Source organism: Roseococcus sp. SYP-B2431 (genome assembly GCF_004336745.1).
In the GTDB taxonomy this organism is placed as follows: Bacteria; Pseudomonadota; Alphaproteobacteria; order Acetobacterales; family Acetobacteraceae; genus Roseococcus.
Genome location: NZ_SJXD01000029.1, coordinates 165840 through 219945 on the forward strand (window position 1 = coordinate 165840; position 54106 = coordinate 219945).

58 protein-coding genes, 1 tRNA gene and 1 pseudogene (2 of these 60 only partly in view) are annotated in these 54106 nt (G+C 70.7%); 32 read left to right on the forward strand and 28 right to left on the reverse strand.

Annotated features, from left to right (window positions below; all coding sequences use genetic code 11):
- A protein-coding gene (locus EJV46_RS20785; RefSeq protein WP_131550643.1) for a D-glutamate cyclase family protein crosses the window boundary here: on the reverse strand, positions 1-734 show its 5' portion. 85 nt of this gene lie to the left of the window's left edge; the window shows 734 of its 819 coding nt (coding positions 1-734); the start codon lies at positions 732-734; its stop codon lies off the left edge, out of view.
- Positions 731-1981, reverse strand: a complete 1251-nt coding sequence (locus tag EJV46_RS20790) for a M20 family metallopeptidase (RefSeq protein WP_131550644.1) — start codon at positions 1979-1981, stop codon at positions 731-733. The genes EJV46_RS20785 and EJV46_RS20790 overlap by 4 nt, the downstream gene beginning before the upstream one ends.
- Before the next feature lie 85 nt (positions 1982-2066).
- Between EJV46_RS20790 and EJV46_RS20795 the strand changes: the two genes are divergently transcribed.
- Positions 2067-3035, forward strand: coding sequence for a tripartite tricarboxylate transporter substrate binding protein (locus EJV46_RS20795; RefSeq protein WP_165585649.1), 969 nt, complete (start codon positions 2067-2069; stop codon positions 3033-3035).
- A gap of 1 nt (position 3036) precedes the next feature.
- On the opposite strand, the gene EJV46_RS20800 is transcribed toward EJV46_RS20795, so the two are convergent.
- The 3 genes from EJV46_RS20800 to EJV46_RS20810 all read right to left on the reverse strand — a co-directional run bounded on the left by EJV46_RS20800 (position 3037) and on the right by EJV46_RS20810 (position 7433).
- The gene (locus EJV46_RS20800) at positions 3037-4017 is read right to left on the reverse strand and encodes a tripartite tricarboxylate transporter substrate binding protein (RefSeq protein ID WP_131550646.1); all 981 of its coding nucleotides are present in this window, start codon (positions 4015-4017) and stop codon (positions 3037-3039) included.
- A 111-nt stretch (positions 4018-4128) separates the two neighbouring features.
- Positions 4129-5706 (reverse strand): ABC transporter substrate-binding protein, encoded by a 1578-nt coding sequence (locus EJV46_RS20805; protein ID WP_240782682.1) that lies wholly within the window; start codon positions 5704-5706, stop codon positions 4129-4131.
- Between the two features lie 5 nt (positions 5707-5711).
- The gene (locus EJV46_RS20810) at positions 5712-7433 is read right to left on the reverse strand and encodes a gamma-glutamyltransferase family protein (protein ID WP_131550648.1); all 1722 of its coding nucleotides are present in this window, start codon (positions 7431-7433) and stop codon (positions 5712-5714) included.
- A gap of 133 nt (positions 7434-7566) precedes the next feature.
- Here EJV46_RS20810 and EJV46_RS20815 point away from each other — a divergent pair, with 133 nt between their 5' ends.
- Entirely contained in the window at positions 7567-8559 is a 993-nt protein-coding gene (locus EJV46_RS20815) for a tripartite tricarboxylate transporter substrate binding protein (protein WP_165585650.1), read from the forward strand.
- Positions 8560-8705: 146 nt separating this feature from the next.
- Here the strand turns inward: EJV46_RS20815 and EJV46_RS20820 are convergent, their stop codons facing one another.
- Both EJV46_RS20820 and EJV46_RS20825 read right to left on the reverse strand, forming a co-directional pair.
- Positions 8706-9662: a tripartite tricarboxylate transporter substrate binding protein gene (locus EJV46_RS20820; RefSeq protein WP_131550650.1), complete on the reverse strand. Its 957-nt coding sequence runs from the start codon at positions 9660-9662 to the stop codon at positions 8706-8708.
- A complete protein-coding gene (locus EJV46_RS20825; RefSeq protein WP_206020891.1) occupies positions 9659-10702 on the reverse strand; it encodes an adenosine deaminase in 1044 nt (347 codons plus the stop codon). Before EJV46_RS20825 ends, EJV46_RS20820 begins: the two co-directional genes overlap by 4 nt.
- 87 nt (positions 10703-10789) lie before the next feature.
- Here EJV46_RS20825 and EJV46_RS20830 point away from each other — a divergent pair, with 87 nt between their 5' ends.
- On the forward strand, positions 10790-11938 hold the full coding sequence (locus tag EJV46_RS20830; protein WP_240782683.1) for a phosphoserine transaminase: 1149 nt from the start codon (positions 10790-10792) through the stop codon (positions 11936-11938).
- A gap of 234 nt (positions 11939-12172) precedes the next feature.
- Here EJV46_RS20830 and EJV46_RS20835 read toward each other — a convergent pair whose 3' ends face one another.
- The 5 genes from EJV46_RS20835 to EJV46_RS20855 form a co-directional block, all read right to left on the reverse strand.
- A complete protein-coding gene (locus EJV46_RS20835) occupies positions 12173-12565 on the reverse strand; it encodes a Rieske (2Fe-2S) protein (protein WP_240782684.1) in 393 nt (130 codons plus the stop codon).
- 8 nt (positions 12566-12573) lie between these two features.
- On the reverse strand, positions 12574-13683 hold the full coding sequence (locus EJV46_RS20840) for an amidohydrolase family protein (protein ID WP_131550654.1): 1110 nt from the start codon (positions 13681-13683) through the stop codon (positions 12574-12576).
- A 13-nt stretch (positions 13684-13696) separates the two neighbouring features.
- Entirely contained in the window at positions 13697-14821 is a 1125-nt protein-coding gene (locus EJV46_RS20845; protein WP_131550655.1) for an amidohydrolase family protein, read from the reverse strand.
- A 92-nt stretch (positions 14822-14913) separates the two neighbouring features.
- Positions 14914-15177: a glycine zipper domain-containing protein gene (locus tag EJV46_RS20850; protein ID WP_131550656.1), complete on the reverse strand. Its 264-nt coding sequence runs from the start codon at positions 15175-15177 to the stop codon at positions 14914-14916.
- 14 nt (positions 15178-15191) lie between these two features.
- Positions 15192-15491 (reverse strand): putative quinol monooxygenase, encoded by a 300-nt coding sequence (locus EJV46_RS20855; protein ID WP_131550657.1) that lies wholly within the window; start codon positions 15489-15491, stop codon positions 15192-15194.
- 144 nt (positions 15492-15635) lie between these two features.
- Here EJV46_RS20855 and EJV46_RS20860 point away from each other — a divergent pair, with 144 nt between their 5' ends.
- Positions 15636-16613, forward strand: a complete 978-nt coding sequence (locus tag EJV46_RS20860; protein WP_165585651.1) for a tripartite tricarboxylate transporter substrate binding protein — start codon at positions 15636-15638, stop codon at positions 16611-16613.
- Between the two features lie 35 nt (positions 16614-16648).
- On the opposite strand, the gene EJV46_RS20865 is transcribed toward EJV46_RS20860, so the two are convergent.
- From EJV46_RS20865 to EJV46_RS20890, 6 genes are all read right to left on the reverse strand, one after another.
- A complete protein-coding gene (locus tag EJV46_RS20865) occupies positions 16649-16900 on the reverse strand; it encodes a GlsB/YeaQ/YmgE family stress response membrane protein (protein ID WP_131550659.1) in 252 nt (83 codons plus the stop codon).
- Positions 16897-17943 carry a YihY/virulence factor BrkB family protein gene (locus EJV46_RS20870; protein WP_131550660.1) on the reverse strand — a complete coding sequence of 349 codons (1047 nt, stop codon included), beginning with the start codon at positions 17941-17943 and terminating at the stop codon, positions 16897-16899. The genes EJV46_RS20865 and EJV46_RS20870 overlap by 4 nt, the downstream gene beginning before the upstream one ends.
- An 82-nt stretch (positions 17944-18025) precedes the next feature.
- Entirely contained in the window at positions 18026-19012 is a 987-nt protein-coding gene (locus EJV46_RS20875; protein ID WP_131550662.1) for a S1C family serine protease, read from the reverse strand.
- 23 nt (positions 19013-19035) lie between these two features.
- Entirely contained in the window at positions 19036-19545 is a 510-nt protein-coding gene (locus EJV46_RS20880) for a CinA family protein (protein WP_131550722.1), read from the reverse strand.
- Positions 19545-19973 (reverse strand): phosphatidylglycerophosphatase A, encoded by a 429-nt coding sequence (locus EJV46_RS20885; RefSeq protein WP_131550663.1) that lies wholly within the window; start codon positions 19971-19973, stop codon positions 19545-19547. The genes EJV46_RS20880 and EJV46_RS20885 overlap by 1 nt, the downstream gene beginning before the upstream one ends.
- Positions 19961-21916, reverse strand: a complete 1956-nt coding sequence (locus tag EJV46_RS20890) for a lytic transglycosylase domain-containing protein (protein WP_131550664.1) — start codon at positions 21914-21916, stop codon at positions 19961-19963. Before EJV46_RS20890 ends, EJV46_RS20885 begins: the two co-directional genes overlap by 13 nt.
- A gap of 148 nt (positions 21917-22064) precedes the next feature.
- Here EJV46_RS20890 and dapA point away from each other — a divergent pair, with 148 nt between their 5' ends.
- A complete protein-coding gene (gene dapA, locus EJV46_RS20895) occupies positions 22065-22955 on the forward strand; it encodes a 4-hydroxy-tetrahydrodipicolinate synthase (protein WP_131550665.1) in 891 nt (296 codons plus the stop codon).
- Between the two features lie 35 nt (positions 22956-22990).
- Here the strand turns inward: dapA and EJV46_RS20900 are convergent, their stop codons facing one another.
- Positions 22991-23788 (reverse strand): 2-keto-4-pentenoate hydratase, encoded by a 798-nt coding sequence (locus tag EJV46_RS20900; protein WP_131550666.1) that lies wholly within the window; start codon positions 23786-23788, stop codon positions 22991-22993.
- A gap of 29 nt (positions 23789-23817) precedes the next feature.
- Complete coding sequence (locus EJV46_RS20905) at positions 23818-24609, reverse strand: 2-keto-4-pentenoate hydratase (RefSeq protein WP_131550667.1); 792 nt, start codon at positions 24607-24609, stop codon at positions 23818-23820.
- A gap of 146 nt (positions 24610-24755) precedes the next feature.
- Here EJV46_RS20905 and smpB point away from each other — a divergent pair, with 146 nt between their 5' ends.
- Together smpB and EJV46_RS20915 are read left to right on the forward strand one after the other, a co-directional pair.
- Complete coding sequence (smpB, locus tag EJV46_RS20910; RefSeq protein WP_131550668.1) at positions 24756-25250, forward strand: SsrA-binding protein SmpB; 495 nt, start codon at positions 24756-24758, stop codon at positions 25248-25250.
- A complete protein-coding gene (locus EJV46_RS20915) occupies positions 25247-26098 on the forward strand; it encodes a S9 family peptidase (RefSeq protein ID WP_206020892.1) in 852 nt (283 codons plus the stop codon). Before smpB ends, EJV46_RS20915 begins: the two co-directional genes overlap by 4 nt.
- Here the strand turns inward: EJV46_RS20915 and EJV46_RS20920 are convergent.
- Positions 26082-27050 carry a tripartite tricarboxylate transporter substrate-binding protein gene (locus EJV46_RS20920; RefSeq protein ID WP_165585652.1) on the reverse strand — a complete coding sequence of 323 codons (969 nt, stop codon included), beginning with the start codon at positions 27048-27050 and terminating at the stop codon, positions 26082-26084. The two genes, EJV46_RS20915 and EJV46_RS20920, sit on opposite strands and share 17 nt — an antisense overlap.
- 136 nt (positions 27051-27186) lie before the next feature.
- Between EJV46_RS20920 and EJV46_RS20925 the strand changes: the two genes are divergently transcribed.
- The 13 genes from EJV46_RS20925 (at position 27187) to EJV46_RS20985 (ending at position 38466) form a co-directional block, all read left to right on the forward strand.
- Positions 27187-27861 carry a sulfite oxidase-like oxidoreductase gene (locus tag EJV46_RS20925; RefSeq protein WP_131550671.1) on the forward strand — a complete coding sequence of 225 codons (675 nt, stop codon included), beginning with the start codon at positions 27187-27189 and terminating at the stop codon, positions 27859-27861.
- Positions 27854-28390 (forward strand): glutathione peroxidase, encoded by a 537-nt coding sequence (locus EJV46_RS20930; protein WP_206020893.1) that lies wholly within the window; start codon positions 27854-27856, stop codon positions 28388-28390. The genes EJV46_RS20925 and EJV46_RS20930 overlap by 8 nt, the downstream gene beginning before the upstream one ends.
- Before the next feature lie 234 nt (positions 28391-28624).
- Positions 28625-29116: a 2-amino-4-hydroxy-6-hydroxymethyldihydropteridine diphosphokinase gene (folK, locus tag EJV46_RS20935; protein ID WP_131550672.1), complete on the forward strand. Its 492-nt coding sequence runs from the start codon at positions 28625-28627 to the stop codon at positions 29114-29116.
- Positions 29117-29207: 91 nt separating this feature from the next.
- Positions 29208-29603, forward strand: coding sequence for a DNA-directed RNA polymerase subunit omega (rpoZ, locus tag EJV46_RS20940; protein ID WP_131550673.1), 396 nt, complete (start codon positions 29208-29210; stop codon positions 29601-29603).
- A 10-nt stretch (positions 29604-29613) separates the two neighbouring features.
- Complete coding sequence (locus tag EJV46_RS20945) at positions 29614-31887, forward strand: bifunctional (p)ppGpp synthetase/guanosine-3',5'-bis(diphosphate) 3'-pyrophosphohydrolase (RefSeq protein ID WP_131550674.1); 2274 nt, start codon at positions 29614-29616, stop codon at positions 31885-31887.
- Between the two features lie 156 nt (positions 31888-32043).
- A complete protein-coding gene (gene acpS / locus EJV46_RS20950; RefSeq protein WP_131550675.1) occupies positions 32044-32463 on the forward strand; it encodes a holo-ACP synthase in 420 nt (139 codons plus the stop codon).
- 55 nt (positions 32464-32518) lie between these two features.
- On the forward strand, positions 32519-33277 hold the full coding sequence (gene lepB, locus EJV46_RS20955) for a signal peptidase I (protein ID WP_131550676.1): 759 nt from the start codon (positions 32519-32521) through the stop codon (positions 33275-33277).
- The gene (rnc, locus tag EJV46_RS20960) at positions 33274-33945 is read left to right on the forward strand and encodes a ribonuclease III (RefSeq protein WP_131550677.1); all 672 of its coding nucleotides are present in this window, start codon (positions 33274-33276) and stop codon (positions 33943-33945) included. Before lepB ends, rnc begins: the two co-directional genes overlap by 4 nt.
- Positions 33942-34874, forward strand: a complete 933-nt coding sequence (gene era, locus EJV46_RS20965; protein WP_240782685.1) for a GTPase Era — start codon at positions 33942-33944, stop codon at positions 34872-34874. Before rnc ends, era begins: the two co-directional genes overlap by 4 nt.
- Position 34875: 1 nt before the next feature.
- Entirely contained in the window at positions 34876-35091 is a 216-nt protein-coding gene (locus EJV46_RS20970) for a hypothetical protein (RefSeq protein ID WP_131550678.1), read from the forward strand.
- A 2-nt stretch (positions 35092-35093) separates the two neighbouring features.
- Complete coding sequence (recO, locus tag EJV46_RS20975; RefSeq protein WP_131550726.1) at positions 35094-35855, forward strand: DNA repair protein RecO; 762 nt, start codon at positions 35094-35096, stop codon at positions 35853-35855.
- Positions 35848-38079, forward strand: coding sequence for a DNA topoisomerase IV subunit A (parC, locus tag EJV46_RS20980; RefSeq protein WP_131550679.1), 2232 nt, complete (start codon positions 35848-35850; stop codon positions 38077-38079). The genes recO and parC overlap by 8 nt, the downstream gene beginning before the upstream one ends.
- A 3-nt stretch (positions 38080-38082) precedes the next feature.
- Positions 38083-38466: a hypothetical protein gene (locus EJV46_RS20985; RefSeq protein WP_131550680.1), complete on the forward strand. Its 384-nt coding sequence runs from the start codon at positions 38083-38085 to the stop codon at positions 38464-38466.
- A 16-nt stretch (positions 38467-38482) separates the two neighbouring features.
- Here EJV46_RS20985 and EJV46_RS20990 read toward each other — a convergent pair whose 3' ends face one another.
- Entirely contained in the window at positions 38483-39247 is a 765-nt protein-coding gene (locus tag EJV46_RS20990) for an arginyltransferase (protein WP_370323105.1), read from the reverse strand.
- A gap of 173 nt (positions 39248-39420) precedes the next feature.
- Here EJV46_RS20990 and EJV46_RS20995 point away from each other — a divergent pair, with 173 nt between their 5' ends.
- Complete coding sequence (locus EJV46_RS20995; protein WP_131550682.1) at positions 39421-39624, forward strand: hypothetical protein; 204 nt, start codon at positions 39421-39423, stop codon at positions 39622-39624.
- A 22-nt stretch (positions 39625-39646) separates the two neighbouring features.
- On the opposite strand, the gene EJV46_RS21000 is transcribed toward EJV46_RS20995, so the two are convergent.
- From EJV46_RS21000 to speB, 3 genes are all read right to left on the reverse strand, one after another.
- Positions 39647-40051 (reverse strand): DUF6481 family protein, encoded by a 405-nt coding sequence (locus EJV46_RS21000; protein ID WP_131550683.1) that lies wholly within the window; start codon positions 40049-40051, stop codon positions 39647-39649.
- Positions 40052-40097: 46 nt separating this feature from the next.
- Positions 40098-40235, reverse strand: coding sequence for a hypothetical protein (locus tag EJV46_RS22960; RefSeq protein WP_165585653.1), 138 nt, complete (start codon positions 40233-40235; stop codon positions 40098-40100).
- A gap of 303 nt (positions 40236-40538) precedes the next feature.
- A complete protein-coding gene (speB, locus tag EJV46_RS21005) occupies positions 40539-41507 on the reverse strand; it encodes an agmatinase (RefSeq protein ID WP_131550684.1) in 969 nt (322 codons plus the stop codon).
- A gap of 142 nt (positions 41508-41649) precedes the next feature.
- Here speB and EJV46_RS21010 point away from each other — a divergent pair.
- The 8 genes from EJV46_RS21010 (at position 41650) to EJV46_RS21045 (ending at position 48787) form a co-directional block, all read left to right on the forward strand.
- Positions 41650-41726, forward strand: a tRNA-Arg gene (locus EJV46_RS21010).
- A 115-nt stretch (positions 41727-41841) separates the two neighbouring features.
- Positions 41842-43005: an aminotransferase class V-fold PLP-dependent enzyme gene (locus EJV46_RS21015; RefSeq protein ID WP_131550685.1), complete on the forward strand. Its 1164-nt coding sequence runs from the start codon at positions 41842-41844 to the stop codon at positions 43003-43005.
- A 1165-nt stretch (positions 43006-44170) separates the two neighbouring features.
- Positions 44171-44581: a carboxymuconolactone decarboxylase family protein gene (locus tag EJV46_RS21020; protein WP_131550686.1), complete on the forward strand. Its 411-nt coding sequence runs from the start codon at positions 44171-44173 to the stop codon at positions 44579-44581.
- A 115-nt stretch (positions 44582-44696) separates the two neighbouring features.
- Entirely contained in the window at positions 44697-45278 is a 582-nt protein-coding gene (locus EJV46_RS21025; RefSeq protein WP_131550687.1) for an amino acid synthesis family protein, read from the forward strand.
- 2 nt (positions 45279-45280) lie between these two features.
- Complete coding sequence (locus EJV46_RS21030; protein ID WP_131550688.1) at positions 45281-46477, forward strand: amidohydrolase family protein; 1197 nt, start codon at positions 45281-45283, stop codon at positions 46475-46477.
- A gap of 5 nt (positions 46478-46482) precedes the next feature.
- Positions 46483-47004 (forward strand): flavin reductase family protein, encoded by a 522-nt coding sequence (locus EJV46_RS21035; RefSeq protein WP_131550689.1) that lies wholly within the window; start codon positions 46483-46485, stop codon positions 47002-47004.
- A gap of 127 nt (positions 47005-47131) precedes the next feature.
- Positions 47132-48097, forward strand: a complete 966-nt coding sequence (locus EJV46_RS21040) for a tripartite tricarboxylate transporter substrate binding protein (protein WP_165585654.1) — start codon at positions 47132-47134, stop codon at positions 48095-48097.
- 9 nt (positions 48098-48106) lie between these two features.
- On the forward strand, positions 48107-48787 hold the full coding sequence (locus EJV46_RS21045; protein WP_131550691.1) for a CoA ester lyase: 681 nt from the start codon (positions 48107-48109) through the stop codon (positions 48785-48787).
- Positions 48788-48796: 9 nt separating this feature from the next.
- Here EJV46_RS21045 and EJV46_RS21050 read toward each other — a convergent pair whose 3' ends face one another.
- Complete coding sequence (locus tag EJV46_RS21050) at positions 48797-49420, reverse strand: MarR family winged helix-turn-helix transcriptional regulator (protein WP_131550692.1); 624 nt, start codon at positions 49418-49420, stop codon at positions 48797-48799.
- Between the two features lie 365 nt (positions 49421-49785).
- Between EJV46_RS21050 and EJV46_RS21055 the strand changes: the two genes are divergently transcribed.
- Positions 49786-52257, forward strand: coding sequence for a PAS domain-containing sensor histidine kinase (locus EJV46_RS21055; RefSeq protein ID WP_131550693.1), 2472 nt, complete (start codon positions 49786-49788; stop codon positions 52255-52257).
- A 28-nt stretch (positions 52258-52285) separates the two neighbouring features.
- Here the strand turns inward: EJV46_RS21055 and EJV46_RS21060 are convergent, their stop codons facing one another.
- The gene (locus EJV46_RS21060) at positions 52286-52624 is read right to left on the reverse strand and encodes a tripartite tricarboxylate transporter substrate binding protein (RefSeq protein WP_131550694.1); all 339 of its coding nucleotides are present in this window, start codon (positions 52622-52624) and stop codon (positions 52286-52288) included.
- On the opposite strand from EJV46_RS21060, the pseudogene EJV46_RS23360 reads away from it, so the two are divergent.
- Positions 52623-52778: pseudogene (locus tag EJV46_RS23360) on the forward strand (LysR family transcriptional regulator); the annotation flags it as partial. The gene EJV46_RS21060 and the pseudogene EJV46_RS23360 sit on opposite strands and share 2 nt — an antisense overlap.
- Before the next feature lie 31 nt (positions 52779-52809).
- Complete coding sequence (locus EJV46_RS21070) at positions 52810-53421, forward strand: LysR substrate-binding domain-containing protein (RefSeq protein WP_131550695.1); 612 nt, start codon at positions 52810-52812, stop codon at positions 53419-53421.
- A gap of 21 nt (positions 53422-53442) precedes the next feature.
- Here EJV46_RS21070 and EJV46_RS21075 read toward each other — a convergent pair whose 3' ends face one another.
- On the reverse strand, positions 53443-54106 hold the 3' portion of the coding sequence (locus EJV46_RS21075) for an aminopeptidase (protein WP_131550696.1). It continues 596 nt past the right edge of the window; the window shows 664 of its 1260 coding nt (coding positions 597-1260); its start codon lies beyond the right edge, outside the window; it ends in the stop codon at positions 53443-53445.

A 54106-nucleotide genomic window follows, 5' to 3' on the forward strand; every position in this document is an offset into this window, starting at 1 on the left:
GCCAGCGCCGCGGCCTGGGCGGTGATGCCGCAGGCGAAGAAGCAGGGCGTTGTGCCGGGCTCCGGCTCGGGCGGGCGCCCCCAGTCGCAGGCCGCCAGGTCGGCGATGCCGATGGCCGCCGGATCGCCCACATGCACGGGCCCGCCATGGCAGAGCGGGTAACGCGAGGTCAGCTCGACCACCCGCTGCAGCAGAGGCGCCGGGACCGCGCGGTAGGACAGGACCATGGGGCCGTGGAAGACGCCGGCCGGGCGCGTGGCGATGTTCGAGCGGTATTGCGCGGGAAAGGCGCTCTCGCGGACCAGATGGGGAAAGGGAATCCTCGCCTCGATCATCACCGCATCGAGCGAGAGGTTGCAGCCGGTGAGGAAGGCGACGTGGTCCTGCCGCCAGGTCTCGCGCAGGTTCGCCACGCGATCGACCATCACGCCGTCGCGATAGATGCAATAGGCCGAGATGTCCGTCCGCAGGTCGGCCTCCGGCGCCGCGAGCCGCGCGAAAGGCTCGCCGGGATCGGTGACGTCGAGCAGCGGGAAGGCGCGCGGGTTGCGCTGGCAGAAGCGCATGAAGTCGAAGGCGTGCCGCTCCGGCACGATGGTGACGTTGGCCTGGTGGTAGCCCAGCGCCATGCGCTTGGTCGTGCCTGTCCAGCGCCCCGCCCGGACGGCCGCGCGCACCTCGGAGGGCGAGGCATGGGTCAGCGCGTTGCGGTCGAGGGGCGCGAGGAGGCTCATCCGCAGAGCTCCACCAGCGCATGCGCGACGGTGCGCGCGGTGGTCGAGAGCTCGGAGACGTGCACGCGCTCGTCCGGCGCCGGCCATTCCGGATAGCGCTTGATGTCGCCCGCGCCAAACTGGATCGAGGGGATGCCGGCCGCCGTCATGATGTTGCCGTCGCCGAAATTGCCGATGCGCTCGACGCCGCCGACCTGCGGCTCCCCGCCGGTCGCGGCGCGATAGCCGTGGATCATGGCGGCGACCAGCGGATGCGCGTCGGGCAGCTCGGTCGGATCCATGAAGAAGGGGTCCTCCGGGCCGTTGCCGGGGATGATCACCTCGCAATCCAGCGCGGGGTGCTGCGCCTTCAGCGCCGCCACGACCGCCTCCACGTCCCGCGTGACGCTCTCCAGCGTCATGCCCGGCACGGTGCGGACCTGGAAGACGAGGTCGCTCGCCGTGCCGTAATGGTCCTTGCCGATGGCGTCGTAGCGGATCATCGGGAAGCCCGGCAGCTGCGGATGGGCGCGGAACTTCGCCCATCCGTTGTGCGGCAGCGGCGAGAGGCTGGGCCCGAAGGCGCCGATCATCAGGGCCTGCTGCTCGATCGGGTTGAAGTAGCCGGCGCGCGCCGCGTCGGTGAAGCGGAAGAAGAGGCCGGGCGTCTTCGTCCGCAGCCGCACCCGCACCGAGCCCACGATCACCGAGCCGATCGTGTTCGCCGAGTGCTCGAGGTTGATGCAGTAATCCGCCGTGACGCCGTTCTTCACCAGCGTCCGCGTGCCCGTGCCGCCGACCTTGTGCGCCGCCACCGGGCAGAAGAGCACGTCGCCCTTCAGCCGGATGCCGGCCTTCCGGATGGCCTGGATCGCGGCGAAGGAGGCGGCCAGGTTGCCCTTGTCGTCCTGCGCGCCGAGGCCCCAGATCCAGCCGTCCTCGTACTTCGCCTCGTGCGGATCGACGGTCCAGCCCGGCATCAGGACATTCACGTCCAGATGGCCGTTGATCATCACCGTCGGCCCGCCGCCCGTGCCGCGCAGCCGGCCGATCGACTGGCGCGTCATGCGCTCCTTCTGCAGCGGGTGCTGCACCGGCATCCCGGTGACCTCGAAGCCGGCCTCGGTCATGCGCTCCGCCATAAAGTCCATGACGGGGCCTTCCTCGAAATGCTGGCTCGGGATCCGGATCATCCGGCGCAGCAGATCGACCATCTCCGCCTCGTCGATGGCCGTGAGCGCGCGCGCCGAATCCGTGCTCAGATCCATGAATCCCGTCCTTGACGCGGTTTTCCCAGGCAAGCTTCAATCAGAACGAGGGCATTGTGAAGCAGGGCCTTATAAGGAGTCGATCATGCGGATCCTTCGCCGCGCCGCGATCCTGGCGCTTTCCGTCCTCGTGATCTTTCCGGCGGCCGGGCAGACGCGCTTCCCCACGCAGCCGCTGCGCATCATCGTGCCCTTCGCGCCCGGCGGCGCGCCCGACATCGTGGCGCGCGTCCTGGCCGAGAGGGCCGCCACCGAACTCGGCCAGCCCGTGCAGGTCGAGAACGTCACCGGCGCCGGCGGCAATATCGGCATGCAGGCCGGCGCGCGCGCGGCGCCCGACGGCCATTCGATCCTGATGTGCACGCTGGGCTGCGCCTCCAACCTCTACCTGCTGGACAATCTGGGCTGGGACCCGCGGCGCGACATCCGGCCCGTCGTCATGGGCGGCATCGTGCCCAACGTGCTCGTCATCGGCTCGCACATCGCCGCCACGAATGTCAGCGAGTTCCTCGCCCTCGCGCGCGCCCGGCCGGGAGGACTCACCATGGCCTCCTCCGGCGTCGGCTCCGCCTCGCACCTCGCGGGCGAGATGTTCAAGGCGCTGGCCAATGTCTCCATCGAGCACGTGCCCTATCGCGGCTCCACCGCCGCGTTGCCGGACATCATGGCCGGGCGGGTGGATTCGATGATCGTCAGCCTCCCCGAGGCGCTGGCGCATATCGAGTCGGGCCGCCTGCGCGCGCTGGGCGTCAGCTCCGCCACCCGCTCGGCGGCCCTGCCCGAGGTGCCGACCATCGCCGAGGCCGGGGTGCCCGGCTACAACGCCGTCGCCTGGTCCGCGCTGGTCGTGCCGGCCGCCACACCCGACGACGCCGTCGCCCGCCTCAACGCGGCCTTCAACACGGCGCTGCGCGACCCCGCCGTCCAGCGACGGCTGACCGAGCTCAGCATCGACGCCAAGGGCGGCACGCCGGACGAGCTCCAGCGATTCATGGAAAGCGAGACGGAAGCCTGGGGGCGCCTGATCCGCGAGCGCGGGATCCGCGGCGGCTGACCTACTCCGCCTGCAGCGCCCCCCGCGCGCCCATATCGGCCCAGCGCGCGATTTCATGGCGGATCAGCGAGGCGAAATCCGCCCGGCTGCCGCCGACCAGCTCGTAATTCAGCGTGCGCAGCCGTTCCGCCACCTCCGGCGCATGCACGGCCGCAACCAGAAGCGCGTGCAGCCGGTCCAGCACCGGCTCCGGCACGCCCGCCGGCGCCACCATGCCCCACCAGCCGACGAGATCCACCGCCGGCAGGCCGGCCTCTCGGAAGCTCGGCACCTCCGGCAGCAGAGGGCTGCGCGCCGGGGAGGTGATGGCCAGCGCCTTCACCCTCCCGGCCTGCAGCTGCGCCAGCGAGGACGGCACGCTCATGAAGCCGTACTGGACCTCGCCGCCCATCAGCGCGGTGATCTGCGGCCCGCCCCCGCGGTAGCCGACCGGCGTCATCTCCAGACCGCTCGCCACCAGGAACTGCACCACCGCCAGATGGGTCGGGCTGCCGATGCCCGCATGCGCGAGGCTGACAGAGCCCGGCCGCTGCCGCGCCCGTCCCAGGAGGTCGGCGACGGTGTCTGCGGGTGCCGCCGGGTGCTTCACCAGCACCACCGGCGCCTGCACCAGCACGCCGAGCGGCGCCAGGTCCTTCTCGGTGTCGAAGGGCAGCCGGCCGCGCAGCATCGTCGGATTTACCGAGAGCGCATTGTCGACGGTGCTGATGGTGTAGCCATCGGCCGGCGCGATCGCCACCGCCTGCGTGCCGGGCACCGTGGCGCCGCCGCCGCGGTTCTCGACGACGAAGCTCTGGCCGGTCTCCCGGGTGGCGTGCTGCGCCATCAGCCGGCCGACGATGTCGCTGGCGCCGCCGGCGGCATAGGGCACGATGATGCGGACCGGCCGCGCCGGGAAGCCGGTCTGGGCCAGTGCCGGGGCGGCCAGCGGCGCGGCGGCCAGCGTGGTCAGCAGGGTGCGGCGGCGGATCGGGCGGGACATGCGGGCGGACCTCCTTTTGCTTCTTTCCGCCGTGCTTAGCAGCTTTCCGCAGTGCCCTGCAGTTTGTCCGGACAGATAGGTCCGGGACTCAGGCCCGCCGCAGGCCGCTTCTCACGCCGCGCCGGGCCTGACCAGCCAGGCCCGGGTCTGCTCGTCGGCGCGCGCCGTGTAGGTCAGGCCGCGGCGCGTCGCCCAGATGTTCTTCTGGATGTGCAGCGGGATGAGCGCCACGTCGTCCATCGCGGCGCCCACGGCCTCGCGGAGGAGCGCCTCGCGGCGCGTGTCGTCCGGCTCGGAGACGGCGCGCTCGATCAGGGCGTCGAGCGAGGGGTTGCTGTAGCGCCCGTAGTTGAGCGTGCCGAAGCCGCGGTCGGGCGCGAAGCTCGCGGCGACGATCCGCAGCGCCAGCGAGGAATCGCCGCTGGCATTGCCGACGCCCCCCAGGGCCACGGAATAGTTCCCCTGGTTGAGCCGCCCGGCGAAGAGGTTCCAGGGCTGCGGCTCGACGGAGGTGCGGATGCCCACGCGCTGCCACATCTGGCCGATCGCCTGCATGACCTGTCCGCCGTTGAGGTAGCGGTCGGTCGGGCCGTTGAGGGTGAGGCGAAGGCCATTGGGATAGCCGGCCTCGGCGAGCAGCGCGCGGGCGCGGTCGGGCGCGAAGCCGATCACGGGCCGGGCGGGATCGTGGGAGACGCCGCCGGGCGGCATGAACTGGCCGGTGGGGACCGCCGCGCCCTGGAGGATGCGGTCCACGATGGCCTGGCGGTTGATCGAGATGGACAGCGCCTGCCGCACCCGCCGGTCGTCGAGCGGATTGCGGGCCAGGGCCTCGCCGTTCGGCCCGGTGATGGCGGCGGTGCGCTCGGCGGAGCGGCGGTCGAGCCAGAGGTAGATGAGGCGCAGGCCGACCGTCTCGCTGATGGCCACGTCGCGCTCGCCGCGGAGGCGCTCGAGGTCGCCGCTGGGCACGGCGTCGACGAGTTGCACGTCGCCGGCGAGCAGCGCGGCCATGCGAGGGCCCGCGCCCGTGATGGGCCGATAGGAGACGCGCTCCCAATGCGGCTTCTCGCCCCAGTAGCCCTCATGGCGGGCGAGCTCGGTGACGGCGCTCTGCGCGTGGGAGACGAGGCGGAAGGGCCCGGTGCCGATGGCGGCCGTGCCGCGGTTGAATTCCTCGGTGGTTGCCGATTCCGCGATGCGTCGCGGCAGGATCTTCACCTGAGCCATGTTGCCGGGTGTCAGCGGCTCCACGACCTTGGTCACGATCTCGACCGTGTGTGGGTCGATCACGCGCACCGTCTCGATGCTGCGCGTATAGGTGGTGAAGGGCGCGATGGCATTCGGCACGCGGCCGGTGCGGGCGATGCTGGCGACCACGTCTTCGGCCGTGAAGTCCTGCCCGTCATGGAAGCGCACGCCGCGGCGCAGGCGGAAGCGCCAGCGCTTGTCCTCCACGCGCTCCCAGGATTCCGCGAGGGCGGGAATGACGCGCGAGCGCTCGTCGAGATCGGTGAGGCCATCGAAGATATGCGAGGCCAGGCCCTTGTTCGGCGCCGCGTCGTGGAAATGCGGGTCCATGGTCGTGACAGGCGCCGCGACGCCGATCGAGAGCGTGCGCGTGCCCTGGGCAGAGGCGGGCGCACCCAGCAGCAGTGCCGGCGTGGCGAGGAGAGAACGTCTTTGCATATCGATCACCATCCAATGGCGCGCGCGGCGCGACGCGGGTCAGCCCCGCCGTAGAGCGTGCCGGAACGTAGGTCGGCACGGATCGCGCAGACGCCGGACACGTTGGTCGAAATGGCGGGCCGCATGTGGACCAGATGGCCCTTGTCGGACAGCGCCTGCGCCACCTCCTCGCCGAGCGAGGTCTCGAGGTCGAGGCGGCCGGGCTGGTAGAGATGCGGCTCGAAGGTGTGCGGCATTGAATGCGTCACGAAGCGCGGCGCTTCGATCGCGGCCTGGATCGGCATGCCGAACATGGTGTGGTTCAGGAAGACCTGCATCATGGCCTGCGGCTGGAGATCGCCGCCGGGACCGCCGAAGGGCATCACGAACTCGCCGTCGCGAATGGCCAGGGACGGGTTGGGCGTCAGCCGCGGCCGCTTGCCGGGCTGCACGCTCGAGGGGCTGGAGGGATCGGCCCAGGACTGCGAGCCGCGCGAGGAGGGCACGAAGCCGAGGCCGGGGATCACCTCGCTCTCATAGGAGGTGTCGCTCGGCGTGGCCGAGACGGCATTGCCCCAGCGGTCCACGGCGCAAGCGTAGGAGGTGTCGCCCTCCACCGGCGGCACGGTGCCTATAACAGCCGACGCCATGTTGCCCGGCACGCCCGGCGGCGGCATCTCGGGCCAGGCGCGGTCGGGGTCGATGCGCTTGCGCTGCTCGGCCGCGTAGGCTTCCGAGAGCAGCAGGTCGAGCGGCACATCCACGAAACGCGGATCGCCGAACCAGCGATGGCGGTCCGCGAAGCAGAGCTTCATCGCCTCGGCGATGGCGTGGACATAGGCCGCGCTGTTGTGGCCGAGCGCCGGCAGGTCGAGCCCGCTCACCATGCGGAGCATCTGCAGCAGCGTCGGTCCCTGGCACCAGGCCGGGCAGGAGAAGATGCGCGTGCCGCCGATCTCGATGGAGACGGCCTCCTCCACCTCGGAGCGGTAGCCGGCGAGGTCCTCCATCGCCAGCCAGCCGCCATTCTCCTCGTGATAGCGCACCATGGTCCGGGCGATGTCGCCCGTGTAGAAGGCCGCGCGCGCCGCCTGCAGCCCGGCCGCGTGGCCGCCGCGCGCGGTGGCCGCCTCGCTCTCGTCGCACATGTATTGCAGCGAGGCCGCGAGGTCGGTCTGCACAAACAGATCGCCCTCCACCGGAGGCTTCCCGCCGGGCAGGAAGATTTCGGCATTCTGTGGCCAGAGCCGATACTGGTCCTGAAACTGCGCGATGAACTGCGCCATCATCGGGTGGACGCAGAAGCCCTCGCGTGCGGCGCGGATGGCGGGCTGCACCACCTCGTGGAAGGGCATGGTGCCGAAGCGCTCCAGCGCCAGAATCCAGGCATCCGGCGCGGCGGGCACCACGGTGCGCAGCAGGCCGAGCGGGATGCGGTTCTCCGGCACGAAGACCTCGGGCCGCGTCGCCTTGGGCCAGGTGCCCAGGCCGCTGATGGAGACGACGTCGCCGCGCTCCTTCATGTGGATAAGCAGGGGCGCCACGCCGGAAAACTGAACCTGGTCCGCATGCACGACGCCGAGGGTCATGCCGGCGGCGACCGCCGCATCCACCGCGTTGCCGCCTGCGGCGAGCATGGTCGCGCCCGCCTCGGCCGCCAGGTAGTGCCCGGCGGAGACCATCCAGCGCTTGCCGGCCACCATGGGCTGCATCGGCATGGCCGTCCCGGTCATGGGCGTGATGGGCATTGCAAGTTCCTCGATAACTTCGGAGCGAATATTCGCCGAAGAGTCTTCCCGCGTCGAGCCGAGCCGTACGGACGCAGTGGACGCCGGGCCCACAAATCCCCAATGTGCGACGCAACAGCTGCCGGAGATTTCGATGCTCGCTCCTTATAAGCATATCATGCGCCGGCGGGCACTGCTCGGCGCTGCCGGCGCTGCCGGATTCATCCCTGCGTCGCGGGCGCTGCCGGCCGGCACCGTCACCATCGTGGTGCCCTATGGCGCCGGCTCCACCAACGACATCATCGCCCGCCTCGTCGCGCCGGAGCTGTCCGCGCTGCTCGGCCAGTCCGTGGTGATCGACAACCGCCCCGGCGCGGGCGGCACCCTCGGCATCGGCCAGGTGGTCCGCGCCCGGCCGGACGGGCTGACGCTGGCGCTGGTCTCGGCCAGCTCCATTCCCATCAACAAGGCGCTCTACCGCAACATCCCCTTCGACCCCGCCCGCGACCTGACGCTGCTGACCATCGCCGGCTCGACGCCCAATGCGCTGATCGTCCCGGCCGGGGGCGGCATCGACAGCCTCGCCGGGCTGATCGCCAGGGCGAGGCAGCCGGGCCAGCCACCGCTGCGGCATTTCTCGCCTGGGAACGGCACCTCGCAGCATCTTTCCTGCGCGCAGCTGGCCATGCTAACGGGCATCGCGGTCGAGAACGTGCCCTATCGCGGGCCCGCCGAGGGCGTCACCGGCCTGATGGCCGGGGAGACGCAGTTCGGCTTCGCATCCGTGCCGTCGGTGGCCGGGCTGATCCGCGACGGAAGGCTGAAGGCCCTGGGCACGACGGGGCCGCGCCCCTCGACGCTCCTTGCCGGCGTGCCGACGCTGGTCTCGCTCGGCTATCCGGCCTTCGGCGACACGGACATCTGGTACGGCTTCGCCGGCCAGCGCGAGCTGCCCACCGAAACGCAGACGCAGCTGCGCGCCGCCTTCGACCGCGTGCTGGCGGATGCCGGGCTGAAGGAGCGCCTGCGGCGCGCGGGCTTCGACGCCGTGCCGCCCGCGACGGCTGCGCAGCTGGATGCCTTCGTGCAGGCACAGGTTGCCTTCTGGGCCGAGCTCGTGCGGTCCTCAGGCGCGACGATGGATTGAGGGCGGCCGCGCCGGCGGCCTCCGGTCCTCGTCGAGCCCCTTCTGAACGGCCCGGCCAACTCGGCGGAACGGCGGGCGGAGCGGATGCCGCTCTTCCGTCCAGCACGGGCGCTTGCCGGTGCGCGCCGAGCCGGCCGATCGGGCCCTCAGTCCGCGCGGATATTCCCCAGCCGCACGACCTCCTCGTAGCGCGCAAGGTCCGCCCGCAGCAGCGCCGTCAGCTCCCCCGGCGTCTTGCGCCAGGGCGTCATGCCCACGCGGTCGAGCGCTGCGCGGAAGCCCGCATCGGCCAGCATGGCATCCAGCTCGGCCGCGACGCGGCGGAGGATGGCGGGATCGGTCCGGGCCGGCGCGAAAAGCGCCTGCCAGGCCAGCATCTCGAAGCCGGAGAATTCCGGCAGGCGGGCCAGCGGCGGCAGGGCCGGCAGCCCCGGATGCGGCTCCAGCGAGGAGATGGCGTAGCCCTTGATGCGGCCATCCCGCACCAGCCGCCCTGTGCTGGTGACGGTGAGCACCGCGAGGTCGAGCCGGCCGGCCATCAGGTCGGCCGGGATCTGGGCCGCGATCCGGTAGGGCACGTGCTCCAGCTTCGCGCCCGAACGCCTGGCGATGATCTCGCCCCAGAGATGCAGCGATGTGCCCGTGCCGGAGGTCGCATAGGTCAGCCCGTCCGGCCGCGATTTCGAGAGTGCGATCACGCCCGCCATGTCGGCCGCCGGCAGATCGGGGCGGCCCACCAGCGTCAGCGGCAGCGAGGCCAGCATGCCGATGGGGGCGAAATCGCGCAGCGGGTCGTAGCGCACGGCCCCGGGCGTCACGAAGGGCGAGATGGTGAAGGGGCTCTCGACGCCGACCAGCAGGGTATGCCCGTCCGGCGCGGCGCGGGCCGCGCGCTCGGTGCCGATGGTGCCGCCGGCGCCGGGCGCATTCTCGACGATGACGCTCTGCCCGAGCCGGCGCGTCAGCTCCCCTGCGGCCAGCCGCGCGACGGTGTCGACGTTGCCGCCGGCCGCGAAGGGCACGATCAGCGTGATGGTCCGCGACTGCGCGCGCGCCGGCGCGGCCAGCAGGGCGGGGGCGGCAAGCAGGGCGCGGCGCTTCATGAGATCACTCCGTCCGGGTAGGTCTCCGCCACCAGCGCGTCGAACTCCTGCGCGAAGGCGGCTTCCAGGTGCCGGCGCGAAGTCTCGGGAAGGAAGGAACCCCGGATGCCGTTGAGCATGAAGCCGCGCAGGTCGGCGAGGCCGAAGCCGAAATCCTCCACCATCATCCGCCAGCAGCGCGTGGGCGTGACCTGGTGCAGCGGCGGATCGTCGGTGTTGGGATGGATGAGCAGGCCCGCGGCGGGCATGCGGCGGATCGGATGGTCCAGCGCCCAGCGCTCGGGCGGCAGGCTGCGCAAATAGTAGGAATTGGTCGGCACCACGGTGAAGAGCACGCCGCGCTCGGCGCAGCGGGCCGCCATCGCGGGGTCTTCGAGGACGGTGTAGCCGTGGTCGATGCGGTCCACCTCCAGCAGGTCCAGCGCCGTCGCCACGTTGCGGGGGTGGCAGCCGAACTCGCCGGCATGGGCGGTGAGCCGGAAGCCGCCCTGCTTCGCCAGGCGCCAGGCCCGCCAGAAGAGCTCGGGCGGCCGGTCCGTCTCGCGATAGTCGATGCCCATCCCGATGATCGGATCGCGGCGATGCGCGAGCATCCATTCGGTCAGCTGGGTCGCGGCCTCCGGCGTGGCCTCGCGGTCGATCGAGGGGATCAGGAGGGCGGAGACGCCGAAATCCGTGGCGGCGTCCGCGAAGCCGGCGAGGACCGCATCCGCGCCCTTCGCGTAGGAAAAGATATGCGCGGTGCCGGTCGGGTTCCACAAGATCTCCGAATGGCGCACTCCATGGGCCGCCGCGTCCTGCAGGTGCTCGTAGGCGATGCGGTGCAGGTCTCCGGGTTGGCGCAGCACGCGCTGCTCCAGGGCCCGCAGCACGTGGAGCACGCCCCTGGGCTTCGCGTCGCGGGCATAGAGCGCCTCCGTCTCGGCCTCCGTCATGCCGCTGCGGGCGGCCATCTCGGCGAAGGTGGCCTGGCGCACGGCGCCCAGGAGGTGGACGTGCAGGTCCACCTTGGGCATGGCGAGGCAGAAGGTTTCGAGCATGTCCGACATCCCTCGGACACTGCCGCGCGACCGATGCGAAGGAAAGGGGCGGTGACAGGAGCCGCGGCCCATGGCACGAAACCGCCCATGCTGAAGCCGCAAAATCCCTGCTTCTCCTCGGGCCCCTGCGCCAAGCGCCCGGGCTTCTCGCTGGCCGCGCTGGAGGGCGCTCTGCTCGGCCGCAGCCATCGCGCCCCGGCACCCAAGGCGAAGCTCGCCGAGGTGATCGCGCGCTCCAAGGCCATCCTCGGCATGCCCGCCGACTACCGCCTCGGCATCGTGCCCGCCTCCGACACCGGCGCCGTCGAGATGGCGCTATGGAGCCTGCTCGGCCCGCGCGGGGTGGACGTGCTGGCCTGGGAGAGCTTCTCCGCCGAATGGGCGCAGGACATCGCCTTCGAGCTGAAGCTGACCGAGCTGCGGATGATCCGCGCGCCCTATGGCGGCCTGCCCGACGTCTGGAAGGTGGACCCCAAGCGCGACACCGTCTTCGTCTGGAACGGCACGACCAGCGGCGTGCGCCTCGTCGCGGCCGACTGGATCGCCGAGGACCGCGAGGGGCTGACCATCTGCGACGCCACCAGCGCCGCCTTCGCGATGGAGCTGCCCTGGGACAAGCTCGATGTCGTCACCTGGTCCTGGCAGAAGGTGCTGGGCGGCGAGGCGGCGCATGGGATGCTCGCGCTCTCGCCGCGGGCGGTGAAGCGGCTCGAGGAGCACACGCCGCCCTGGCCCATGCCGAAGATCTTCCGGCTGACCAAGGACGGGAAGATCAACGAGGGAATCTTCAAGGGCGACACGATCAACACGCCCTCCATGCTCTGCGTGGAGGACGCGCTGGACGGGCTGCGCTGGGCCGAGGACATCGGCGGGCTGCCGGCGCTGATCGCGCGGGCGGAGGGCAACCTCGCCGCCGTCGCCGCCTGGGTGGAGCGGAGCGACTGGGCGCGATTCCTGGCCATGGACCCGGCGACGCGCTCCTGCACCTCGGTCTGCCTGAAGATCGTGGCCGACTGGTTCACCGCGATGGACCACGACAAGCAGGTCGCCGCGGCGAAGCGGCTGGCTGCGATCCTGGAGGAGGAGGGGGTGGCGCTGGATGCCGGCAGCTACCGCGACGCGCCGCCCGGCCTGCGGATCTGGTGCGGCGCCACGGTGGAGCGCTCGGATGTAGAGGCGCTGTTGCCCTGGCTGGATCTGGCCTTCGCCAATGTGGCGAAGGAGTTCTCGGCCTAACGTAGGCCGAAGAAGCTCAGCACGGCGGCGATAACCACGACGAGGCCTACGATATAGATGACGAGATTCATGTTGGCTTTCCTTTTCTGGCCTTCGTAACTGCGAAAGCGAGGGAAGGTTTCGTTTCAGGCATGAAGCGGGCGGCGAGTGTCGTTGGGCTTCCTGGGGCGGAGACGGCTCATCCCCGCGTGTGCGGGGAACACCGAAGAAGCGGACGCCTGTCGCGAAGCCCCGTCAGACCTCCACCACCACGTAGTCCTGCTCCACGCTGACCGGAAAGGTCTCCGCCTGGAGCTGCAGCGCCTCGCCCTTCTCCACGCAGGCGGGGAAGGCGCGCACCTTCGTCCGCCGCGGGTCGAACTGCGATTTCCCCGTGCGGATGTCGAACTCCCAGGCGTGCCAGGGGCAGCGCACGAACTCGCCCGAGCGGCTGTAGCTGTACTCGCCGGGGCAGGGGCTCTGGATCAGCGCCATGGAATTCCCCCGCGAAAGCGAGCCACCCTGATGCGGGCAGCGGTCGGACAGGGCGAAGAACTCGCCGTCCAGGTTGAACAGCACGATCTTCTTGCCGTCCAGCTCGACCACCCGGCGCTCGCCCGGCGCGATCTCCGCCGCGGGCGCGATCACGTGCCGCGTCATCCGAAGTTGTACACCGACCTGGCATTGCCGCCGTAGATCGCGGCGCGCTTCGCCTCGGGGATGAAGCTCGGGATCGCGTAGCGCGGATCGTCGAAGTCCCAGTGCGGGTAGTCGCTGGCGAAGAGGATCCTGTCCCAGCCGATCCAGCCCATGCAGTCCAGCAGCTGTTCCGGCCGCGGCGGCTCCTCCACGGGCTGGGTGCTGACCCAGATATGCTCGCGAATCTGCTCGGAGGGCAGCCGCTTCAGATGCGGCAGCTCGTGCCGCAGGCTCGGGAAGTGCCTGTCGAGCCGCCAGGCGACGCTCGGCAGCCAGCCGAAGCCGCATTCGATCAGCACGACCTTGAGCTTCGGGAAGCGCTCGAACACGCCCTCCAGCACCATGGAGGCGACCAGCGACTGGCAGGAGGTCGCGTGCTCGCTGACCTCCTCGATGTAGAAGCTCGGCCAGCCGCCGTTGGTCATGGCCCAGCCGGAATAGCCGAAGGCGTGGATGCCGATGGGCAGCCCCACCTCCTGCGCCGCCTCGAAGATCGGCCAGTACTTCGGATTGCCGAGCGGGTGCGAGGTGCGGCTCATCAGCAGCACCTGGGCGAAGCGCCGGTCGCCGCCGCGCCGGCGGATCTCCTTCGCGCTCGCTTCCGGATCCTCGTAGGGAACGACGATGGAGGCGCGCAGGCGCGCGTCCTCTGCCACCCAGCAGGCGAGCTGCCACTCGTTCACGGCATGGGCCATCGCGGTGGAGAAGGGGTTGTTCTGGTCGCCCTGGCCGGAGGGCTGCAGCGGGTTGAGGAGGCCGATCTCCACGCCGTGGTAGTCGAGATGCTGGGACGCGACGAAGGCCGGATCGCTGGCCGGAGTCCCGCCCTCGGGCGTCCAGGCATCCAGGCGCGAGGCCAGCGGCTGCGACTTGAAATAGGGCGGGCCCTTGGTGAAGCCGTGGCGCGGCCGCATGCCGTAGGTGGCGAGCCGCTCGCGCATCGTGGCGGAAAGCCAGGGGTCGTAGTTGTGGACGGATTTCGCGCGCGGATGGATGTCCACGTCGATCAGGCCCTGGGTGGCGGCGAGGGGACGGCCCGGGGCCGCCTGCGGGCGGATGACGTTCATGCGACAGTCTCCCTCATGGTTGCGCCGCCGGTTCGCGCTCCGCGCGTGGAGGCGCTGCGCGATCGGCGGCGGCGAGATGCGTATAGGTCGAAAGCGCGTTCTCCACGCATATCTTGCGGGCGAGCTCGGGCCCGATGCCCGGCGGCAGCTTCGGGTCGCCCTCGAACTGCCAGTGCGGCCAGTCGCTGGACCAGAGCAGCATCTCGTCGCTGCCGAGATGGTCGATGAGACGCTTCACCGTCTCGGCATCCTCGGGCGCGTCGAAGGGCTGGACCGAGAGCCGCACATTCTCCTTCACCACCTCGATGGGCGAGCGATCGAGCCAGGGGACCTCGAAGCGGACGCCCTTCCAGCCCTTGGCCAGCCGCCAGAGGAAGGCCGGCAGCCAGCTCACGCCGCTCTCCAGCAGGACCACCTTCAGCGTCGGGAACTTCACGAAGACGCCCTCGGTGATCAGCGAGGCCATGGTGCTCTGGAAGGCCTGCTGGTTCGCCTGATAGTCCTCGGCGTACCAGGAGGGCCAGCCGAGCGAGGTCACGGGATTGCGGTAGGTGCTACCGGCATGGATGGCCAGCGGCAGGTCGTGGCGCACCAGCGCCTCGAAGACGGGCCAGTTGTGCCGCCGGCCGAGCGGCGTTTCGCCCATCACCAGCACCATGGCCTGCACGAAGCGGGGATCCGGCGCGCAGCGCTCGATCTCGTCGACCGCGTGCTCCGTGTTGAACATGGGCAGGATGATGGAGCCGGAGAGGCGCGGGTCGGCGTCGAGCCATTCCTTCCGCGTCCAGTCGTTCAGCGCCTGCGTGAAGCCGTTCGCCATGTCCTCGTTGAAGACCAGCTGCACGCCGTAGAGCGGCGTCACGATGCCACGCGCGATCCCCCAGGGATCCAGCACCTGGTCGCGCAGTTGCTGCGCGGTCGCCGCCGGCGGTGCGGATCCGGGCCGCCAGTCGGCACGCACCGTCTTGGGCGAGCGGGGCGGATAGGACTGGGTGTCGAAGCCCTCCATGCCGCGCATGGCGATCTGGTCGCGCCAGATGGGCTCCAGATAGGGGGCCAGCGCAGATAGTTCCGGGACCATCGGATGCAGGTCGACATCGATGGCGCCCGCTGGAAGACCTGCGCCTGGGAATTCCATGATCATTTCCTCTCGGGGCGTGACTGTGCCACGCCCCGGTCGGTCACGAAAGTCCGGCCGTCACGAAGGTCCGGATCTGTTGATCGCCCGGATCAGTACCGGCGGCCATAGCCGCGGCGGGGCGGCTCCGGCGTCGTCGCGGCGCCGATGGCCGCGCCGCCGAGCGCGCCGACCCCCGCGCCGATCAGCGCGCCCTGGCCGCCGCCCGCGAGGCCGCCGACCGCGGCACCGCCCGCGCCGCCGAGCAGCGCGCCGCCCGCGGCGCGCTGGCCGGGGCTGTAGGGATTGTTGCAGGCCACCGTGGTGAGGCCGAGGCCGGCCATGACGAGCGCCAGGCGAATCCGTTTCCCGATCATTGGGCGATTTCCTTCTAAATGGTGCAGATGTTGATCTTCCGATCGGTGATCAGATCGGCATAGGCGGCGCGGGTGCGGCCCAGGCGGGGATTCGCCGTGTGCGCTGCCAGCGCGGCATCGTCGGCATAGACCTCGACGAGCATGATCCGGCTCAGATCCGGGCCATCCTTGTCCTTCGGCTGCAGCACGTCGAAACGCTCGCAACCTGGTTCGTCCGCTAGCGTGCCGGCGGCATGCTCGCGGATGATCCTGTCGAATGCCCCGTGGGCGCCCTCCTTGATGTGAAACTCGACCACGAGACAGATCTTTGCCATCGACTTTTCCTCGACCCTTCCGACCGGCCCCGATGGCCGACCGCCGGATCGAGTCTAACGGCGAGAAAACGCTGCCGAACACCCTCCGTTGCATGGCAATCCCTGGGCAGCGCTGCCATAATCCCGCCAACAGGAGGAACGAAAATGTCTAAGATGTCCCGGCGCGTGCTTGGTGCGCTGCCGCTGCTGTCCATGCCCGCGCTGCTGTCCGCGCCGGTCGCCGCGCAACCCGCCTGGCCCGCGCGCAACATCACCATCATCGTGCCCTTCTCGCCGGGCGGCAGCACCGACGTGCTGACGCGGCGCATGTCGGAGAAGATGACCCAGACGCTCGGCCGCCCGGTGCAGGTGGATAACCGCCCCGGCGCCAACACGGTCATCGGCGGCGAGGCCGTCGCGCGCGCCCAGCCGGACGGCTACACGCTGCTGATGTCCTCGGGCACCACGCTGACCATCAACCCGATCGTGCAGCCCAACCTGCCCTACAAGATCGAGGACTTCGCCCCAATCACGCTGTGCACGACCTATCCCTTCGCGGTGATCGCGCGGAATGACGGGCCGCGCGACATCCCCGCGCTGATCGAGGCGGCCAAGGCGCGTCCCGGCCAGATCACCTACGGGACCAACGGCCCGACGACGCTCACGAACGTCGCCATGCTGATGGTGCTGCAGGGCCTCGGCATCCGCATGCAGGACGTGACTTACCGGGGAGACGCGGCGGCCATGAACGACTTCCTCGCCGGCAACCTCGACCTGCTGGTGGTGGCGGGCAGCACGGCGATGCCGATCATGCGCAACGGCCAGGGCCGCATCCTCGGCTGGACGAGCCTGCAGCGCATGCCGCAGACGCCCGAGGTGCCCGCCTTCGCAGAATACGCGCCGGGCGTGGAGGCGCTGAGCTGGTTCGGCCTGCTGGCCCCGGCCCGCACGCCGCAGCCCGTCATCCAGGCGCTGAACGGCGCGGCCGTCCAATCGCTGAACGACCCGCGCATCCGGGAGAGCATCTTCGGCGACGTGCAGAACGTGGTGGGCGGGACGCCGGCCGAGTTCGCGCAGTTCCTGCAGGCGCAGCAGGCGGCGTGGCGGCCGGTGCTGAGCCGGATGGAAGTGCCGCTGAACTGAGGGCGGAGGCCAGGGCCGTGAGCCCTGGCCCAGGGTCAGGCCTTGCGCCGCATCGCGCTGAGCAGCCACAGCAGCAGCACGGCTCCGAGGGTCGAGACCAGCAGGCTCGGCAGCCAGCCGCGATAGGCGAAGCCGAGCAGGCTCGCGACCCATCCGCCCAGCAGCGCGCCGACCAGACCCACGATCAGGTTCATGATCAGCCCGTGGCTGCGCGACATCAGCCGTTCCGCGATCCATCCGGCCAGAAGCCCGATGACGATCGCGCCGAAAAAGCCCACACCGTTCATGTCAGTTCTCCAGAGGTCGGCCGGACGCGCCTGCCGCGCCAGCCCATTGCGGTGAAGGCGGCCAGCACCGCCAGGATCCAGGCGGCCTGCGTCTCGTCCTGCCGGCGTGCCGCCTCGGCGGCCTCGCGGACGGGCTTCAGGTTCGCCGCCGGCAGGGTCTCGGCATTCACCGGCGGCGGCTTGGGGGGCGCGGCCGGCGCCTTGCCCGACCAGGCCCGCGTGAACTCCGCCCCCAGCAGGAAGATCACCGCCGAGTAGTAGAGCCACAGCAGCACGATCGCGAGCGCGCCCGCCGCGCCGAAGCCTTGCGTGGCGCTGGGCCGGCCGATGTAGAAGCTGATGGCCATCTTGCCGATGCCGAAGAGCAGCGCGGTCACGAAGGCCCCGACGAAGACGTCGCGCCACTGCAGCTTGCGGTCCGGCAGGATCTTGTAGATCGCGGCGAAAAGCGCCGTGATGAAGCCAAGCGAGACGACGAAGTTCACGCCGCCGATGAGGATGTCGAGCCCCGGCATCCTGTCCTTCAGCCATTGCTCGAAGGAGGAGATGGCGGTGCTCACCACCAGCGAGACCAGCAGCAGGAAACCCGTCGTGCCCACGAGGCCGATGCTGAGCGCCTTGGCCCTCACGAAGGCGGTGATGGCGGCGGCCGTGCTGGTCTCATCGGCCGGCGGCACCTCGGTCTTCCAGATGGCGTTGAGCGCGCCCTGCAGCGCGCCGAAGGCGCCGGAGGCGGTGAGCATCAGCGTCACGATGCCGAGGGTCAGCGCGAAGCCGCCCCTGGCATCGCCCAGCGCGTCGTCCGACATGCGCTGCACCGCGCCGGCGGCGTCCTGGCCGACGAGGTCGCGCAGCTGCGCCGCCAGCGCCCGGCGCACCTCCTCCTCGCCGAAGACGAGGCCGGCGAGGCCGGTGATGAGGAAGAGCAGGGGCCCCAGCGAGAAGAGGGCGAAGTAGGCGATGGCCGCGGCGCGCGTCAGCGCCTCGTCGGCCAGGAAGCCCTCGATCACGTCCGAGACGAAGGCATAACTGCGCGCAAGCATCGACCCGATCCTCCTGCGGCGGACAACCTTCCAGCAGGATCGCGGTTGCAGCCCGAGCACAGGTCCCTGGCCGGGTGTGGCTTCAGTGCAGCCGGGGCGCCTTCAGGTGCCGCGCGCGGTCGCTGCTGGTGATGGCGAGGTCGAGCTGACGGCTGCCGCGGGCCAGCGTCAGCCGCACCTCGGCGCCCGCCGGGCCGGCCGCGCGCACGGCGGTCCAGAGGGAGGCCAGGTCGCTCACCGCCTGCCCGTCCACGGCGATGATGCGGTCGCGCGGCTTCACGCCGGCCTTCTCGGCCGGGCCGCCCTTGGCGAGGGAGCCCACGCCCACCGCCTCGTCGTCCTCGGTCGCGTAGAGGCCGAGCCAGGGCCGGGCGGGGCGGCCGGAATGCCCGGTGCGGCGCAGCGTCTCCAGGATGGGCAGCAGCTCGCTGACGGGGACGACCATGTTCAGGTCCAGCCGCTTGCCGCCCTGCTGCCCCTGCTGAAGGATCAGCGAGCCGATGCCGACCAGCTTCCCGTCGGCTCCGAACAGCCCCGCGCCCCCCCAATGCGGATGCGCCGGCGCGGTGAAGATCGCGTTCTCCAGCAGGTATTCCCAATAGCCGGCGAAGGGCTGGCGGGCGGCGACGGTGCAGGCCAGCGAATGGCTGCGCCCGCCGGCCGCGGCCAGCACGCCCGAGGTGCCGTGGCGCATCGCTTCGGAATCGCCGAGCGGGGCGACCTTCTGCCCCGGCAGCCGTCCCAGCGTCTGCACCAGGCCGAAGCCGGTCTCGAAATCCATGCCGAGCGGCGTGCCCTCGACCACGCGGCCGTCATTGGCGGTGATCCAGACCGTCTCGGCCTCGGTGATGAGATAGCCGATGGTCAGCACCAGCCCGCCCGCGTCGATCCAGACGCCCGAGCCCTCGCGCTCCACGCCCAGGGCCGGCGCCGAAGTCGCGTCCGGCGGCACTAGCGACTTGATCGCGACCACGCTGGCCAGCCGCTCCTCCAGGTCGAAGGAGAATTCCGAGGGGTCGGGCTGGAAGGCTTCCGGGACTTCCCATTCGTCGTCTTCGTCATCGGCCATGGGGTGGGTGCTCCTGATGCTGCTCATATAGCGTCCAGCAGGGATCGGGCCAGGGCGAAAGCCTCGCGAACGGTTGCGGCGCGGATGGCCCCGCGGTCGCCGGGGAAGAGGCGCTTCGCATGAAGGGTCCTGGCCGGGAACGCGCCATGCCCGGCCATGGCGGCGCCGAGATGCACGAGGCCCACCGGCTTCTCGGCGCTGCCGCCGCCCGGCCCGGCGACGCCGGTGCAGGAGAGGGCGATCGAGGCGCCGGAGCGGGCCAGCGCGCCCTCGGCCATGGCGCGGGCCACCTCCTCGGAGACGGCGCCGACGCGATGGATCAGCTCGGCGGGAACGCCGACCATGGCGGTCTTGGCCGCGTTGGAATAGGTGACGAAGCCCGCGAGCACGACCGCGGAGGAGCCGGCGACGGCGGTCAGCGCGGCGGCGATCAGCCCGCCCGTGCAGCTTTCCGCGGTGGCGAGGGTGAGGTTGCGCGCCTTCATCGCCTCCAGCAGCGCGGCGGCCTCGGCCAGTGTCTGGTCGTCGAGCATCATGCCAGTCCCAACGCCGCAAGAATGAGCAGGATGGCAGCGGCCATCGCGCCGGCGATCACGTCGTCCGCCATCACGCCGAAGGCACCCTTCCGCCGGTCGGCCCAGCCCACCGGGCCGGGCTTGAGGATGTCGAAGGCGCGGAACAGCGCGAAGGCGAGCGCCACGCCGATCCAGCCGGAGGCCGCGGCCAGCGCCAGCGACTGCCCGGCCGCCTCGTCCACCACCACCCAGCCCGGATCGGCCGCCGCTTCGGGCAGACGTGCCACGGCCCAATAGCCAGCGAGCGTGAAGACCAGCGCTGCGACCAGCGCCGCCCATGCCGGCAGCAGCGCGATCGGCAGCACGGCGGCGGAGCCCCAGGTGCCGGGCGCCGGCCGCAGGAAGCCGATGCCGCCCAGCGAGGCGACGGCCCTCAGCGGGCCCATGCGGCCATGGGATGCTCGAGGGAGGAGGTGGCGGGATTCTTCGCGCGATAGACCGCGACGTTCTCGATCACGCGCTGCACGTAGTTGCGCGTCTCGGAGAAGGGGATCAGCTCCATCCAGTCCAGCATGCGGATCTGGCCCGAGCGCGGGTCGCCGAAGGTGCCGATCCATTCGGTCACGCGGCCGCCGCCCGCATTGTAGGCGGCGGCGGCGAAGGCCATCACGCCGCCGAAGCTGTCCAGCCGGTCCTGGATATAGAAGGAGCCGAGGCGGATATTGTGCGTCGGGTCGGTGGTCAGCCACCCCAGCTGATGCGGAATGCCGATCCGCCGGGCGACGGATTGCGCCGTCGCGGGCATCAGCTGCATCAGCCCGCGCGCGCTCGCGGAGGAAACGGCGTCGACCTGGAAGTTGCTCTCCTGCCGGGTGATCGCGAAGACCACGGCCGGCTCGGCATGGCCCTCGGGCGCGGCATAGGGGGCGGGCCAGCCGTCCTCGACGAGCATGGCCCCCTGCGCGCCGCCGCGCCGGGCCACCCAGACGGCGAAGTCCGGCCGGCCGATGACGGTGGCGAGGCGGGCGATCAGCAGGCGCTCGCCATTGTGGGCGGCCGTTTCCTCCAGCCGCAGCAGGAAGGGGCGGGACCGGCCGGCCTCCCCCATCTCGCCCAGCGTCATGACCAGCCGGGGCAGCTCCCGGCCAAGGAAGGCGCGCGCCTCGGCGTCAGTGGGGCGCGGCACCGCGAGGTTGAGGATCCGCGAGGAGAGCTGCGCGCCGCTCTCGCCCAGGGCGATGGAGCCCATCTGGCCGTAGAAGGCCACCGGGAAGCCGGCCGCGCGCTGGAAATGGGCGGCGGCGCGGGCCGGGTCGCGCTCGGCCCGCCCCTGCCAATAGGCGGCGCGGGCCTGGGTGATGGCGCTGCGGCTGCCTTCGGCGAGGCGCTGGAAATGCGGCAGGGCGCGCGCGGGATCGTCGAGCAGACGGAGCGCGATGAAGCCCGCGAGGAACTCCGCCTCCTGCCGCGGCTCGCCGGCGATGGTCTGCCCGTTCTGCGCGGCGACGACGTAGGCCGTGCGCGGATCGCCGAGGCGGATCAACTTGCGCGCCAGCACCTGGCGCTCGGTCCAGATGGCGCGCTGGGCCTCGGCCGGCAGCCCCACCTGCGAAGCGGCGCCGGCGGCCCAGGCCGCGGCCGCGTCGCCGTCGCGCTCGGCGCGGCGCAGCATGCGGGCGCGCTCCAGCGTGGCGCCCGCGTCCCGCGCGGCGGCGGCCGGGTCGGGGTCGGTGCCGCCGCCAGCGGCATAGGCGAGGCGAAGCTGCGCGAGGGGCTGCCGGCCCGGGTCCAGCAGGGGCAGCAACCGCTGTCCGGCGGCGAAGTCGCGGCCGAAGGAGAAGCGGTTGAAGCGACGCCAATGATCGTCGGGCGTCAGCAGGGAGCCGGCGCGTTCGAGGAAGGTGGTCTCGGCGAAGGCGTCCGAACCGGTGTCGTCGCCCCAGGCGCGGGCGGCGGCGCTCCGCGCCTCGGCCTGGCGGCCGGCATTGAGCAGGGCGGCGACGTGGCGCGTGGCGCCGTCCAGCGTGCGCGCGGGGCGGCCGTTGAAGAAGCGCAGCGCCAGCGCGTCGTCGGGGTCGGCGGCCAGCAGTTCCTCCGCGCGGCGGGAGAGGCTGTCCTGGCCCGGCCAGTCGGCGGCGGTCTCGATGAAGGCGACGATCTCGCCGGCGCTGGCCGCGCCCCCGCGCTGGGACAGGCGCGACCAGGTGACCATCTTGGCGACGAGCGGATCGGCGGCGGCCGCGGCCGATTGCGCCTCGCTCCAGCGCTGGGCCTGGACGGCGGAGAGCGCCTGCCGGCCGGCTTCCCGGGACGGCTGGGCCGACAGCGGATTGATCCAGACGGTTCCGGCGAGGAGGAGGAGGGCCGGGAGGGCGGTGATGCGGCGCATCGCGACACCCTAGCCTCTTGGCGCGGGCCTGTAATCCGGTCGCTGCGCTTGTTGCGAACGGGCTACGGTTCTATGTGTCGGAGCCGCATGGGCGCAGCCCGTGCGGAAACACACGCCCAAGGTGCGCAAAGCACACAAGGAACCGCCAATGTCCAACCTTCGCCTGCAGGGATCGCTGACCGCCCTCATCACGCCCATGCATGCCGACGGCAAACTGGACGAGAAGGCCTTCGCGGACCTCGTGGAATGGCAGATCGCCGAAGGCACCGAGGGCCTGGTCCCCGTGGGCACGACCGGCGAATCCCCCACGCTGAGCCATGACGAGCACAAGCGCGTGGTGGAGATCTGCGTGAAGACGGCCCGCGGCCGCGTGCCGGTCGTCGCCGGCGCCGGCAGCAACAGCACCGCGGAGGCGATCGACCTCGCGCGCCATGCGAAGCAGGCCGGCGCGGATGCGACACTGGTCGTCACGCCCTACTACAACAAGCCGACGCAGGAGGGGATGTACCTCCACTTCACGGCGATCGCCGACGAGGTGGACCTGCCGCTCGTCATCTACAACATCCCGCCGCGCAGCGTGATCGACATGACGCCCGAGACCATGGGGCGCCTTGCGAAGCACAAGAACATCATCGGCGTGAAGGACGCGACGGCGAATCTCGCGCGGCCGCTGCACCAGCGCATGACCTGCGGGCCCGACTTCATCCAGCTCTCGGGAGAGGACCACACGGCGCTGGCGCTGATGGCGGCCGGCGGGCATGGCTGCATCTCAGTGACGAGCAACATCGCGCCGCGCCTCTGCGCCGACATGCACAAGGCCTGGCGCGAGGGCCGCATCCAGGACGCGATGGTCATTCAGGACCGGCTGGTCCCCGTTCACGACGCCCTGTTCTGCGAGACCTCGCCGGGCCCGGTGAAGTATGCGGCGAGCCTGCTGGGCCGGGGCAGCGAGTTCTGCCGGCTGCCGATGGCGCCGATCGCGGAGAGCTCGCGCCAGCGGGTCGAGAGCGCGATGCGCGGCGCGGGGCTGCTGAACTAGCTCCAGCGCCCGAACCGGGGGAGTGGAGCTCCCCCTCAGCGGAAATCGATCACCACCTCGCCCAGGCCGCCGAAGCGGGCGGTCTGGCGAGTCCCGCGTTCGGCCGGCTTCATGCCGGTGCAACTGCCCGTGGTCAGGATATCGCCCGCCCGTACGGGATGGCCGAGTCGCGCGGCCTCGTTCGCCACCCAGGCCAGCGAGGCCAGCGGGTCGCCCATCACAGCCGATCCATCCCCCCGAGCTACGACCACATCATCGACCAGCAGCGTGACGGGGATGGCGTTCAGCGCCTGGCCCGCCCAGGCGAGGGGCGCGCCGAGCACAAGCCGCCCGCCCGCCGCATTGTCTGCGATCAGCTGGGTATAGGGATAGCCGGGGACCCGCTGAACGCGCCGCTCGGCGATCTCGATGGCGGGGAAGACCCGGGCGATTTCAGCGGCGATGTCCCCGGGGGGCCAGTCCGTGCGCCCGGCGGGAAGGTCGGCCGCCAGCTCGAAGGCGAATTCGCATTCAGTGACCGGCGCCATAAGCTTATCGAATCCGACAGTGTAGGGTGCGCGGAAGATCCGGTCCCTCCGGAGGCGGCCCAGCATCGGCCGGTGCGCGCCCAGCGTGCGGATGTTGTCCCTGGCTGTCGCGCCGACCTTGAAGCCGCCCAGCTCATGGCCGAGGGCAGCCCAGACCCGCCAGGAGACCTCCAGCGCCTCGGCCTCGGTCAGCGGGGCGAGCTGCAGCGCCTCGGGGTGGAGCAGGGTTTCGGTCCTGTTGGCCTCGACCAGCAGGCGGGCGAGCCTGTCCTGGTTCTCGTTCAGTGTCCGGGCAGTGTCGAACATCGAAATCTCGCAAATGGGGAAGGGCGCGGTCAGGCGCCGTCGAAGGCGGTGAAGGCAATCTCGACGCGGCCGAGGGTGCCGAAATCGGCGGTAGCGGTCCCGCCGGGCGTCACGGGGTCGAGGCCGGTGCAGGTGCCGGTCGCGACGATCTCGCCGGCCAGCAGGCCCTGGCCCTGAGCCGAGAGATGCCGCACGAGCCAGGCCAGGACGTTCAGCGGGTCGCCCAGCGCGCGCGCGCCCGTGCCTGAGCCGCGCGCGATGCCGTCCACGAACATCTCGACGCGGTGCGGCCGCAGGTCCTGGCGGCGCCAGGGATGCCAGGGGCCGGTGACGAGGCCGATATGGGCGCTGCTGTCGGCCGTCGTGAGCAGGCGGCCCTGTTGGCCGAGCCCACCGGCGAAGCGCGAGCCGACCATCTCGATGGCACCAGCCACGGCCTCGATCGCGGCCGAGATGTCCTCCGGGGCATAGGGCGTGACGCGGGCGGGCAGGTCCCGGCCCAGGCGGAAGGCGAATTCCCCCTCGACGGCAGGGCCATGGGCGGCGGCGATCGGCAGCCGGGCCGGGCTTGCATGCGTGAAGGACGTGACAAGGCGGCCCGCGCCCGGCTCGGTGGTGCCGAGGATCCGCTGCGCCTCGGCGCTGGTGGAGCCGATCTTGTAGCCGCAGGGCGCCGAGCCGCTGAGAGCGATAACCTCGCGCTGGACGGCATAGGCCTCGTCCCGGTCGAGTGGCAGGCGGTGGCCTGCGCTCTCGACGGAGCGGCCCGTGCGCCGTGCCTCCCAAAGCGCGCGCGAAAGGGTGCGCAGTCCTTCATCCATGCCCAACGTCTCCCCATTCTCTAGGTCCGCCGTCACTAGGCAGGGCCGCAGCGCGCGGCAAGGCGGGGCGGCCTCTCTGTCCTCATCCGCGCACCTATGGTGTATGAAGCCCCAGAGGCAGCGCCTGCCGCATTTCCGAGGACATCATGGCGACCGCACCGCGCAAGAAATCGATCATCAGCGTGGGCACGGCGTCGCAGAACCGCCGCGCCCGCTACGACTACAAGATCGGCCAGACCTTCGAGGCCGGGCTCGTGCTCCACGGGCCCGAGGTGAAGAGCCTGCGCCTGGGCCGCGCCTCCATCGCCGAGGCCTGGGCGGGCGAGCGGGACGGTGAGATGTGGCTCTACGGTTGCCACATCCCGGAGTACCAGGCCGGCAGCTTCATGGCGAAGTTCGACCCCGTGCGGCCGAAGAAGCTGCTGCTGCACCAGAAGGAAATCCGCACGCTGGCCGGCGCGGTGACGCGCGAGGGCGCGACGCTGGTGCCGATGGAGATACTGTTCAACGAAAAGGGCCGCGCCAAGGTCGTGATCGGGCTGGCTCAGGGCAAGAAGATGCACGACAAGCGCGCCGACATCGCCAAGCGCGACTGGCAGCGCGACAAGGCGCGGGTCCTGCGCAACAAGACGGGCGATTGATCCGCCGGGCCCTCATCGCGGCGGCGGTGCTGATGAGCGGCGCCTGCGCCAACGGGCAGGAGCTTTCCGCCGAGGGCGCCGGCGAACTTGCCGCGATCGCGGCGCCCCACACCGACCGCCTCCTCAGCACCCGGATCTGCCGCCCCGCGGCCGGCGGCCTCGCGCGGCTGGTCGTCATCAACCACGGCTCGCCGGTGGACGCGGCGGCGCGCGCCGTCATGCGCCCCACGCCCTGCGACAGCGAGGCGGTGCGCTGGTTCACCTCGCGCGGCTATGTCGTGGCGATTCCCCTGCGGCGCGGCTACGGCGCGACCGGCGGCCCCTGGGCCGAGGCGTTCGGCGGCTGCGCGCGCGGCCATTACGGCCCCGCCGGGCTGGAATCGGCGCGCGATATCCTGGCGGTCACCCGCGCCATGCAGGCGCGGCCGGACGTGGCGCCCGGGCCGGCGCTGGTCGTCGGCCAGTCGGCGGGTGGCTGGGGCGCGCTGGCGCTCTCGAGCCTCAACCCGCCGGAGGTCGGTGCCATCGTGAGCTTCGCGGCCGGCCGGGGCGGCTGGCAGGGCGGCGTCGCAAACCAGGTCTGCCAAGAGGACCGGCTGGTGGCCGCGGCAGGCGATTACGGCCGGTCGGCCCGGGTGCCGACGCTCTGGGTCTATGCGGCCAATGACAGCTTCTTCGACCATGCCCTGGCCTCGCGCATGATCGAGGCCTATCGCGCGGGGGGCGGGAAGGCGGAGTTCTTCGCTGCCCCCGCCTTCGGGCGCGACGGGCACGGCTTCTTCTACGGGCCCGGCGGCAGCGCGGCCTGGGGGCCGCGGGTGGCGGCCTTCCTTACCCCTCGAGGCTGAGGCGGCGGTCCCGGATGACGCGGCTCCATTTCGCGTTCTCCGCGGCCACATGCGCGCGGGCGCCGGCCTCGTCGGTGCCGCGCAGGAGGAAGCCCGCGGAAGCGGCACGGGCCACGACATCGGGCTGGGCGATGGCCGCGTTCGCCACCTCCGTCAGCCGCGCCGCCACGGCGTCGGGCGTGCCGGCCGGAACCCACCACATCACCCAGCTATAGGCCTCGAAGCCCGGGACCACGCTCTCGCCGATGGTCGGCAGGTCGGGGAAGGCGGGCACCCGCCCGGCGGTGCCGACGGCCAGTGCGGGGAGGGCGCGGTCCGCGATGAGCGCCTGGGCCGCGGGCATGTCGACGATCGTGAAGTCCACCCGGCCGGCGCGCAGCTCGGTCAGGCTGGGCGCGCTGCCGCGGAAGGGGACATGGGTGATCTCGGCGCCGGTCATGCTGCGATACAGCTCGCCCGCCAGATGCGCGGGATTGCCCACGCCCCCGGAGGCGAAGGTGAAGCGGCCCGGATTGGCCTGGAGCTGGCTGTGCCATTCCCGCACGTTCCGGCCCGGGAAGTCGGGCCGGGTGACGAGCACGGTGGGCGTGATGGCCAGCATGGAGATCGGCCGGAAGTCGCGCACCGGGTCGTAGGGCGGCGGGTTCATCAGGAGCGGCCCGGTCAGCGAAGCGATGACGGCGACGAGGATCGTGTGCCCGTCCGCGGCCTCGCGCGCGACCATGTTGGAGCCGACGGTCGCGCCGGCTCCGGCGCGGTTCTCGACCAGAACGCTCTGCCCGAGCGCCGCCTGGGCGTGCGGCGCCATGAGCCGCGCCAGCAGGTCCGGGCTGCCGCCGGCCGGAAAGGGGACGATGAGCCGGACCGGCCGGGAGGGCGCCCAGCGCGGCTGGGCCAGAGCGGGGGCGGCGAGGGGTGTCGCCAGGGCGGCGAACACGCTGCGTCGAAGCATCTTGGCTTCACCTTCTTCTTCGTGACGACAGTCCCGCCCCTGAAGATGAAGGTAATGCAATGGAGCCCGCCGAGCCAGGATCATCTTGCATCGCCGGGCGGAAAGGGCACCTATCCCCCCAGCGAAGGACAGGACCATGAGTGAGCAGACCGACGGCGTGACCCTCTCCGGCTCCATCCGGGAGAAGCTGATCGCCAGCAAGGAGAAATGGGCCCGCGAGGGCCGCCTCCTCACCGGCGAGACCAGCACCCCCCAGGCCGACCGCCTGCCGCCCGGGCAGCGGCTGGTGCAGGATTTCCCGGTGCTCGACCTCGGTGTGCAGCCGGAGGTGAAGCTCGACCGCTGGCGCCTGCGCATCGAGGGGCTGGTGGAGGAGCGCCAGGCGCTCGACTGGGAGGCCTTCAACGCCCTGCCGCAGCAGGAGTGGAGGAACGACATCCACTGCGTCACCGCCTGGTCGCGCTACGACAACATCTGGCACGGCGTCTCCTCGCGCGACCTGCTGATGCTGGCCCGCCCCAAGCCCGAGGCGCGCTTCGTCGTCTTCCACTCCTATGACGGCTATACGACCAACGTGCCGCTGGAGGTCTTCGCGGCCGAGGAGGTGCTGGTCGCGCATTCCTGGAACAACGCGCCGCTGGAGCGCGTGCATGGCGGCCCGGCCCGCATCGTCATCCCGCGCTACTACTTCTGGAAGAGCGCCAAATGGGTGACGCGGATCGAGCTGCGCGCCGACGACCAGCCCGGCTTCTGGGAGGTGCGCGGCTACCACAACAATGCCGACCCCTGGCTGGAGGAGCGCTATGGTTGAGCGTCGTGCGCTACTGGCGGGGCTGGCGATGACCGGCCCCGCGATGGCGGGAGGTCCCGATGCCTTCGGCTTCAGCTTCGATGCCATCGAGGGCGGCCCGCTGCCGCTCGCGCAGTTCCGTGGCCGCGTGCTGATGATCGTCAACACCGCGAGCTTCTGCGGCTACACCCCGCAATACGCGGCGCTGCAGCGCCTGCACGACCGCTACGAGGCGCGCGGGCTGACCGTGATCGGCGTGCCCTCCAACGACTTCGACCAGGAGAGCACGGACGCCGGGAAGATCCGCGAGTTCTGCGACGGCATGTTCGGCATCGCCTTCCCGATCACGGCGCTGAACCATGTGAGGGGCGCCGGGGCGCATCCCTTCTTCGCCTGGGCGGCGCGCCAGGCGGGCCCGGTGGGCTGGAACTTCCACAAATATCTGGTGCGCCGCAACGGAACGCGCGTTGAGGGCTTCTCCAGCCGGACCGACCCGGAATCGCCCCAGGTGATCCAGGCGGTCGAGGCGGCACTCGACGCCGGCGCCTGAATCGGGGCGACCATTGAGCCTGGACGTTCTCGACCTGCCCGCAGGATGGCCGGGTCTCGCGCATGGCCTTCGCGCGGGGGAGCAGCGCCTCGGCCTGCGCGCCGCTGGTGGCGGCCTGCACCGCCATGGTGGGACGCCACAACATCGCTCCGGAGACGCCGTCGCCCCCGCCCGTCGATCGACCGGGCCGGCAGCACGTTTTCTGCGAGGCGATATGTCCTATCCGGGCCCGCGATGATCCTGATCGGCATCGGCGCGAACCTTCCCGGCCCGGACGGTTCCGCCCCCCGCGAGACCTGCCGCGCCGCGGCGGCCGCGCTGGACGCGCTGCCCGGCCTGCGGCTCCAGGCGCTCTCCCGCTGGTGGGAGAGCGCGCCCGTCCCGCCGATGCCGGGCGCGCCCTGGTTCGTGAACGGCGTGGCCCGGCTGGCGGGCGCGGCGGACCCGGCCGCCCTCCTGGCCGCGCTGCATGCGATCGAGGCGGCGCACCACCGCGCGCGGCCCTATCTCAATGCGCCCCGCACGCTGGACCTGGACCTGCTGGACTGCCATGGCCTCGTCCGCGACGGGCCGTCGCCGATCCTGCCCCATCCCCGGATGGCGGGGCGGGCCTTCGTCCTCCTCCCTCTGGCCGAGGTGGCCCCGGGCTGGCATCATCCGGCCACCGGCGAGGGAATCGCGGCGCTGACCGCCGCCCTTCCGCCCCAGGACCTCCGCCCGCTCTGAGCGGCTTGCGGAGTCGTGCCACAACGCTTATCTGAACGGTTCGCCGCGGTGCAGCAGGTCTGCGCCCGCCCCCCTATGCCCGAGGTATCTCATGGCGCGCGTCACCGTCGAAGACTGCATTCTCCAGGTCCCGAACCGTTTCGAGCTGGTCCTGCTCGCCGCCCAGCGCGCCCGCAACATCAGCCGCGGCGAGACGCTGACGATCGACCGCGACAACGACAAGAACCCCGTCGTGGCCCTGCGCGAGATCGCCGACCAGACCGTCGAGCTGCCCGCCCTCGAGCAGGACCTCATCAAGTCGCTGAGCCGCGCGCCGGAGCCGGAGCCCGTCGAGGACGAGGTGATGGACCTCATCGACACGAACGAGAACATCTTCGGCGTCATGGACGTGAACGAGGAACTGCCGGCCGAGATGGGCGGCGAGGAATTCTCGCCCGACGATCTCGAGGCGCAGCTCGCCGCCGAACTCGGCGGCCAGCCGGACTGAGGGCCGCCATTTGATCCCGCGCGCCACCCCGGGCGACCCGGCGGTTGCGCGCGCGCCTGAAGGGCTGGCGAATGGGGGGCTGGCCACCGGCGCCGCCGCCCCCGGCCTGGACGTGGTCCTGGAATTCTGTTCCCGGATCACCGCCGCCGACCCCCGTCTCGACGCCGACCTGATCCTGCGTGCCGGGCGCTTCGCCGCCGAGGCGCATGCGCAGCAGAAGCGCCAGAACGGCGAGCCCTATATCATCCATCCCGTCGCCGTAGCCGAGATCCTGGCCGGCTACCGGCTGGACACAGCCACCATCGCGACGGCCCTGCTGCACGACGTCGTCGAGGACACCGAATACAAGCTCCCCGAGATCGAGCGCCGCTTCGGCCCCGAGATCGCGCGCCTCGTGGACGGCGTCACCAAGCTCTCCCGCATCGAGGTGCAGAGCGAGCGCACCAAGCAGGCCGAGAACCTCCGCAAGCTGCTGCTGGCGCTGAGCGAGGACCTGCGCGTCCTGCTCGTGAAGCTCGCCGACCGGCTGCACAACATGCGCACGCTGAACTTCGTGACGAAGCCGGAGAGCCGGCACCGCACGGCGCGCGAGACGCTGGACATCTACGCCCCGCTGGCCGAGCGCATCGGCATCGAGGGGATGAAGATCGAGCTGGAGACGCTCGGCTTCCGCGAGCTGCACCCCGATGCCTGGGCGACCATCGCCCAGCGACTCACCTACCTGCGCGGCCGCTCGGCCGACATCATCCCCGACATCGAGCAGGAGCTGCGCGAGGCGCTGGAGATGAACGGCGTGCCGGTGGAGGAGGTGCTCGGCCGCGAGAAGTCGCCCTACTCCATCTGGCGCAAGATGCAGGCCAAGAACGTCGCCTTCGAGGGCCTTTCGGACGTGATGGCTTTCCGCATCATCGTGCCGGAGCGGGCGCAGTGCTACCTGGCGCTCGGCGCCATCCACGATGCCTTCAAGGTGATCGCCGGCCGCTTCAAGGACTATATCTCCACGCCCAAGACCAACGGCTACCAGTCGCTCCACACGGGCGTGCTGCTGCCGGGCCGGCGCGACGAGGCGAAGATCGAGGTGCAGATCCGCACGCGCGAGATGCACCACATCGCGGAGTTCGGCCTGGCCGCGCACTGGATCTACAAACAGGGCGGCGAGGCCGCGCCCGCGCGCAGCTTCCCCTGGGTGCGCGCCCTCATCGACATCCTGGAGAACGAGCCCGAGGCCAATGAGGCGATGGAGAGCACGAAGCTCGAGCTCCATCGCGAGCTCGTCTTCTGCTTCAGCCCCAAGGGCGACCTGATCGAGCTGCCGCGCGACGCCACGCCGGTGGATTTCGCCTATCACGTCCACAGCCAGGTCGGCGACGCCTGCGTGGGCGCCAAGGTGAACGGGCGCATCGTGCGGCTGCACGACAAGCTCGAGAACGGCGACCAGGTCGAGATCATCACGGCCAAGGGCGGGCAGCCCAATCCGGCCTGGCTGAAATTCGTGAAGTCGGGCAAGGCGCAGGCGCGCATCCGCCGCTTCGCCCAGGCCGAGGAGAAGCAGAAGCAGCGCGACGAGGGCCGCACCGCCATCGTGAAGATGTTTCGGCAGAACGGGCTGGAATTCACCGAGAAGCTGCTGGAGCCCGCGGTGAAGGCGCTGCGCCAGTCGGGCGTGGAGGAGCTGTATCACGCGGTCGCCTCCGGCAGCATCTCGGCGCGCGACGTGGTGCATGCCGCCTTCCCGGAGCTGCGCGCGCCGCAGCGCGCGGCGGAGCCGATGGCGCTGGTGGCCGGCCGTGCCCGGCTCGGCCGCGGCTCCGGGCTGAAGCAGGCTTCCGTGCCCGCCGCGCCGATCACGGGCGTGGTGGCGGGAATGCAGCTCCATTTCGCGCAGTGCTGCCATCCAATCCCGGGCGACCAGATCGTCGGCATCGTCACCACCGGCAAGGGCGTCACCATCCACACCCAGGACTGCCACATGCTGGAGAACTTCTCCGCCACGCCCGAGCGCTTCCTCGATGTGGACTGGGAGCAGGGGGCGCTCGGCCCGGCCACGCATGTGGTGCGCCTCGCCGTCGCGGCGGTGAACGGCCAGGGGCTGCTCTCCGGCGTCGCCAATGCCATCAGCAAGCAGAAGGCGGTGTTGACCAACCTGCGCCTCGGCCGGCGCGAGGACGACGAGTGCGACCTGAACATCGACGTGGAGGTGCGCGACACCCGGCATCTGGCCGAGCTCATGGGCACGCTGCGCGCCTGCGAGGGCGTGATCCGCGTGGACCGGGCGCGGAGCTGAGATGCCCGTAATGCGAAGAGTGGCCGCGCCGCTCCCGGAAAGCGGCCGCGACTGCGACCGGCGCCGCCCACTCCACCTTCCGGCCGGGCGCTCCAGTGGCGCGGCGAAGCCAAGCGCGCGGAGCGCGCGCCCGGCGTCTGAGGGCTTGGAAAACTCATGATTCTCGGCATCGGCAACGACGTCTGCGACATCCGCCGCATCGAGGCGGTGATGGCGCGCCACGGCCAGCGCTTCCTCGCGCGCGTCTTCACCCCCGTCGAGCGGGCGAAGGCCGAGCGCCGGGCCGAAAAAATCCGGTCCGGGACCTATGCCAAGCGCTTCGCCGCCAAGGAGGCCGCCAGCAAGGCGCTGGCCACCGGCTTCCGGGCCGGCGTCTTCATGCAGGATCTCGGCGTGGTGAACCTGCCCTCCGGCCAGCCCACCCTGAAGCTGACCGGCGGCGCCGCGGCGCGCCTCGCCGCCATGACGCCCCCCGGCCATCGGGCCGAGATCGCGCTGACCATGACGGACGAGTATCCTTACGCGAGCGCCATCGTGATCATCTCGGCCGTGCCGCTTTCCTTGCCTCTTCCTTGACACCCGAGGGCGCCTGGGTTCAATCCCGGGCCTCAAACGCGCGGTCCCCTGTCCCATGGCGAAATCCACCACCTTGGCGGTTAAGAAGAAGTCGGGCGGCTGGCTCGAGAGCGTGAAGACGGTCGTCTACGCCGCCCTCATTGCCATCGGCATCCGCACCGTCGCCTTCGAGCCGTTCAACATCCCCTCGGGCTCCATGATCCCGACCTTGCTGGTGGGCGACTATCTCTTCGTCTCCAAGTACTCCTACGGCTATTCGCGCCATTCCATGCCCTTCAGCCCGAACCTCTTCGAGGGGCGGATCTTCGGCGCCATGCCGCAGCGCGGCGACGTCGCGGTCTTCAAGCTGCCGCGCGACACGAGCCAGGACTACATCAAGCGCATCGTCGGCCTGCCGGGCGACATCATCCAGGTCCGTCGCGGCGTCCTGCACATCAACGGCCAGCCGGTGCGGCTGGAGCCGCTGGGGCCCTATGTCGCCGAGGGCGACGGGCCGCGCATGACGGTCCAGCAGTATCGCGAATTCCTGCCGAGCGGCCGCTCGCACCTTATCATCGAGCAGTCGAACGACGGTCCGCTCGACAACACGCCGGAATTCCGCGTGCCGGACGGGCATGTCTTCGCCATGGGCGACAACCGCGACAACAGCCTCGACAGCCGCGTGCCGAGCGCGGTGGGCTTCGTGCCGGTCGAGAATCTGGTGGGCCGGGCCGAGTTCATCTTCTTCTCGGTGGATGGCAGCGCGCGCTGGTGGGAGGTCTGGGGCTGGCCCTTCGCCATCCGCTACTCGCGCCTCTTCTCCGCGGTGCGATGACCGATCCCCTTCAGGAGCGCCTCGGCCACCGCTTCCGCAACACGGCGCTGCTCGAACAGGCGCTGACCCACCGCTCGGCGGCCGATCCGCGCCGACGCATGCTGGATTCCAACGAGCGGCTGGAGTTCCTGGGCGACCGGGTGCTCGGGCTTTGCATCGCCGAATGGCTGGCCGAGCGCTTCCCGCAGGAGCGCGAGGGCGACCTCGGCAAGCGGCTGGCGACCCTCTGCTCGCAGGACGTCATCGCGCCGATCGCCGAGAGGATGGGCCTGGCCGAGGCGCTGCGCGTGCCGCCCTCCGAGGGCCGCACGGGGCTCCGCGCCCGGGCGACGGTGCTGGCAGACGCGCTGGAGGCGGTGCTCGGCGCCATTTACCTGGATGCCGGGCTCGAGGTGGCGCAGAAGGTGGTGCGGCGCGAATGGGCGGCGGCGATCGAGGTGGACGCCAAGCCGCCGGTCAGCGCCAAGAATCGATTGCAGGAGTGGACCTTGGGGCGCGGCCTCGGACTTCCCGATTATCAGCATGTCTCCGTGAACGGGCCTTCGCATGCGCCGGTCTTCGTCGTGACGGTGCTCGCCGCCGGCCGCTCGGCCGAGGGCATGGGCGAAAGCAAGCGCGCGGCGGAACAGGCCGCGGCCGAATCCTGGCTCGGGGGGATCCAGTCATGAGCGACGCGCCCAGGGCGACACCCTCCGTCCCGATGGAGCAGCAGCGCTGCGGCTTCGTCGCCATCCTCGGCGCGCCGAATGCGGGGAAATCCACGCTGGTGAACGCCATGGCGGGCACCAAGGTCACCATCGTCTCGCCCAAGCCGCAGACCACGCGCTTCCGCGTGCGCGCCGTGCTGATCGAGGGCGAGGCGCAGATCGTGCTGGTGGACACGCCCGGCATCTTCTCTCCCCGCCGCCGGCTGGACCGCGCCATGGTCTCGGCCGCCTGGGGCGGGGCCAAGGACGCCGATTTCTCGCTGCTGGTCGTGGACGTGAAGAGCGGCCTCACCGAGGCGGTGCGGACCATCATCGAGCGGCTGGCGGAGCAGAAGCGCACGGTCTGGCTGGCGCTGAACAAGGTGGACCTGCTGCCGCGCGAGATCCTGCTGCCGCTCGCCGCCAAGCTTCACGAGATGCTGCCCTTCGCCGAAACCTTCATGATCTCCGCCGAGAAGAACAAGGGCCTCGACAAGCTGCGCGAGAAGCTGGCCGAGGCCATGCAGCCCGGCCCCTGGATGTTCCCCGAGGACGAGCTCTCCGACCTGCCCAACCGCATGCTGGCCGCCGAGGTCGTGCGCGAGCAGATCCTGCGCCAGACGCATGAGGAGGTGCCGCACTACGCCTCGGTGGAGACCGAGAGCTGGACGGAGCGGCCGGACGGCAGCGCCCGGGTGGACTGCACCATCTACATCGCCCGCGCCTCGCAGAAGGCCATTCTGATCGGCGACGGCGGAACCCGCATCAAGGAGATCGGCCGCAAGGCCCGGCTGGAGCTGACCGCGCTGCTGGAGCGGCCCATCCACCTCTTCCTCAACGTGAAGGAGCGGCCGGGCTGGGATGAGGAGCGCGGCCGGATCCGGGCGCTCGGCCTGGAGGATGAGGGCTAGCATGCGGCGCGCCTGGGTGAAGGCCTGGGCCGTCACGGCCTTCCTCGGCGTGGCGACGGGGCTGGCAATGGCCATCACGCCGCACAGCTGCAACTTCCACGGGCGCTGCCCCTGGACCAGCGATCTGGGGCTCTTCCTGATCGGCGCGCCGCTGACCGCGCTGTCCTTCCTCGTCGCACTGGGGATGAGCCTCTACGCCTGGTGGCGGGCGCGATGAGCGTGGAATGGATGGCGCCGGCCATCGTCCTTTCCGGCCGGCCCCATGGCGAGACCGGCGTCGTCGTGACCCTGCTGACCGAGGCCCATGGCCGCCATGCCGGCTTGGCCAAGGGTGGCGCATCGCGCGCCCAGGCCGCGCTCTGGCAGCCGGGCAACCTCATCGAGGCCCGCTGGGTCGGCCGGCTGGCGGATCAGCTGGGCGCCGTCTCGGGCGAGATGGTCCATGCCGCCGCCGCCAGGGCGATGGACGACCCGCTGGCGCTCTCCATCCTCCTGGCCGCCTGCGCCGTCGCCGAGGGCGCGCTGCCCGAGCGCGAGGCGCATCCCGCTTGTTTCCACGGGCTGGTCCGCGTCATCGCGGCCCTGGCGCGCGGGCCGGAGGATGCCTTGCCGCTGCTGGTCCAATGGGAGGCGGGACTGCTCGCCGAGCTGGGCTACGGCCTCGACCTGACCAGCTGCGCCGCCACCGGGGCGACCGAAGGCCTCGTCTGGGTATCGCCGAGATCCGGCCGTGCCGTCAGCGAGGCAGCGGGTGCGCCCTATGCCGGCCGGCTCCTGGCCCTTCCGGCCTTTCTCCGCGACGATACAAAGCCGTCCTATGTCCAGGAATGGCTTGCAGGACTCCGCCTGACCGGCTTCTTCCTCTCCCGGGACGCCTTCGGCCTCCAGCACCGGCCTTTGCCCCATGCACGGGTGATGCTGCAGGACCGCCTGACCACCACCACGGACTCCACCACCACGGAATCGAGTGAGAATGCCTGACGATCTGGTACCGAAAGAGCCGGGCAATATCCGCGACACGCACCTCGCTGAGGCGCTGAGCGAACGCTACCTCGCCTATGCCATGTCCACCATCATGGCGCGCTCGCTGCCCGATGTGCGCGACGGGCTGAAGCCCGTGCATCGCCGGCTGCTCTGGGCGATGCATCAGCTCAAGCTCGACCCCGCCTCGGGCTTCAAGAAATGCGCCCGCATCGTCGGCGACGTGATGGGCAAGTACCACCCGCATGGCGACAGCTCGATCTACGAGGCGCTGGTCCGCCAGGCGCAGGAATTCGCCGCGCGCTACACGCTGGTCGAGGGGCAGGGCAACTTCGGCAATATCGACGGCGATAACGCGGCCGCCATGCGCTACACCGAGGCGCGGCTGACCGAGGTCGCGCAGGCGCTGCTCAGCGGCATCGACGAGGATTCGGTCGATTTCCGCGCCACCTATGACGGCGAGGACAAGGAGCCGGTGGTGCTCCCCGCCGCCTTCCCGAACCTGCTGGCCAATGGCGCGACAGGCATCGCCGTCGGCATGGCGACCTCGATCCCGCCGCACAATGCGGGCGAGCTCTGCGCCGCCGCGCTGGAGCTGATCGCCAATCCGAACGCCACCACGGCCGACCTGCTGAAGCACGTCCCCGGTCCCGACTTCCCGACCGGCGGCGTGCTCGTGGAGAGCGCCGAAGCCATAGCCGAGGCCTACGAGACTGGGCGCGGCGGCTTTCGCGTGCGCGCCAAATGGCACGAGGAGCCGCAGAAGGGCGGCGGCAAGCTGATCGTCGTGACCGAGATTCCCTATCAGGTCCAGAAGTCGAAGCTCATCGAGCAGATCGCGCTTCTCCTGGAGGAGAAGAAGTTGCCGCTGCTGGCCGATGTCCGCGACGAGAGCACCGAGGCCGTGCGCCTGGTGCTGGAGCCGCGCAACCGCAACGTCGAGCCCGCCGTGCTGATGGAGACGCTGTTCCGCGCCACCCAGCTGGAGAGCCGCTTCAGCCTCAACATGAACGTGCTCGATGCGACGCGGACCCCGCGCGTCATGGGCCTGCGCGATGCGCTGCGCGCCTGGCTCGACCACCGGCACGTGGTGCTGATCCGCCGCACCAACCACCGGCTGGCCGCCATCGCGCGGCGGCTGGAGGTGCTGGCCGGCTATCTGATCGCCTATCTCAACCTCGACGAGGTGATCCGTATCATCCGCACCGAGGACGAGCCGAAGACAAAGCTGATGGCCCGCTTCGAGCTCACCGAGGTCCAGGCGGAGGCCATCCTCAACATGCGCCTGCGCGCCTTGCGCAAGCTCGAGGAAATGGAGATCCGCAAGGAGCACGACAAGCTCAGCAAGGAGCAGAAGCAGCTCCATGGCCTGCTCGCCAGCACGGCGAAGCAGTGGGCCGCCATCGGCAAGGAAGTGGAAGACGCGCGGAAGAAGTTCGGCTCCGGTGCGCTGGGCGACCGCCGCACCGCCATCGGCTCCGGCGTGCCCGCCGTCGTCGTGGACGAGAGCGCCTTCATCGAGCGCGAGCCGCTGACCGTGGTGCTCTCCGAGAAAGGCTGGATTCGTGCGCTGAAGGGCCATCTCGCCGAGGATGCGGAGCTGCGCTTCAAGGAGGGCGACAACCTCGCCTTCCGCATCGCCGTCCAGAGCACCGACCGCCTTGTCATCTTCGCGAGCAACGGGAAGGCCTATACGCTGCGTTGCGACACCCTGCCGCGCGGCCGCGGCGACGGGCAGCCGCTGCGCCTCATCGTGGACCTGCCGAACGAGGACAGCGTGCTGGCGATGTTCCTGCCGGAAGCGGACCAAAAGTTCCTGGTGGCGGCGACGGACGGCAAGGGCTTCCTGGTCGAGGGCGGGGAGTTCCTGGCCGAGAAGCGCACCGGCAAGCAGATCATGGGGCTGGAGGGCGCCACCCGCGCCGCGCTCTGCGTGCTGGCCGAGGGGGATTCCGTGGCGGTGCTCGGCGACAATCGCAAGCTGCTGATCTTCCCGCTGGAGCAACTGCCGATCATGACGCGCGGCCGCGGCGTGCAGCTGCAATCCTACAGGGACGGCGGCCTGGCCGACGCCAAGGTCTTCGCCGCCGCCGAGGGCCTGTCCTGGCAGCTGGGCGAGCGCACGCGCACCGAGTTCGACCTGACGGCTTGGCGCGGCAACCGGGCCGGTGCAGGAAAGCTGCCGCCCAATGGCTTCCCCCGCAGCAACCGGTTCGGAAACTGATCCATGCGCCTGCTTCTGCCCGCCGCCATGATCCTGCTCGCCGCCTGGCCGGCCGAGGCACAGCGGGGCGGCCCGCATGACGGCACCTATGTCGGCCATCGCGTGCAGGAGTGCCGCCGCAGCGGCCGCTCGGGCGCGCAGCTGCTGACCGCCGAGGTGCATGGCGCGACGATGACCATCCCCGGCTTTCCCGGTGACCGGCCGATGGAGGCGAGCATCGACGCCGGCGGCGCCGTGCGGATGCCGCGGTTGGGCACCTTCGGCGAGGGGACGGGACAGATCTTCGAGGGGCCGAACAATGCGCGGCGCTTCACCGGCTCGCATCCCGGCCGCAATGACTGCCAGCTGACCTATGACCTGCTGCGGCGGAGCCCCGGGCGGCGATAGGCCGGGCGGCGGCAGCTCAGCCGGCGATGACGGCCTCGCCGGTGGCGGGAATCTCCTCGCCCAGAGGGCGCCAACTGCCCTGCACCAGGACCTCGGCCGGCCTGTAGCCGGCCTTGTAGGACATCTTCCGGCTCTCCGGGACCCAGTAGCCCAGATAGACATAGGGCAGGCCGCTGCGGTTCGCCTCGGCCAGCAGCCACATCACCGCGAAGGCGCCAAGGCTGCGGCGATCCTCCTCCGGTGCGAAGAAGCTGTAGACGGCGGAAAGCCCGTCCGAGAGCCAATCGGTCAGGCAGCCGCCGAGCAGGCGCCCGCCCGGCTCGCGGAACTCGACGATACCGGTGGTGATGGGCGTGTCCTCCACCATGGCGCGGTAGTCGTAGAAGCCCATCGCGGCCATGTCGCCGCCGCCGTGACGGGACTGCTGGTAATGCTGGAAGAGCGCGAACTGCTCGGCGGTGGCGCGGGCGGGCGTGGCGCGGACCTCGAGGTCCGCGTTTCGCGCGAGCACCTTCCGCTGCGTCCGGTTGGGCACGAAATCGGCGGCGCGGACGCGGATCGGGATGCAGGCGCGGCAGCCGGGGCAGACCGGCGAGTAGGCGATGTTGTGGCTGCGGCGGAAGCCGGCGCGCGAGAGCTTGTCGTGCAGGGCCTCGGAATCCGGGCCCGTTAATTCGGTCACGATCTTCCGCTCCGTCCTGCCGGCCAGATAGGGGCAGGGGAGAGGCGTCGTGGTGTAGAAGAACTGCGGGCGTCGGGTGCGGCTTTGCAAGGCCCCAATCTCGCGGGTTGTGCGGGGGATTTCAATAGGATCGCGCGGCAGGGATGAAGGGCCAGCGGGCCGGGGCGGCCGGTCCCGGCCATCCTGCGGGAATCCGGTCGCAATCCGCCATGCGCCGCACCATGTATGGGAGGCCCGGGTTCGATCCGGCCAGAAGATGGAACGGACAAGCCATGGCTCAGCACAAGTTCAGCGTCGGTCAGAACGTCGCCCTCGTCCCGAGCGGCTTCTTCAACGTGAAGCGCGGCCCCTACAAGGTCCTGCGCATACTGGCCAATGACGGGATCGACTGGGAGTACCACGTCAAGCACGTGGGCGACGGCCACGAGCGCATGGTGCGGCAGAGCGAGATTCTAGAAGGCGCCGCTCCGGCCTGAGGCCGGAGCGGTATCGATCGGGCTACTTGCGCCGCGACTGCCGGGCCGCATAGCGCGCGTCGCGCGCCAGCTTCTGCTGCTTCATCAGCTCGATGGCCTGGGCCTTCGCCGCATTGGCCGAAGCCAGGCGCTCGCGCTCGGCTTCCTCCGCCTGGGCCCGAAGCGCCGCGGCTTCGGCTTCAGCGGCCGCGGTCGCCGCGGCGGCCGCAGCGGCCTGGGCCTCCGCAGCCGCGCGGAGCTCGGCCGCGCGCTTGGCGATGCGCTCCTGACGGGCTTCGGCGACGGCGACTCGCGCCTGCATCCGCTCGATGACGGTCGGATCGTCCAGCTTCGGCGCCAGCGCGGCGAACCGCGCCTGTGCGGCCTTGCGTGCGGCTTCTGACGACTTGGCACGATCCTGGTGGCGATCGTTCCTTGGGCTTTGCATGGAGATGGGGTGGTTTCCTGTATCCGGGAGGTGGGGTGTCTCTGTCTCAGCCGAGGATGGCGAGCACGATGTCGCGAAGCTCAGACTGAGACAGGCTGACGGGGGGAGCCGCCTCGATGGACGGCTTCGGCTGGGGCAGCAGCTGCTTGGCATGCGCGCCCGTGTTGGTATGGAAATGATTCATGTTGCGTTCCGGCGGGCGCTCTGGCGGCGTCCTGCCGATATCCTTGATTCGATAGAGTTCGTCCGCGGCCCGGAATCGGGCTCGGGATCAATCTTTTCGTGAAGAGGACCGGTGCAGGACGCAAGCTCTGCGTCGCGAATACGGGTCCGAGCCAAAAAGGCTGATGGCCCTATATATGAGCCCGGATCCGGAATGGCAAGAAATTTCGGGCGGTTGCGGATGAAGGGCTCGAGCAGATGACGCGGATATTCCGCAACGATGGGCGCTGAACGCCGATCGGAGCGGCCGTGCCGCGGCCTGACGTCAGCGGCGGCCGGCCCGCGCCGCGGCCAGGAGGCACAGCATCTCGAACATCATGGTCGCCCCGACCATGGCTGTATTGCCGGTGGGATCGAAAGGCGGGGAGACCTCCACGAGATCCGCGCCGAGGAAATCGAGGCCCCTCAGCCCACGCAGCAGGCGCATCGCCTCGCGGGGCGTGAGCCCGCCGACCTCGGGCGTGCCGGTGCCCGGCGCGAAGGCCGGGTCCAGGCTGTCGATGTCGAAGGTGAGGTAGGCCGGCCCGGCGCCGATGACGCGGCGGGCCTCGGCAATCACGCCCTCCGGCCCCAGCTCCTCGCATTCCTCGATGCGGAGGATGCGGATGCCGGCGGCCATGGCCCATTCCATGTCGTCGGTCTCGTAGAGCGTGCCGCGGATGCCGATCTGCACGATGCGCCTGGGGTCGAGGATTCCCTCCTCGACGGCGCGGCGGAAGGGCGTGCCGTGGGTGAACCTGCTGCCGCCGAAATAGGTGTCGGCCGTGTCGGAATGCGCGTCGAAATGGACCAGGCCGAGCGGCGGCGTCGCCGGCGCGGCGCGCTTCAGCCCCCGCAGCAGGGGCAGGGACATCAGGTGGTCGCCGCCGGCGCCCAGCACCCAGGCGCCGGCCGTTCGAATGGCCGCCACGCGCGCCTCGACCAGTTCCAGCGTCTTCATCACGTCCACCGGATTGGTCTCGGCATCGCCCAGGTCGGCCACGCGGCAGAGCTTGTAGGGCTCGACCAGGCTCACCGGATGCACCCGCCGCATCAGTGTCGAGGCGTCGCGCAGGGCCCGGGGACCGTGGCGCGTACCGGGGCGGTTGGTGACCGCGCCATCGAAGGGAATCCCGAGGATGGCGATGTCGATCCCCTCGGCCGATTCGCGGATCGGCAGTCGCATGAAGCTGGCCGGCGCGGCGAAGCGGGGGGTGACCAGCCCATCCACGGGGCGCGGGGCGTCGTTCGGCATGCTCGCTCCTTCGGCTGGTGCAGGGGAACCAGTGGCCCGAGCCTGGACGCGGTCCTGGCTGCCGGCAAGGCCGGCCTCGGAGGGGGCCGCGCGAAGCGGCCCTTCCCCGACGCGACCGCATGCGCTACTGAGGCGGCGGTCGGGACCCGTAGCTCAGCTGGATAGAGCGCTGCCCTCCGAAGGCAGAGGTCGATGGTTCGAATCCATTCGGGTCCGCCAAGCTTCCCGACTTTCGGGCCGGTTTCCCGTCGCCCCTTCGGCCGCGCGGGTCTCAGGCGTTGGCTGGCCGGCGGGTGATGTCCTAGGCTCACCTCGCACGTCCAAGGAAGCCGGAATGCTCGCCTGCCAGCGCCATCTCTTCGACATCCCGCGCGATGTCGCCTACCTCAACGCCGCCGCCTGGTCGCCGCTGCCCCTCTCGGTGCAGGAGGCGGGGCGGATGGGCGTCGGGCGAAAGACCCGTCCGTGGGAGGTGGATCCGGCGCTGCCGGGCCGAGTGGTCGAGCGCGCGCGCGGGGCCGCCGCCGCGCTGATCGGCGCCGAGGCCCAGGATGTCGCGGTGATCTCCTCCGTCTCCTACGGCGTGGCCGTGGCGGGGAAGATCTTCGCCCCGCCCGCCGGATCCCGCGTGCTGGTGTTCGAAGACGACCATTCCTCGCCCGTGCTGGAATGGCTCGCCCGTGCGCCCGCGCAGGGCTTCGCCGTCGAGACGGTGAAGCGCCCGGCCGACGGCGATTGGACGGCGGCCATGGAGGAGGCGATCGCAAGGCCTGGCGCGCCGATTTCGATCGCCTCGATCTCGAACCTGCATTGGGCCGATGGCGCCCTGCTCGACATGGATCGGATCGCGGCGGCGCTGAGGGCCAAGGGGGCCGCTCTCCTGGTGGATGCGACGCATGGCGCGGGGATGATGGACCTCGACGTGAAGCGCATCGACCCCGATTTCCTGATCTTCCCGACCTATAAATGGGTTCTCGGGCCCTACGGCCGCGCCTTCCTCTACATCGCGAGGCGCCACCAGGATGGCGTGCCGCTGGAGCAGACCGGCTTCGGCCGAAAGGGCGTGCTGAACGATCGCTCGCCCTATCTGTCGGACCTGTCCTACGCGCCGACCGCGCGGCGCTTCGACATGGGCGAGCGCGACCATTTCGTCGGGCTCGAGATGGCGGCGGAGGGCCTCGAACTGATGGCGTCCTGGGGTCATGCCGCGATCGGCGAACGCTGCGCGATGCTGACCGCAAGGCTGGAGGAAGGGCTGGCCGCAAGCGGCGCCGTTCTGCCAAGGCGGGCCCTGCGCGCGCCGCACATCCTCAGCGTCTCCTTCCCTAAGGGCATGCCCGCCGGCTTCATCGAGGCCCTGGCCGCGGAGAAGGCCTTCGCGGCGCCCCGGCTGGGCCGGCTGCGCATCAGCCCGCATGTCTACAACGACGAAGAGGACATGGACCGCTTCGTCGCCGCCTATGAGCGCTGTCTGCGCGGCGCCGCCGTCGCGGCCTGAGCGCCTCGGGCCGGCTGCCGGGCCGGAACTCGGGAAGGCTTTCCGACCATCGCCGCCGGAAGGCTCTCCGGCCGGCAAGGCGAGCGCCGGCCGCGTCCTGATCGCTGATATTCATTATATTCTTCCGGCGTTTCCCGCTTGTCTGTGCCGGATCGGCATGATTGCTTTCGCCCGCTGGCCGGGGTGGCAGGACGGTTCTTCCGAACGTGACTGCAGGCACGCTCCTCGAGGTGCGGATCTCGAGCCGGTTCCTCGGCCAGCACCTCGCCCAGCTTCGCTTCGAAGGCCAGACGGCGCGCGGAGCTGTCCGAGACGCCAACTCGTCCGCCGGACACCCGAGCCAGGTACGCTCGAGGAATCCGCTGCCCCGCCGCCGTTTCCGGCTTGGTTCCCGTGAACGGCTCCGCTAAAATTGGCTGCTGCAGCAGCGCTGAAGGAAGCGCTATTTTGCGGAGGGACGCCTCAGCGAATGGACCATGGCACGGGGCTGAAACGCTCCGTGGAGCGATGGAGCCGGTGTCGAGACCGGCCTGCAGTGGTGCAGCCCGGCGCGGGTCTCCCGGCCGGGCTGCTGCTTCTCCACCGGCGCCTCTCGGCGCCCAGGCCGGCCTCGGCCCGGTCCTACAACCCGTTCCGCCCAGCCCCATTCGCCGCGCCCTGGGAGGCCTGCTCCAAACCCATCGGGGTGATCCTCCAACCCTTCTCGTGCGGCTTGCCGGGGGAGGCCTCCTCAGCCGTGAAGCCGCCTCGCGTCAGTTCGGTCAAGGTGCGATGGCCGATCCCGCGCGGGAAATGGCCGATCCGATGGACGCGGCCGATCGAGGCGGCGAGCACGGCCAGGGCCTCGAGATGTCTGGGTCTGAGCAGGGGTGATTTCATCGGGTCTCGCCCTCCCTTGCAGATTGACGGCGGCATTCCGCGTCCCAAACGCCGTGGCGATCCCATTCGTTGCCCGGTCCTTATAATAAGCGCGCCGGCCGTCGGATGCGAGCCTATCTGCCGGAATTTTCAATGGAAAGTTAATTCCGCGGCATGTCGGATCTGACGAGCCTATGCGATGGGTTCCTGCCGTCGCCGCCCTCTCCGGCCCGGAAGGGCAGGCGGGCGGGATGACGCTCGCCGCATAAGCGTCCATCGTGACGGCGAACGCGCGAGGGGCTGAAGCATGGCGGACATCACGGAAGAGGCGATCCGGCAGGGCGTCGAGAGCTTCATGGCGACCTTCGGCCGGCTGCCGCCGAACTTCGCCCTGATGGCCGAGCACGCGCCGGGCGCCTTCGCCGGCTATGGGCTGATGCGCTCCCATGTCATGCGGGACCGGCAGGAAGGCGGTGCGCTGGATCTCAAGACGAAGGAGCTGGTCTTCGCCCTTCTCGACACATTGGTCGGGCAGACGACGGGCGCGAGGAACCACGCGGCGGCTGCGATGCGGCTGGGCCTGACCTTGCCGGAGCTGGCGGAGGGCCTCGTGCAGGTCATGATGGTGGGCGGCATCACGACCTGGAACGTGTCGGGCGCCGAGGTGATGCGCCACTGCGTCGAGCTCCAGAAGGCCGCCAGCCACGAAACCGGCTGAGCGGGCCCAGCGGGCGCCTCGCCGCAGCCAAAAGACTTCGTGAAATGGCTTCTCTTGCAAGGCATAAGATCATCTGACAGTCTGCGGCAGGACCATTGCCTGGGAAGAATCGCTGATGCAGATCGAGATCCGCCGCTGGATGACCGTCGTCGAGAACAAGATGATGGAAGCCGGCCGCCCTGGGGAGCCCCCGCTGCGCAAGGTCGGCGTGATCGCCGTGGTGAAGAATCCCTATGCCGGCCGCTACGAGGCGGACCTTTCGCCCGCCATCGAGGCCAGCGCCGCCGTGGGCGAGTTCATGTCGAAGCTCGCCATCGAAGCCATGGGCGGCCTGCCGGTGGAGAGCTACGGTAAGGGCGGCGTCGTCGGCCTGGGCGGCGAGGTCGAGCATTCCAACGCCATGCTCACCACCACCTTCGCCGAGCCGCTGCGCCGGGCCGTGGGCGGCGCCCAGGCCTGGATTCCCTCCTACACCAAGCTCGCCGCGCCCGGCTGCACGATCGACGTGCCGCTGGCGCACAAGGACGCGCTCTACGTCCGCTCGCATTACGACGGCATGACCCTGACCCTGCCGACGGACGCGCCCGCGGCGGACGAGGTCGCGCTCATCGTCGTTCTCGCCAATCGCGGCCGCATCAATGCGCGCGTCGGCGGCCTGAAGGCCAGCGAGATCGGCGGCCAGGACGGGCTGCGCTGAGCATGCGGACCGCGATCGTCAATCTCGGCGGCATCGTCACGGGCGACCTCGCGTCGCCGACCGCGGCCGGCGACGCCATCCTGCTGGAGGAGGGGAAGATCACCTCGGTCGGCAGCATCGACGCCGCCGCCCTGGCCTCGGCCGATGTGGTGGTGGATGCCGGCGGGACGATCGCGATCCCCGGGTTGATCGACAGCCACGTCCACATCACCTTCGGCGACTATACCCCGCGCCAGAAGGTGGTGGGCTTCCTCGAGAGCTACCTGCATGGCGGCGTCACCACCGCCATCACGGCCTCCGAGGTCCATGTGCCGGGCCGGCCCAAGGATCCGGCCGGCGTGAAGGCGCTGGCGCTCGCCGCCCGCGCCTGCTTCCTGAACTACCGCCCGGGGGGCATGCGCGTGCATGCCGGCTCCATCATCCTGGAGCCGGGCCTGACCGAGGCGGACATCGCCGAGCTCGCCGCCGCCGGCCTCTGGCTCGCCAAGGCCGGCTTCGGCGCCTTCGACACCCCTTACGGCTATGCCGAGCCGATGGCCTGGGCGCGCAAGCACGGCATGGTCACCACCATGCACACGGGCGGCTCCTCCATCCCCGGCTCCTCGGGCATCTGGGCCGAGCACGTGCTGGCGGCCAACGCGCACGTCTCCTTCCACGTGAATGGCGGCCCCGTCGCCATGCCGGAGGAAGGCTTCGCCCGGCTGGTAAACGAGAGCGACATGGCGCTGCAGATCTGCACCGCCGGTAACCTCCGCACCGCGCTGAAGACCGCGAAGCTGCTCGACGAGGCCGGCCAGCCCGAGCGCCTCCTCATCGCGACCGACACGCCGACCGGCAGCGGCATCATGCCGCTCGGCATGCTCTACACCATCAGCCACCTGACGAGCCTCGGCGGCATGGCGCCCGAGCAGGCGATCGCGGCGGCCACCGGCAACAATGCCCGCGCCTATCGCCTCAACAGCGGCACCCTGGCGCCGGGCCGCGACGCCGATGTCGTGCTGATCGACGCCTGCGCCGGCGGCGCCTGCGGCGACGCCCTCTCCGCGCTGGACAATGGCGACATCCCCGCCGTCGCCGCCGTCTTCACGGACGCCGTGCCGCGCTTCGTGGGCCGCAGCCGCAACACGCCGGCCGCGATCCGCCAGGTGCGCGTGGCGCAGTGCCGGCTGCCCATGGACTTCTCCGGCGGGGGGCACTGACGGCGATGCGACTCTCCCTGGAACGCGACACCCTGCCGGCCGTCGATCCCAAGGCGCTCCGCAACGCCTTCGGCCATTTCCCGACCGGCGTCTGCATCGTCGCGGCGACGCTGCCCAATGGCGAGCGCATCGGCGTGACGGTGAACTCCTTCACCTCCGTCTCGCTCGATCCGCCGCTGCTCCTGGTCTGCCTCGCCCGCTCGCTGCGCAGCCATGACGCGCTGGTCACGAGCGGCGGCTTCGCGATCACCGTGCTGCACGGCGAGCAGGCGCCCGTCTCGACCCGCTTCGCCTCCTCGGGCGCGGACAAGTGGCTCGACATGGAGGCGAGCGAGGGCGCGGCCGGCGGGCTGATCCTGAACCCGCACCTCGCCTGGTTCGACTGCGCGGCGCATGCCGCCCTGCCCGGCGGGGACCACACCATCCTGCTCGGCCGGGTGCTGCGCCACGGCACGGTGGAGCAGGCCGCGCCGCTGCTCTACTACCGCGGCGGCTATGCGGCGCTTGCCGCCGGCCGGACTGCCTAGCGGGCGCGCAACCGCTCCGCCGGTATGCAAGATAGCTTTGTAAAATCACTATGATCAGAAAAGAAGGCCTTCCCGGGCGGCGTGCGTCCTGCTTCTTTCGGCGCCTCGGATGGGTGGAGAATTCGGCATGACATCATCGCTGAGCCGGCGTGGACTCCTGGGCGGTGCGAGCCTCGCCCTGCTGGCGCCGCGGGCGCGCGCGCAGAGCTTTCCCGATCGCACGATCCGCCTCGTGGTCCCCTTCACCCCGGGCGGCACCAACGACCTGGTGGGCCGGCTGATCGCGACCCGCGTCGGCCAGACCATCGGCCAGCCCATGGTGGTGGACAATCGCGGCGGCGCGGGCGGCGAGATCGGCTCCGTCTTCGTCGCGCGCGCGGCGCCTGACGGCTACACCCTGCTCACCGGCTCCACGACCACCATCAGCATCAACCCGCTGATGAACCCGCAGCTCTCCTACAACCCCGAGCGCGACTTCCGGCCGCTCAGCTGGGTGGGCTACGTGCCGCTGGTCCTCTGCGTCCGGAACAGCCTCCCTGTCCGCAACCTGCAGGAGCTGGTCGTCCATATGAAGGCGACCCCCACGCCGCTCAGCTTTGGCAGCGGCGGCACGGGCGGGCCGCACTTCCTGGCGGGCGAGCGGTTGCGCTGCTCCAGCGGTACCGAGATCACGCATGTGCCCTATCGGGGCGGCGGCGCGGTCCATACCGATCTCGTGGCCGGCCATCTCGACGGCGCCTTCATCGAGCTCTCGGTTGCCTCCCCCTATATCCGCGAGGGGCGGATGCGCGCCATCGGCCTCGCCGCGCGCGAGCGGCACACGGGCTTTCCCGACCTGCCGACCCTCAGCGAGCAGGGCATTCCCAACTTCGAGATCACGTCCTGGTTCGGCCTCTACGCCCCGATCGCGACGCCTGATGCCATCGCGAAGCGACTCTCGGACGAGATCGTCGGCGCGCTGCGGGATCCGGAGGTGCGGTCTCGCCTGGAGGCGGCCGGTGCGACCGTGGTCGGGGGAGACGCCGCCGCCCTAGCGGAGCATATGGTGCGCGAGCGGGCCAAATGGTCCGAGCTGCTGAACCTGCGTTGCTAGGAGAGACCCGTGAGCTGCAAGCTGCTGATCACCGGCGGGCAGGAGGCGGTCTTCGAGCCGGCCTTCGCCTCGCATCCGGCCTCGGTCTGCCTCGACCTCGAGGACACCGTCCCGGACGAGCTGAAGCCGGCCACGCGCGCTTTGGTCCCCGGCTTCATCGCCCGCGCCCGCGCGGCGGGATGCAGCCCGGCGCTGCGCCTCAGCCCGCTCGGCACGCTGGACGGGCTGCGCGATGTGCTGCTGGTGCACGGGCTGGCGGAGCTGCCGGATTCCGTGGTGCTGACCAAGCTCGGCTCGGTCGCCGAGCTGCGGCTCTATGAGGAGCTGCTGCAGGGCCGCTGCGCGGCCATCGAGATCACCGCAATCATCGAATCGGCCGAGGGGCTGAACGCGGTGGAGGCCATCGCCACCGCCTCGCCGCGGCTGAAGGCGCTGTCCTTCGGCGGCAAGGACTTCTCGAAGCAGATGCGCATGAAGCGCGAATGGGAGCCTCTCTTCCATGCGCGCTCGCGTGCCGCGCATGCGGCGGCGCTCGCCGGCATCGGCATCTATGACGAGCCCTATCACCCGCGCGACGACCTGGAGGGGCTGCGCCTCCACTGCCTGCGCGTGAAGGCGATGGGCTTCACCGGCAAGTCGGCGACGGATCCTCGCCATGTGCCGGTGATCGACGCCGCCTTCGCGGAATAGGCCGGGGACCTACCCCGCGCGCCGCGCCGGCAGCTTGGCCGGCGTGCTCGCCCGCGCGTTCTCGGCGAGGTAGCGCTGCAGCGACAGGGCGCGCCCGCTCGAATCGATCAGCCGCTCGATGAGGTTGGACAGGGTCCGGAACTCCTCGGCGCTGATTCCCTCGAACTGCACGTCGTTCACCTGGCGCTGGGTCGGCGCCAGGGTGGCCAGGAGGTCGCGGCCCTGCCGCGCCACGGTGAGGCAGAGGCGCCGCCGGTCGGTCGGGTCCGTGCGCTTGGCCACGAGCCCCTTGGCCAGCAGCCGGTTCGTCACCGTGGTCACGAAGGCGCCGCTGAGATGCAGGTGCTCGGCCACGTCGCGCACGCTCACGTCGGATTCGGCCGAGAGATGCGCGATGGAGATCAGCACGGTGTACTCGATGCCGGCGAGGTCGATGAAGGCGCCGTGCCCCTCGCGGATCGCCTCGTGCCGGGCCAGGAAGCCGAAGAGGTTGTGCACCAGCCGGCGGAACTCGCGGTCCGAGCCCTGGGACAGCAGGATGGGCGACGAGACGGTCAGTTCGTAGCCTTCGCCGAGACCCGGTTTCGCCTTGGCCTCGGTCTTCGGCTTCCTCACGGCATTCGTCTTCTTCACACTAGGTTCCTGCCCTGGATGGAAGCCCGGATTACGCGCGCCGGGTCCGCGCCGTCAACAAGGCCGGAACCCGCGGCTTGTCTGGTCCTCCGGGCATTTGCCGTTTCGGAATAGCTTGGTGCGAGAGCTAGGTATCGGTGATATTAACGCGTCCGCCGTTCTGGCCGCGTGAAGTACATGCGGTCTCAACCAAGTCGGCAGGCGGGCCGATACCAGAAAAAATCCACCACGATCGGTGGCCTTGCCTCTCGGACATTGGAAATATTGTTCTATGTTCGCTGCCAGATGAAAGGTCCGCCAAGAAACATGCCGGCCGGCGCCCATCCGCCCCGCGACCGGACCGCGCCACGGCGTGTCGACCCGCCATGACCGCACCCGCCTTTCTCGCGGGTGGAGGCGCGCTCGGCGCGCTCATGCGCGCGCAGGACTGGTCCGCGACTGCCCTGGGCCCGTCGGAGAGCTGGCCGCAATCGCTGCGCTCGGCCGTGCGGATCATGCTCAGCACTGGCCATCCCATGGCCATCTACTGGGGGCCGAGCCTCATCAGCCTCTACAACGATGCCTTCCGCGACCTGATCGGATCCGAGCGCCACCCGCGATCGCTGGGCCGGCCGGCGCGCGAGGTCTGGACGGAGGTCTGGGACATCATCGGTCCGCAGATCGGGCAGGTGATGTCGGGCAGCGGCTCGGTCTGGCAGGAGAACGCGCTCGTTCCCATGCGCCGCGACGGCCGGCTCGCCGACAGCTACTGGACCTACGGCTACGATCCCATCGACGATCCGGAAGCACCCGGCGGCATAGGCGGCGTCCTGGTCATCTGCGCCGAGACAACGGCGACCGTTCTGGCCGAGCGCCGCAGGCAAGGCGAGGCCGAGCGGCAGCGGCGCATCTTCGACCAGGCGCCGGGCTTCATCTGCATCATGACGGGACCGGACCACGTCTACGAATACGTCAACAACGCGCATCGCGAGATCTTCAACAGCGGCGGCTGGATCGGAAAGCCGGCGCGCCAGGCCGGGGCCGACATCGGCACCCCGCAGCTCTTCGAGCTGCTCGACAACGTCTACGCCACCGGCGAGCGCTACGTCGCGCGATCGGCCGCCATCCGCTTCCGCCGCACGCCCGGCGAGCCCGAGCGGGAGGTCATCCTCGATGTCCTCTACGCCCCCATCACGGATGACGGCGGGCGCGTCACCGGCATCTTCTCCGAGGGCTTCGACGTCACCGGGCTGCGCGAGAACGAGCGACGGCTGCAGGAGCTGAACGAGACGCTGGAACGGCGCGTGCAGGAGGCGCTGGCCGGCCGGAAGCTCCTCGCCGACGTCGTCGAATCCACCGAGCTGTTCATCCAGGTGGCCGACCCCGGCTTCAACTGGCTGGCCATCAACCGGGCGAGCGCAAGGGAGTTCAAGCGCATCTTCGGCATCGCGCCGAAGGTGGGCGACAACATGCTGGAGGCGCTGCGGGCATTGCCCGAGCATCGCGAGGCGGTGCGCGCCGTCTGGTCCCGCGCGCTGACGGGTGACACCTTCACCGCCATCGGGCGCTTCGGGCATCCGGCCTACGACCAGCGCGACTACGAGATGCGCTTCAGCCCGCTGCGCGACCGCGAGGGCAAGGTCGTAGGCGCGTACCAGTTCGTCACCGACGTCACGGACAGGCTGCGCGACCAGGCGCGGCTCGCCGAGGCGGAGGAGCATCTGCGGCAGGCGCAGAAGATCGAGGCCATCGGCCAGCTCACCGGCGGCGTGGCGCACGATTTCAACAACCTGCTGCAGGTCATTTCCGGCGGGATCAGCCTCCTCGAGCTTGGCATCGAGGAGGAGCGCCGGCAGAGGGTCCTGGAGGGAATGCGCCAGGCGGCCGACCGGGGTGCCTCGCTGACGCGGCAGCTGCTGTCCTTCTCGCGGCGGCAGGCCCTGCGCTCCGAATCGGTCGACCTGCGGCGCCAGATCGAGGGCATGCGCGAACTGCTGGAACGCACGCTGCGCGGCGGGGGGCGCATCCGCCTGCACTTCGCGGCCGACCTCTGGTCGGCGATGGTGGATCCGGTGGAGCTGGAGCTGGCGGTGCTGAACCTCTGCGCCAATGCGCGCGACGCCATGCCGGCGGGCGGCACCATCATCATCAGCGGCGACAACGAGGCCGGGCTGGACCGGGACGGGCTCCGGGGCGATTTCGTGCGGCTCGCGGTGACCGACACGGGCGCCGGCATGTCCGAGGAGGTCCAGGCCCGCGCCTTCGAGCCCTTCTTCACCACCAAGGGTGTGGGCGAGGGCTCGGGGCTCGGCTTGCCGCAGGTCTACGGCTTCGCGCGGCAGTCGGGCGGCTCGGTCGCCATCGAGAGCATCCCGGGCCGCGGCACGACCGTGACGCTGCTGCTGCCCCGCGCGCAGACCGCGCCGGCCGCCTCCCCGCGCCACCTGCTGGACTTCCGGCGCACCGCGCAGGCGAGGGTGGGCGAGATGCTGCTGGTCGAGGATGACGACGAGGTGGCCGCGCTGGTCGCCGAGATGGCCCGTGGTCTCGGTTACGGCGTCACCCGGGCGGCGAGCGGGGAGGCGGCGCTGGGCGCGCTGGCCAATGGACGGCGGATCGATGTCGTCTTCTCCGACGTCATGATGCCGGGCGGGATGAACGGCATCGAGCTGGCGCGCGAGCTGCGGCGGCGGCGGCCCGACCTGCCGGTGCTGCTGACCTCCGGCTATGCCGCGGGGGTGCAGGGCCAGGCGGATGCGGACGGCATCGAGATCCTGCAGAAGCCGTATCGGATGAAGGACTTCGCCAAGGCCCTGGAGCGGCTGCTTTCCGGCGAAGGCGGCTCCGCGGCGACGTGAGGCATGCCGCGGGAGGCCGCCGCCCGCCTCAATCCGCCCGCGCGCCGGTCTCGCGGACCACCGCGCCCCGCCGCGCCGTCTCCTCCGCCATGAGCGCGGTGAGCGCGGCGGGCGTGGTCGAGGGCGCGATCGGCATGCCCTGCATCTCCAGCCAGCGCCGCAGCTCCGGCTGGTTGAGCGCGGCCTCGGTCGCCGCGCGGATCGCCTCCCGCGCCGGCGCGGGCGTCGCCACCGCGACCACGAGGCCGAAGAAGACGGAGGCGTCGTAGCCGGGCAGGGCCTGCTCGGCGACGGTCGGCACGTCCGGCAGCACGGCCGAGCGCGCCTCGGTCGTCACGCCGAGGGCGCGCTCGGCCCTCGCGCACATGCGGCAGCGCGGTCAGCACGTCGGTGAAGACCATGTGACCCGCGCCGCCGACGAGCTCTCGGTCACGCCCGGCGCCGTCAGCCGACAGATCCGGGCGCTGGAGGAGGGGTTGGGCGTCGCGCTCTTCCTCCGCTCGCCCGGCGGGCTGGTCCTGACCGGCCCGGGCAAGGCGCTGATGGCGGCCGATGCCGGTCTCGGTCGGCGCCTATGCGCTCTTCGCCAGCCGCTGGCTCATCCCGCGCTGGTGCCGTCTGCGCGAACGGCATCCCGAGCTGGAAATCGCGCTGACCACCAGCGCCGATCCTCTGGAGCTCCTGCCCGGACGCTTCGACGCGGTGATCGCGGTCGCGGAAGCCCGCCCGCGCCCCGGCTTCCGCGTCGATCCCCTCCTGCCCATCGAGATCATGCCGGTCTGCGCGCCCTCCCTGGTCGATCCCGGCGGCTTCCGCTGGGCCGGCAAGACGCTGCTGCACTCCCGCCAGCGCCCCCGCGACTGGGCGCGCTGGCTGGCTGCGCAGGGCATCTCCGGCATGGATGCGGAGGCCGGCCCCGCTTTCGAGAGCATCAGCCTCGCCGTCGACGCCGCGCGCGAGGGGCTCGGCGTGGCACTGGCCATTCGCGGGCTGATCGGGCCGGACCTCGCGGAGGGGCGGGTGGTCGTGCCGGCAGCCGGCCTCCGCCGCTCGACGTGCAGCTTCGTGCTGATGATGGAGACGGCGCGCCTCGGCGAGCCGTCCCTGCGCAGCTTCCGGGACTGGCTGCTGGAGGAGGCCGCCGAGGGTTGGGGTGGGCGGTAGGGCATGAAAGGCTCCGGCCCCTCAGCTCGCCCATTCTCCGGCACGCATGACGGGCTCGGACGTGCCGTCGGCCGCGATGCCGTCCACGTCGACCTGGGCCGAGCCGATCATCCAATCCACATGGATGAGGCTGCTATTGCCGCCGCGCGCGGCGAAGTCATCCTGGGTGATGGTGTCGCCATCGACGAAGCACTTCGAATAGGCCTGGCCGAGCGCGATATGGCTGGCGGCGTTCTCGTCGAACAACGTGTTCAGGAAGAGCAGCCCGCTCTGCGAGATCGGCGAGGAGGCCGGCACCAGCGCCACCTCGCCGAGCCGGCGCGCGCCCGCGTCGCTGCCGATCATGCGTTCCAGCACCTCCTGCCCCGTGCTGGCCGAGGCTTCGACGATGACGCCGCCCTCGAAGCGCACCCGGATGTCGCGGATCAGCGTGCCCTGATAGGCCAGCGGCTTGGTGGCCACGACGTGCCCCTGGGTGCGGGCGGCATGCGGCGTGGTGAAGACCTCTTCCGTCGGGAGGTTCGGATTGCCGGTGATGCCGTTGAGCGCGGTGGATTGCCCGCCCATCCAGGCATGCCCCTCCGCCAGGCCGACGGTGAGGTCCGTGCCCGGGCCGCGGAAGCGCAGCGCCGCATAGTTCCGCTCGGTCAGCCGCCGCCGGCGCGACATTAGCACGGCATTGTGC

Coding starts and splice junctions, on each gene's coding strand:
- EJV46_RS20830 (WP_240782683.1), top strand. CDS start 10,790: ATGCTGAAGCCGCAAAATCCCTGCTTCTCCTCGGGCCCCTGCGCCAAG.
- EJV46_RS20890 (WP_131550664.1), bottom strand. CDS start 21,916: ATGCGCCGCATCACCGCCCTCCCGGCCCTCCTCCTCCTCGCCGGAACC.
- EJV46_RS20845 (WP_131550655.1), bottom strand. CDS start 14,821: ATGGAATTCCCAGGCGCAGGTCTTCCAGCGGGCGCCATCGATGTCGAC.
- EJV46_RS21040 (WP_165585654.1), top strand. CDS start 47,132: ATGACATCATCGCTGAGCCGGCGTGGACTCCTGGGCGGTGCGAGCCTC.
- EJV46_RS20815 (WP_165585650.1), top strand. CDS start 7,567: ATGCTCGCTCCTTATAAGCATATCATGCGCCGGCGGGCACTGCTCGGC.
- EJV46_RS20995 (WP_131550682.1), top strand. CDS start 39,421: ATGGCTCAGCACAAGTTCAGCGTCGGTCAGAACGTCGCCCTCGTCCCG.
- EJV46_RS20810 (WP_131550648.1), bottom strand. CDS start 7,433: ATGCCCATCACGCCCATGACCGGGACGGCCATGCCGATGCAGCCCATG.
- EJV46_RS20970 (WP_131550678.1), top strand. CDS start 34,876: ATGCGGCGCGCCTGGGTGAAGGCCTGGGCCGTCACGGCCTTCCTCGGC.
- EJV46_RS20925 (WP_131550671.1), top strand. CDS start 27,187: ATGAGTGAGCAGACCGACGGCGTGACCCTCTCCGGCTCCATCCGGGAG.
- EJV46_RS22960 (WP_165585653.1), bottom strand. CDS start 40,235: ATGAATCATTTCCATACCAACACGGGCGCGCATGCCAAGCAGCTGCTG.
- EJV46_RS21025 (WP_131550687.1), top strand. CDS start 44,697: ATGCAGATCGAGATCCGCCGCTGGATGACCGTCGTCGAGAACAAGATG.
- EJV46_RS20850 (WP_131550656.1), bottom strand. CDS start 15,177: ATGATCGGGAAACGGATTCGCCTGGCGCTCGTCATGGCCGGCCTCGGC.
- EJV46_RS20870 (WP_131550660.1), bottom strand. CDS start 17,943: ATGCTTGCGCGCAGTTATGCCTTCGTCTCGGACGTGATCGAGGGCTTC.
- EJV46_RS20855 (WP_131550657.1), bottom strand. CDS start 15,491: ATGGCAAAGATCTGTCTCGTGGTCGAGTTTCACATCAAGGAGGGCGCC.
- EJV46_RS20825 (WP_206020891.1), bottom strand. CDS start 10,702: ATGCTCGAAACCTTCTGCCTCGCCATGCCCAAGGTGGACCTGCACGTC.
- EJV46_RS21015 (WP_131550685.1), top strand. CDS start 41,842: ATGCTCGCCTGCCAGCGCCATCTCTTCGACATCCCGCGCGATGTCGCC.
- EJV46_RS20875 (WP_131550662.1), bottom strand. CDS start 19,012: ATGGCCGATGACGAAGACGACGAATGGGAAGTCCCGGAAGCCTTCCAG.
- EJV46_RS21070 (WP_131550695.1), top strand. CDS start 52,810: ATGCCGGTCTCGGTCGGCGCCTATGCGCTCTTCGCCAGCCGCTGGCTC.
- EJV46_RS20880 (WP_131550722.1), bottom strand. CDS start 19,545: ATGCTCGACGACCAGACACTGGCCGAGGCCGCCGCGCTGCTGGAGGCG.
- EJV46_RS20900 (WP_131550666.1), bottom strand. CDS start 23,788: ATGTTCGACACTGCCCGGACACTGAACGAGAACCAGGACAGGCTCGCC.
- EJV46_RS20840 (WP_131550654.1), bottom strand. CDS start 13,683: ATGAACGTCATCCGCCCGCAGGCGGCCCCGGGCCGTCCCCTCGCCGCC.
- folK (WP_131550672.1), top strand. CDS start 28,625: ATGATCCTGATCGGCATCGGCGCGAACCTTCCCGGCCCGGACGGTTCC.
- smpB (WP_131550668.1), top strand. CDS start 24,756: ATGGCGACCGCACCGCGCAAGAAATCGATCATCAGCGTGGGCACGGCG.
- dapA (WP_131550665.1), top strand. CDS start 22,065: ATGTCCAACCTTCGCCTGCAGGGATCGCTGACCGCCCTCATCACGCCC.
- era (WP_240782685.1), top strand. CDS start 33,942: ATGAGCGACGCGCCCAGGGCGACACCCTCCGTCCCGATGGAGCAGCAG.
- lepB (WP_131550676.1), top strand. CDS start 32,519: ATGGCGAAATCCACCACCTTGGCGGTTAAGAAGAAGTCGGGCGGCTGG.
- EJV46_RS20820 (WP_131550650.1), bottom strand. CDS start 9,662: ATGAAGCGCCGCGCCCTGCTTGCCGCCCCCGCCCTGCTGGCCGCGCCG.
- EJV46_RS20930 (WP_206020893.1), top strand. CDS start 27,854: ATGGTTGAGCGTCGTGCGCTACTGGCGGGGCTGGCGATGACCGGCCCC.
- EJV46_RS21030 (WP_131550688.1), top strand. CDS start 45,281: ATGCGGACCGCGATCGTCAATCTCGGCGGCATCGTCACGGGCGACCTC.
- rnc (WP_131550677.1), top strand. CDS start 33,274: ATGACCGATCCCCTTCAGGAGCGCCTCGGCCACCGCTTCCGCAACACG.
- EJV46_RS21020 (WP_131550686.1), top strand. CDS start 44,171: ATGGCGGACATCACGGAAGAGGCGATCCGGCAGGGCGTCGAGAGCTTC.
- EJV46_RS20860 (WP_165585651.1), top strand. CDS start 15,636: ATGTCTAAGATGTCCCGGCGCGTGCTTGGTGCGCTGCCGCTGCTGTCC.
- EJV46_RS20885 (WP_131550663.1), bottom strand. CDS start 19,973: ATGGGCCCGCTGAGGGCCGTCGCCTCGCTGGGCGGCATCGGCTTCCTG.
- parC (WP_131550679.1), top strand. CDS start 35,848: ATGCCTGACGATCTGGTACCGAAAGAGCCGGGCAATATCCGCGACACG.
- speB (WP_131550684.1), bottom strand. CDS start 41,507: ATGCCGAACGACGCCCCGCGCCCCGTGGATGGGCTGGTCACCCCCCGC.
- EJV46_RS20905 (WP_131550667.1), bottom strand. CDS start 24,609: ATGGATGAAGGACTGCGCACCCTTTCGCGCGCGCTTTGGGAGGCACGG.
- EJV46_RS21035 (WP_131550689.1), top strand. CDS start 46,483: ATGCGACTCTCCCTGGAACGCGACACCCTGCCGGCCGTCGATCCCAAG.
- EJV46_RS20985 (WP_131550680.1), top strand. CDS start 38,083: ATGCGCCTGCTTCTGCCCGCCGCCATGATCCTGCTCGCCGCCTGGCCG.
- EJV46_RS20800 (WP_131550646.1), bottom strand. CDS start 4,017: ATGTCCCGCCCGATCCGCCGCCGCACCCTGCTGACCACGCTGGCCGCC.
- rpoZ (WP_131550673.1), top strand. CDS start 29,208: ATGGCGCGCGTCACCGTCGAAGACTGCATTCTCCAGGTCCCGAACCGT.
- EJV46_RS21055 (WP_131550693.1), top strand. CDS start 49,786: ATGACCGCACCCGCCTTTCTCGCGGGTGGAGGCGCGCTCGGCGCGCTC.
- EJV46_RS20795 (WP_165585649.1), top strand. CDS start 2,067: ATGCGGATCCTTCGCCGCGCCGCGATCCTGGCGCTTTCCGTCCTCGTG.
- EJV46_RS20790 (WP_131550644.1), bottom strand. CDS start 1,981: ATGGATCTGAGCACGGATTCGGCGCGCGCGCTCACGGCCATCGACGAG.
- EJV46_RS20805 (WP_240782682.1), bottom strand. CDS start 5,706: ATGCAAAGACGTTCTCTCCTCGCCACGCCGGCACTGCTGCTGGGTGCG.
- EJV46_RS20920 (WP_165585652.1), bottom strand. CDS start 27,050: ATGCTTCGACGCAGCGTGTTCGCCGCCCTGGCGACACCCCTCGCCGCC.
- EJV46_RS20865 (WP_131550659.1), bottom strand. CDS start 16,900: ATGAACGGTGTGGGCTTTTTCGGCGCGATCGTCATCGGGCTTCTGGCC.
- acpS (WP_131550675.1), top strand. CDS start 32,044: ATGATTCTCGGCATCGGCAACGACGTCTGCGACATCCGCCGCATCGAG.
- EJV46_RS21060 (WP_131550694.1), bottom strand. CDS start 52,624: ATGTGCGCGAGGGCCGAGCGCGCCCTCGGCGTGACGACCGAGGCGCGC.
- EJV46_RS21000 (WP_131550683.1), bottom strand. CDS start 40,051: ATGCAAAGCCCAAGGAACGATCGCCACCAGGATCGTGCCAAGTCGTCA.